This window comes from Caldiplasma sukawensis, from assembly GCF_052315375.1.
In the GTDB taxonomy this organism is placed as follows: Archaea; Thermoplasmatota; Thermoplasmata; order Thermoplasmatales; family Thermoplasmataceae; genus Cuniculiplasma.
Genome location: NZ_JBLSDG010000001.1, coordinates 115,214 through 172,884, shown reverse-complemented (window position 1 = coordinate 172,884; position 57,671 = coordinate 115,214). Strand labels below are relative to the sequence as shown.

At 32.9% G+C, this 57,671-nt stretch carries 52 protein-coding genes (2 of these 52 running past the window's edge); 27 read left to right on the top strand and 25 right to left on the bottom strand.

Going from position 1 to position 57,671, the window contains the following annotated elements; translation table 11 throughout:
• The 3 genes in view from ACNF4Z_RS00865 to ACNF4Z_RS00855 are tightly spaced (at most 59 nt apart) and all read left to right on the top strand, a layout consistent with a single transcriptional unit that may run on beyond the window.
• Nucleotides 1–692 carry the 3' portion of a hypothetical protein gene (locus ACNF4Z_RS00865; RefSeq protein ID WP_458327351.1) on the top strand. 61 nt of this gene lie to the left of the window's left edge, so the window shows 692 of its 753 coding nt (coding positions 62–753); its start codon lies off the left edge, out of view; the stop codon is at nt 690–692.
• 59 nt (nt 693–751) lie between these two features.
• On the top strand, nt 752–1,777 hold the full coding sequence (locus ACNF4Z_RS00860; RefSeq protein WP_458327350.1) for a hypothetical protein: 1,026 nt from the start codon (nt 752–754) through the stop codon (nt 1,775–1,777).
• Nucleotides 1,778–1,830: 53 nt separating this feature from the next.
• The gene (locus ACNF4Z_RS00855) at nt 1,831–3,981 is read left to right on the top strand and encodes a hypothetical protein (protein ID WP_458327349.1); all 2,151 of its coding nucleotides are present in this window, start codon (nt 1,831–1,833) and stop codon (nt 3,979–3,981) included.
• On the opposite strand, the gene ACNF4Z_RS00850 is transcribed toward ACNF4Z_RS00855, so the two are convergent.
• The 3 genes from ACNF4Z_RS00850 to ACNF4Z_RS00840 all read right to left on the bottom strand — a co-directional run bounded on the left by ACNF4Z_RS00850 (nt 3,978) and on the right by ACNF4Z_RS00840 (nt 9,131).
• Complete coding sequence (locus ACNF4Z_RS00850) at nt 3,978–6,035, bottom strand: glycosyltransferase 87 family protein (RefSeq protein ID WP_458327348.1); 2,058 nt, start codon at nt 6,033–6,035, stop codon at nt 3,978–3,980. The two genes, ACNF4Z_RS00855 and ACNF4Z_RS00850, sit on opposite strands and share 4 nt — an antisense overlap.
• A 252-nt stretch (nt 6,036–6,287) precedes the next feature.
• On the bottom strand, nt 6,288–7,340 hold the full coding sequence (locus ACNF4Z_RS00845) for a glycosyltransferase (protein ID WP_458327347.1): 1,053 nt from the start codon (nt 7,338–7,340) through the stop codon (nt 6,288–6,290).
• A 75-nt stretch (nt 7,341–7,415) separates the two neighbouring features.
• Complete coding sequence (locus ACNF4Z_RS00840; RefSeq protein ID WP_458327346.1) at nt 7,416–9,131, bottom strand: hypothetical protein; 1,716 nt, start codon at nt 9,129–9,131, stop codon at nt 7,416–7,418.
• A gap of 145 nt (nt 9,132–9,276) precedes the next feature.
• On the opposite strand from ACNF4Z_RS00840, the gene ACNF4Z_RS00835 reads away from it, so the two are divergent.
• Both ACNF4Z_RS00835 and ACNF4Z_RS00830 read left to right on the top strand, forming a co-directional pair.
• On the top strand, nt 9,277–10,353 hold the full coding sequence (locus ACNF4Z_RS00835) for a glycosyltransferase family 4 protein (protein ID WP_458327345.1): 1,077 nt from the start codon (nt 9,277–9,279) through the stop codon (nt 10,351–10,353).
• Nucleotides 10,354–10,381: 28 nt separating this feature from the next.
• On the top strand, nt 10,382–11,371 hold the full coding sequence (locus ACNF4Z_RS00830) for a glycosyltransferase family 2 protein (RefSeq protein ID WP_458327344.1): 990 nt from the start codon (nt 10,382–10,384) through the stop codon (nt 11,369–11,371).
• On the opposite strand, the gene ACNF4Z_RS00825 is transcribed toward ACNF4Z_RS00830, so the two are convergent.
• Entirely contained in the window at nt 11,368–12,126 is a 759-nt protein-coding gene (locus tag ACNF4Z_RS00825; protein WP_458327343.1) for a glycosyltransferase, read from the bottom strand. The two genes, ACNF4Z_RS00830 and ACNF4Z_RS00825, sit on opposite strands and share 4 nt — an antisense overlap.
• Nucleotides 12,127–12,264: 138 nt before the next feature.
• Between ACNF4Z_RS00825 and ACNF4Z_RS00820 the strand changes: the two genes are divergently transcribed.
• Genes ACNF4Z_RS00820 through ACNF4Z_RS00780 form a run of 9 tightly spaced genes read left to right on the top strand, consistent with a single transcriptional unit; the run spans nt 12,265 to nt 19,741 of the window.
• Nucleotides 12,265–13,308, top strand: coding sequence for an NAD(P)-binding domain-containing protein (locus ACNF4Z_RS00820; RefSeq protein WP_458327342.1), 1,044 nt, complete (start codon nt 12,265–12,267; stop codon nt 13,306–13,308).
• Nucleotides 13,309–13,351: 43 nt separating this feature from the next.
• The gene (locus ACNF4Z_RS00815) at nt 13,352–13,708 is read left to right on the top strand and encodes a dihydroneopterin aldolase family protein (protein WP_458327341.1); all 357 of its coding nucleotides are present in this window, start codon (nt 13,352–13,354) and stop codon (nt 13,706–13,708) included.
• Nucleotides 13,708–14,253: an NTPase gene (locus tag ACNF4Z_RS00810; RefSeq protein WP_458327340.1), complete on the top strand. Its 546-nt coding sequence runs from the start codon at nt 13,708–13,710 to the stop codon at nt 14,251–14,253. Before ACNF4Z_RS00815 ends, ACNF4Z_RS00810 begins: the two co-directional genes overlap by 1 nt.
• A gap of 5 nt (nt 14,254–14,258) precedes the next feature.
• Nucleotides 14,259–15,281 (top strand): hypothetical protein, encoded by a 1,023-nt coding sequence (locus ACNF4Z_RS00805; protein ID WP_458327339.1) that lies wholly within the window; start codon nt 14,259–14,261, stop codon nt 15,279–15,281.
• A 52-nt stretch (nt 15,282–15,333) separates the two neighbouring features.
• Nucleotides 15,334–16,152 (top strand): UbiA family prenyltransferase, encoded by an 819-nt coding sequence (locus ACNF4Z_RS00800; RefSeq protein WP_458327338.1) that lies wholly within the window; start codon nt 15,334–15,336, stop codon nt 16,150–16,152.
• The gene (locus ACNF4Z_RS00795) at nt 16,149–16,895 is read left to right on the top strand and encodes a phosphoglycerol geranylgeranyltransferase (protein ID WP_458327337.1); all 747 of its coding nucleotides are present in this window, start codon (nt 16,149–16,151) and stop codon (nt 16,893–16,895) included. The genes ACNF4Z_RS00800 and ACNF4Z_RS00795 overlap by 4 nt, the downstream gene beginning before the upstream one ends.
• A 34-nt stretch (nt 16,896–16,929) precedes the next feature.
• Complete coding sequence (gene purS / locus ACNF4Z_RS00790; RefSeq protein ID WP_458327336.1) at nt 16,930–17,178, top strand: phosphoribosylformylglycinamidine synthase subunit PurS; 249 nt, start codon at nt 16,930–16,932, stop codon at nt 17,176–17,178.
• Between the two features lie 8 nt (nt 17,179–17,186).
• Nucleotides 17,187–19,487: a phosphoribosylformylglycinamidine synthase subunit PurL gene (gene purL / locus ACNF4Z_RS00785; RefSeq protein WP_458327335.1), complete on the top strand. Its 2,301-nt coding sequence runs from the start codon at nt 17,187–17,189 to the stop codon at nt 19,485–19,487.
• Nucleotides 19,484–19,741, top strand: a complete 258-nt coding sequence (locus ACNF4Z_RS00780; RefSeq protein ID WP_458327334.1) for a hypothetical protein — start codon at nt 19,484–19,486, stop codon at nt 19,739–19,741. The genes purL and ACNF4Z_RS00780 overlap by 4 nt, the downstream gene beginning before the upstream one ends.
• Here the strand turns inward: ACNF4Z_RS00780 and ACNF4Z_RS00775 are convergent.
• The 3 genes from ACNF4Z_RS00775 to ACNF4Z_RS00765 are packed head-to-tail and all read right to left on the bottom strand — an operon-like array spanning nt 19,738 to nt 21,378.
• A complete protein-coding gene (locus ACNF4Z_RS00775; protein ID WP_458327333.1) occupies nt 19,738–20,421 on the bottom strand; it encodes a DUF120 domain-containing protein in 684 nt (227 codons plus the stop codon). The genes ACNF4Z_RS00780 and ACNF4Z_RS00775 overlap by 4 nt on opposite strands.
• The gene (locus ACNF4Z_RS00770) at nt 20,409–20,768 is read right to left on the bottom strand and encodes a hypothetical protein (protein ID WP_458327332.1); all 360 of its coding nucleotides are present in this window, start codon (nt 20,766–20,768) and stop codon (nt 20,409–20,411) included. The genes ACNF4Z_RS00775 and ACNF4Z_RS00770 overlap by 13 nt, the downstream gene beginning before the upstream one ends.
• Complete coding sequence (locus ACNF4Z_RS00765) at nt 20,761–21,378, bottom strand: translation initiation factor IF-2 subunit beta (RefSeq protein WP_458327331.1); 618 nt, start codon at nt 21,376–21,378, stop codon at nt 20,761–20,763. Before ACNF4Z_RS00765 ends, ACNF4Z_RS00770 begins: the two co-directional genes overlap by 8 nt.
• Nucleotides 21,379–21,472: 94 nt before the next feature.
• Between ACNF4Z_RS00765 and ileS the strand changes: the two genes are divergently transcribed.
• Complete coding sequence (ileS, locus tag ACNF4Z_RS00760) at nt 21,473–24,568, top strand: isoleucine--tRNA ligase (RefSeq protein WP_458327330.1); 3,096 nt, start codon at nt 21,473–21,475, stop codon at nt 24,566–24,568.
• On the opposite strand, the gene thiL is transcribed toward ileS, so the two are convergent.
• A complete protein-coding gene (gene thiL, locus ACNF4Z_RS00755; RefSeq protein WP_458327329.1) occupies nt 24,543–25,499 on the bottom strand; it encodes a thiamine-phosphate kinase in 957 nt (318 codons plus the stop codon). The two genes, ileS and thiL, sit on opposite strands and share 26 nt — an antisense overlap.
• Nucleotides 25,490–26,572, bottom strand: coding sequence for an archaeosine biosynthesis radical SAM protein RaSEA (locus tag ACNF4Z_RS00750; RefSeq protein WP_458327328.1), 1,083 nt, complete (start codon nt 26,570–26,572; stop codon nt 25,490–25,492). The genes thiL and ACNF4Z_RS00750 overlap by 10 nt, the downstream gene beginning before the upstream one ends.
• Nucleotides 26,573–26,634: 62 nt before the next feature.
• Here ACNF4Z_RS00750 and ACNF4Z_RS00745 point away from each other — a divergent pair, with 62 nt between their 5' ends.
• On the top strand, nt 26,635–26,883 hold the full coding sequence (locus ACNF4Z_RS00745) for a 30S ribosomal protein S17e (protein WP_458327327.1): 249 nt from the start codon (nt 26,635–26,637) through the stop codon (nt 26,881–26,883).
• A 5-nt stretch (nt 26,884–26,888) separates the two neighbouring features.
• Here ACNF4Z_RS00745 and ACNF4Z_RS00740 read toward each other — a convergent pair whose 3' ends face one another.
• The 4 genes from ACNF4Z_RS00740 to ACNF4Z_RS00725 form a co-directional block, all read right to left on the bottom strand.
• Nucleotides 26,889–27,356 (bottom strand): universal stress protein, encoded by a 468-nt coding sequence (locus ACNF4Z_RS00740; protein ID WP_458327326.1) that lies wholly within the window; start codon nt 27,354–27,356, stop codon nt 26,889–26,891.
• Nucleotides 27,357–27,437: 81 nt separating this feature from the next.
• Nucleotides 27,438–28,532 (bottom strand): DnaJ C-terminal domain-containing protein, encoded by a 1,095-nt coding sequence (locus tag ACNF4Z_RS00735; protein WP_458327325.1) that lies wholly within the window; start codon nt 28,530–28,532, stop codon nt 27,438–27,440.
• A gap of 14 nt (nt 28,533–28,546) precedes the next feature.
• Nucleotides 28,547–30,394, bottom strand: coding sequence for a molecular chaperone DnaK (dnaK, locus tag ACNF4Z_RS00730; RefSeq protein WP_458327324.1), 1,848 nt, complete (start codon nt 30,392–30,394; stop codon nt 28,547–28,549).
• A 5-nt stretch (nt 30,395–30,399) separates the two neighbouring features.
• A complete protein-coding gene (locus ACNF4Z_RS00725; protein ID WP_458327323.1) occupies nt 30,400–30,918 on the bottom strand; it encodes a nucleotide exchange factor GrpE in 519 nt (172 codons plus the stop codon).
• 87 nt (nt 30,919–31,005) lie between these two features.
• Between ACNF4Z_RS00725 and ACNF4Z_RS00720 the strand changes: the two genes are divergently transcribed.
• Together ACNF4Z_RS00720 and ACNF4Z_RS00715 are read left to right on the top strand one after the other, a co-directional pair.
• The gene (locus tag ACNF4Z_RS00720; RefSeq protein ID WP_458327322.1) at nt 31,006–31,809 is read left to right on the top strand and encodes a J domain-containing protein; all 804 of its coding nucleotides are present in this window, start codon (nt 31,006–31,008) and stop codon (nt 31,807–31,809) included.
• Nucleotides 31,810–31,976: 167 nt separating this feature from the next.
• The gene (locus tag ACNF4Z_RS00715; protein ID WP_458327321.1) at nt 31,977–32,258 is read left to right on the top strand and encodes a hypothetical protein; all 282 of its coding nucleotides are present in this window, start codon (nt 31,977–31,979) and stop codon (nt 32,256–32,258) included.
• Here ACNF4Z_RS00715 and ACNF4Z_RS00710 read toward each other — a convergent pair.
• From ACNF4Z_RS00710 to hutH, 5 genes are read right to left on the bottom strand one after another with little or no spacing between them, the layout of a single operon-like run.
• Complete coding sequence (locus ACNF4Z_RS00710; protein WP_458327320.1) at nt 32,255–32,833, bottom strand: rhodanese-like domain-containing protein; 579 nt, start codon at nt 32,831–32,833, stop codon at nt 32,255–32,257. The genes ACNF4Z_RS00715 and ACNF4Z_RS00710 overlap by 4 nt on opposite strands.
• Nucleotides 32,834–32,870: 37 nt before the next feature.
• On the bottom strand, nt 32,871–33,056 hold the full coding sequence (locus tag ACNF4Z_RS00705) for a DUF1059 domain-containing protein (protein ID WP_458327319.1): 186 nt from the start codon (nt 33,054–33,056) through the stop codon (nt 32,871–32,873).
• 45 nt (nt 33,057–33,101) lie between these two features.
• Entirely contained in the window at nt 33,102–35,489 is a 2,388-nt protein-coding gene (locus ACNF4Z_RS00700) for a YncE family protein (RefSeq protein WP_458327318.1), read from the bottom strand.
• Between the two features lie 47 nt (nt 35,490–35,536).
• A complete protein-coding gene (locus tag ACNF4Z_RS00695) occupies nt 35,537–37,534 on the bottom strand; it encodes a threonine--tRNA ligase (RefSeq protein WP_458327317.1) in 1,998 nt (665 codons plus the stop codon).
• A gap of 55 nt (nt 37,535–37,589) precedes the next feature.
• Nucleotides 37,590–39,092: a histidine ammonia-lyase gene (gene hutH, locus ACNF4Z_RS00690; RefSeq protein ID WP_458327316.1), complete on the bottom strand. Its 1,503-nt coding sequence runs from the start codon at nt 39,090–39,092 to the stop codon at nt 37,590–37,592.
• Nucleotides 39,093–39,228: 136 nt separating this feature from the next.
• Between hutH and ACNF4Z_RS00685 the strand changes: the two genes are divergently transcribed.
• From ACNF4Z_RS00685 to ACNF4Z_RS00650, 8 genes are all read left to right on the top strand, one after another.
• Nucleotides 39,229–40,365, top strand: a complete 1,137-nt coding sequence (locus ACNF4Z_RS00685) for a cytochrome P450 (RefSeq protein WP_458327315.1) — start codon at nt 39,229–39,231, stop codon at nt 40,363–40,365.
• Nucleotides 40,366–40,406: 41 nt separating this feature from the next.
• On the top strand, nt 40,407–40,796 hold the full coding sequence (gene hsp14, locus ACNF4Z_RS00680) for an archaeal heat shock protein Hsp14 (protein ID WP_458327314.1): 390 nt from the start codon (nt 40,407–40,409) through the stop codon (nt 40,794–40,796).
• 64 nt (nt 40,797–40,860) lie between these two features.
• A complete protein-coding gene (locus ACNF4Z_RS00675; protein ID WP_458327313.1) occupies nt 40,861–41,175 on the top strand; it encodes a hypothetical protein in 315 nt (104 codons plus the stop codon).
• Between the two features lie 69 nt (nt 41,176–41,244).
• A complete protein-coding gene (locus ACNF4Z_RS00670; RefSeq protein ID WP_458327312.1) occupies nt 41,245–41,811 on the top strand; it encodes a hypothetical protein in 567 nt (188 codons plus the stop codon).
• Between the two features lie 5 nt (nt 41,812–41,816).
• Nucleotides 41,817–43,025 (top strand): AAA family ATPase, encoded by a 1,209-nt coding sequence (locus ACNF4Z_RS00665; protein WP_458327311.1) that lies wholly within the window; start codon nt 41,817–41,819, stop codon nt 43,023–43,025.
• A gap of 9 nt (nt 43,026–43,034) precedes the next feature.
• Nucleotides 43,035–43,631 carry a hypothetical protein gene (locus ACNF4Z_RS00660; protein ID WP_458327310.1) on the top strand — a complete coding sequence of 199 codons (597 nt, stop codon included), beginning with the start codon at nt 43,035–43,037 and terminating at the stop codon, nt 43,629–43,631.
• Nucleotides 43,628–44,137, top strand: a complete 510-nt coding sequence (locus ACNF4Z_RS00655; RefSeq protein WP_458327309.1) for a hypothetical protein — start codon at nt 43,628–43,630, stop codon at nt 44,135–44,137. The genes ACNF4Z_RS00660 and ACNF4Z_RS00655 overlap by 4 nt, the downstream gene beginning before the upstream one ends.
• A 3-nt stretch (nt 44,138–44,140) precedes the next feature.
• Nucleotides 44,141–44,755, top strand: coding sequence for a hypothetical protein (locus tag ACNF4Z_RS00650; RefSeq protein ID WP_458327308.1), 615 nt, complete (start codon nt 44,141–44,143; stop codon nt 44,753–44,755).
• On the opposite strand, the gene ACNF4Z_RS00645 is transcribed toward ACNF4Z_RS00650, so the two are convergent.
• From ACNF4Z_RS00645 to ACNF4Z_RS00625, 5 genes are all read right to left on the bottom strand, one after another.
• Nucleotides 44,748–46,742, bottom strand: coding sequence for a hypothetical protein (locus tag ACNF4Z_RS00645; RefSeq protein WP_458327307.1), 1,995 nt, complete (start codon nt 46,740–46,742; stop codon nt 44,748–44,750). The two genes, ACNF4Z_RS00650 and ACNF4Z_RS00645, sit on opposite strands and share 8 nt — an antisense overlap.
• Before the next feature lie 327 nt (nt 46,743–47,069).
• On the bottom strand, nt 47,070–48,539 hold the full coding sequence (locus ACNF4Z_RS00640) for a hypothetical protein (protein ID WP_458327306.1): 1,470 nt from the start codon (nt 48,537–48,539) through the stop codon (nt 47,070–47,072).
• Nucleotides 48,532–50,127, bottom strand: a complete 1,596-nt coding sequence (locus ACNF4Z_RS00635; RefSeq protein ID WP_458327305.1) for a hypothetical protein — start codon at nt 50,125–50,127, stop codon at nt 48,532–48,534. Before ACNF4Z_RS00635 ends, ACNF4Z_RS00640 begins: the two co-directional genes overlap by 8 nt.
• Complete coding sequence (locus ACNF4Z_RS00630; RefSeq protein WP_458327304.1) at nt 50,124–51,917, bottom strand: TRAFAC clade GTPase domain-containing protein; 1,794 nt, start codon at nt 51,915–51,917, stop codon at nt 50,124–50,126. The genes ACNF4Z_RS00635 and ACNF4Z_RS00630 overlap by 4 nt, the downstream gene beginning before the upstream one ends.
• Before the next feature lie 4 nt (nt 51,918–51,921).
• The gene (locus ACNF4Z_RS00625) at nt 51,922–53,748 is read right to left on the bottom strand and encodes a hypothetical protein (RefSeq protein ID WP_458327303.1); all 1,827 of its coding nucleotides are present in this window, start codon (nt 53,746–53,748) and stop codon (nt 51,922–51,924) included.
• Between the two features lie 770 nt (nt 53,749–54,518).
• Between ACNF4Z_RS00625 and ACNF4Z_RS00620 the strand changes: the two genes are divergently transcribed.
• The gene (locus tag ACNF4Z_RS00620; protein WP_458327302.1) at nt 54,519–55,625 is read left to right on the top strand and encodes an ATP-binding protein; all 1,107 of its coding nucleotides are present in this window, start codon (nt 54,519–54,521) and stop codon (nt 55,623–55,625) included.
• Here ACNF4Z_RS00620 and ACNF4Z_RS00615 read toward each other — a convergent pair.
• Together ACNF4Z_RS00615 and ACNF4Z_RS00610 are read right to left on the bottom strand one after the other, a co-directional pair.
• Entirely contained in the window at nt 55,619–56,134 is a 516-nt protein-coding gene (locus tag ACNF4Z_RS00615) for a hypothetical protein (RefSeq protein WP_458327301.1), read from the bottom strand. The two genes, ACNF4Z_RS00620 and ACNF4Z_RS00615, sit on opposite strands and share 7 nt — an antisense overlap.
• Before the next feature lie 6 nt (nt 56,135–56,140).
• On the bottom strand, nt 56,141–57,671 hold the 3' portion of the coding sequence (locus ACNF4Z_RS00610) for a beta-CASP ribonuclease aCPSF1 (protein ID WP_458327300.1). It continues 392 nt past the right edge of the window; only the last 1,531 of its 1,923 coding nucleotides appear in the window; the start codon falls outside the window, past its right edge — the gene reads right to left on this strand; the stop codon is at nt 56,141–56,143.

Here is a 57,671-nt window from a genome sequence, read left to right as displayed (position 1 = left end):
ATGGAAAGAAAAAGTATCAGATCACAAAGAATATAATCTTAAGACAAGGTGATTTAATAAGAATGTTTGGACAGGAATTTTTGGTTGTAAAAGAAACACCATATAATATAAAAGATACTATGAAAAGGGGGGCTCAAATAATACAGCCTGAGACAGCCTCACTAATGGTTGCATTGAGTGGTATCAAATATGGATCTAGAGTTCTGGAGAGTGGAACAGGGTCAGGGCTTTTAACCTCTTTTATTTTGAATGCCATTGAAATAACTGAAAACTATACTGGTGTTGAAATAAACATTCAGAATATCGTTATCACACAAGATAATGTATTTAGGGCGACAGGGAAAACCCCCAAAATTTTAAATGAAAATTTTTTTGAACTTGAAAACTTTAAAACAAAATATGATGCCATATTTCTTGATCTGCCTGAACCATGGAAAAATATTGAATTTTTAAGATCAAATACTGTTAATGGTGGTTCCATAATAACGTATTTACCGACCTTTGATCAGGTAGAAAAGACGGTAAGTGAGATGACTGACTATGGTTTCAAACACATGGAAAGTTTTTGGATTTCTAAAACAGGTCTAATTGTAAGACAAGGATCTACAAGGCCAGAGAATTTCAATTTAACATATTCAGGTACTGTTTCTCATTTCATTAAATCAGTAAATACATCAGTTGATATTGAATGACATAAAATTTAGAAAATTATGCATAAACATTTTATTTTTATATATAATATAGTTTAACAGTGGCAGAGATTACATCAACACAATTAAGGTATTATGAATTGAAAAAAATTAATAAATTCGAAGTATCAATATGCTTTATAGGTACCTATAGAGGGAAGGAATCTCTGTTAATTGATTCAGTTGAGAGCATTTCTGAAATATGCACAGACATGAACCTTGAATTCGAAATGAGAATCATAGATGCCACTGGAAGAGGAATAAGTGAAAATTCATTAAATAAAATTAAAAAACAGGTAAATACCTTTATAATTTATGAATCCACAAAAAAATCAAAAGGGGAAATAAAAAATCTAATAACAGAAGAGACAAATTGTTCTCATATCTGTCTTTTTGATTGCGAAAAGAAATATGAGATAGAATTTGCAGATTTAATTTACAATTTTGTAAGAAATAAGGAAAAGAATATCCTGTTCAGTGACATTTTGGTCATACCAAAAGATCTGATTGCTGAAAAATATAAATGGTCTGATTTGAATATTTCAGAAGATATAGATTTTCTTGCTAAATTGTGTGGAAAAATTAACATAATTTTCTATCCCACGGAGGGAAGAAAAACGTTTGAAAGATTTCTCATATATAGACCTTCACAGGTTAAATCACTCTACGAATATAAAAACGCTGGAAAATTGAAAAAGTTCAAGCTCATGGGGGATATGATAAAGGGGTGCAATTACAGATACAGAGATCTATCCTTGATTGATTCTTTGTGGAGAAAATCATCCTTTAATGGTAAACTCTCAAACTTTTTTGCCTACGCTTATTTTAAATTAAGCAGCAATATGAAAAGAAGAAAAAATCAGAGCAATTATGTCATTATTATGGAAAATATGATAGAGTCAGTACTACTTGGAGAATATATGAAGTTTAATATGTTCAGAATGCCTGTTTTTGTGGGCTTTAATGAACTAGATAAAAAATTTTTATCTGAAAAGAGTGACGTTTGGAAAACTATAAAACCAAGCTCAAGGAAGATATTTGAAAGACAGATAAAATCAGAAGAAAGAAATCACGAAATTGAAAAATGAGTGAATTATTTTCATAATTAAAAATATTTTAATTTTATCAGGAATAATTTTCTGTGAAATTTTTTCCTTTGTTATTCATATTATTATTGATTCCCCATATACACTTTAGTGAAGATTTTGGAGTTCACACACACAAAATTAACAAATTAAACCTAAACAGTACACTTTATTATTACGGAAATTTAACTATTAATAGCTCAAACCAATCAATTCTATCCAACTACACCCTTATATTTACTTCACCAGGAATACATCACTTAACTTTACACGGATATCTGAAATCCTGCAATCTTATCATTAAGGATTATTCTGGCTTTTTGAATTTACTTGTTTATAATTCAACAATAAAATTTTACAATTTTACCCTTCAGATTAATGGAAGTTTTAATTCATTTAACTCAAACATAACACTGATTAACTCAGATATTGGAAACAGTGATTGCTCTCCTGCCCAGGAATTTTATAAAAGTAAGATTCAAATGATTCAAAGCAAAATATATCCGCCTCGTCTAAAATCAATAAGCCGTGTAATTGTAAGTAAATATATTCAGAATGGCCAACCTATTTCAAAAAATGGTTCATATTACTTCAAAGAGGAGTCTCAAAATTTTTACAATGTTTCCATAACTTCAGTTAAAATTTCATTCGATTACAATTTAATTCAGAACAATACAATCATGAATTTAACAATACCTGAATATAATATAAAATTTAATACACTTATTTACAATCAAAATAATACATTTTCAGAGTATATAAATTTAGATAAGCCAATAAATTTCTGTCATTCTGAAGATTTTTGCCTGAAATTTAATTTCACCGAAAAAACACAAATATCAGTCAAGAACGCATCAATAAGTCTCATTTCAAACTGTTCAGTGAAAATATATGATTACACTCATAACTACATAATATTAAATGCTAGCAGTATTACTTCAATGTCATCATATTTTATGATTTCATTTTGTGAAAAAACAAAAAATGGATTCTTGAACAGTCTTTTTAAGGGAATAATTGAGAGTAAAAAATCCGTTTTGACATTGATTAACTCCTCTTTTCCTTTATGGAATGATAAAGAGGATCTGCCCATATTCTTAAAATTTAATTCCTCATTTAAATTCTACAAAAATGTTAAAGTGAGTTTTATATTTGGAAATAAGATAGTTATTCCAAAAATTAAGTTCAACTCAAGCAATCATTTATTAATCAGTAATGGAAAAACCTATCTATGCTATTTCAGCCAATTTCATAACATGACACTATTTAATACCTTATGGGAATTCTCTGCAGGTAAAATTATTAAATATCTTTCATTTAAAAGATATGAATTTTCTAAGGGAAATTCATCGTTCGTTTATTCTTTTCAAAATTATTCCAGTATAAATGTTTCATATGATAAATCAAGAAATTATGATACTTTTGTTTATTATATTTATTTATCTCAATATGGCATAGGAGATCCGGAAAATGTTGTCATTCATTTACAAAATAAATCTTACTTCATAGCGGTATCGCTAACCAAGGGCAAAACAATTGAAAAAACAATTAATGTAAATTTAGAAAAAACTCGTTGGCTTAATCTTTCTATTACTTACTTTAATGGTGTATGCAATATTTCATCGAACATATTTTCCGAAAAAATTTTCAAACACATATTAAAGTCTGATAATAGTAAAGTGCCCTATTTTTCCTTATTGTTTGAAAATCAAAGTTATAATTCTATTAATGATACAGTGGTAATATACACTACAAAAAATAATATTACATTCGAAATTACTGGATCTGGTTTTTACGTGCCTTTAAATTCTTTTTTAATGACAAATAAAAGTTGTTTTCTAGTCAATTTTACCATCAAGAAAGGTAGAATCTATTTCAAAATCGAAAATTTAAAAAGCATATCAATATTAATTAATAGCACAAAGCTTGATGTTAAACAGTGTGAGTATTTATGTGAACCATATGGAAACTATACTTTACAATATTTTAATGGTAATTATGAGAAAAAAATCAAGATATTTCTAGAAAGCAGTAGTCTCTACATATGTTTACAATATTATCAAAACAACAGAAATATATTAATTGATACAGTACCTTCAATTATAATTTTGTTTATTATTATTACTTATGTTAGAATGAGATTTGTCAGCGTCTGTCCATTATGCCAAAAAAGGATTAAATTCCTTGAAAGACATAAAAACCATTAATTAAATGTTTGGGCATATGAAACATTAAAATACTGATCTACCAAATCAGTCCTGAAAAAAAATGAAATGGTGGTTAACTCTGGTTTCATAAAATCAGAGATCTGTTTGTAAAGTGCCCTAAAACTAATGTTTTGAAGATTTTCATAAACATATGTATAATTATTAACTAACTTTACATAACTTTTCGATGAATTTATAAGTACAAGATTTAAATTTTCGTTTACATTTATACATATGCCGTATTCAGTATTATTTGTTATTCTACTTCCATTAATTGAAACTCTGTAATACATATTGTTTTGAGAGAGGTATGAAAGGTTGAAATAACGATCTTTCATAATAAATGAGTCTGAACCGTTTCTTGTACTTTTAACTGTAAATGATAGACTGCATATGGATTTGGATATTCCATAATTAAAGGAAACATTTGACATGGTAGCTTTCCAATCCAGAAATGGTTCCCCATTAAGGTTAGTTGGAAATGTAAGATTTGGGTTTGAAAAATATGAACCAGATTGCATTTCCGTGGAACTCGATTGAAAATACTGTCCTGTAACAACGTAATATGGTTGTATTCTGAATGTGGAGTTTTGTTTCAACAAATACAAATAAGATTCTGGTTTAGCAAATATGGTATTAAATCCAACAGATACTGGTTCGTCACTTTCCCATATAAGACCGTTATAATCCACATTTAGTGGATAATCTGGAATAATCCTGAAATAAAGAGGAACAATTGACTTCATTCCGTTTAAAGGATTATATGAGATATTTATTTTCATCTGTGTGATATATCCTGGAATTGATGAGTTATCATAGTAAGCATCAATGCTATTTATTTTAAAAACGTTGCCAGTATAATATTTATCCTGAATTACAATTATTCCAGAACCACCTGCAAGTGTCAGGATTAAAATAATGAAGAGTGTGGAAAACAAATGTCTGCGGTCATTACTATTTTTTAATAACTTTTTGATGCTCGAAAAATAATTGAAATTTGATTTTTTTTCCTGTACTATCAAATCCGATGAAAAGTCCTGAATTTCATTTCTTTCTTTATTAAAAACAACATAGGAGAGTATTACCAATCCAATCCAATCAACAAGATATCCCATCAGAACCCTGTAATTGAAAAGAAAAATTATAATTGGAAAAATAAACAAAAAATATTTGAGTTCATTATATTTTAATATATATAGCAGGACTGATGTAACAAATACAAAAACGAATAAAAATGTGAAAACTTTTGGACTCAGATTCACAAATCCTGAAAATGAAAGGGAGGAGAAACCTAAGCCTATACCTATAACAGGCTGAAATTCAGCCTCGACAATATTGTTCAACCAATCATGTGGCTGCATTATTATAAACGGAAGATTTGTGGCAAAAAATGTTATGATTGTACCTGATAAAAAACTCAATGCGCTTCTAATTTGAGCATGTTTTCTATATAGATCAGATTCCTTGAAAATATAAATCAGAAAGAAGGGTAAAAGAATAATTGGCAACTGTTTTGCGGAAATTGCCAAACCGAAAAAAAGGCCTGAGATAACTGGTTTTTTTCTGAAGAAAAATGCCATAAATACAAAAAATACCCAAATTATGTCAGTTGAGCCCCCAACTGAAAAAGCAAAGAAAATGCTTTCAACTCCGAACAGAAGAATTATTATTGGTGAATTTAATAAAAGATTCTCTTTTTTCAGATATAAAAATGTAGAAAGAATTAGCAGAAAAGTAGTAAAGTAAAGAACATAGTAATTAGGTAATGAAAATACAACAACTGGTATAAAAACAAGAAAAGACATTGCCGGATAAAGAAGATAGTTAACATTACCTCCATACAAAGAAGGTGTAATATAGTTTGGATTTGGAGGAAATTGCTTGAAAACTTGCTGCATTAGACTGTTAATATATGGGTCTTTGCCTTCCAGAAAAAGACGGGCAGCAAAATTTTCAATGATTATTTCATCAGTGTTGGAATTTGCAATATAGTATCTGATTATAAAAAGGGATACAATGGCAAATAAAATAGATCCAATCAAATTAATTGTCAAAATTAAGTTATTATTTTTTATTTTTTTAAAAACTAAGGTTAAATCTGCCAGGCCCGTTAAAATTGTTAAGATAAGAAATATGATTGCGTATACGTTAAAATATGATATAAAATTTAAAAGCAAAAATGGAAAGGCTATTAATATTGCCCCAAACATTAAAATATAAAAATCCTGATTTTTAGATAATAAATCTTTTTCTTTTCCTTCCATTTTTCCCTTCTAATGTTTATTGTCAACTATTATTTATAAATATCATAGATGCCATACAAGACCCTGGCTGCCTCCGAAGTTAGCTCCAAATGCCCCAATTATTCCAATTACATCGGCCAATACAAGAGGGATACCAAAGAATGTTAATAGAATTATCAGGGCGAAATTTATTGCTGATCCAAGACTTGATGTCATGTTGTACTTTGCAAATCTCTGTATGACTGTTCCTTTTGATCTTCTCTTTCTATAAGTCCAGAAATTATTCATTAGAAAATTAGTGATTATTGAAACTTCAAGTGCAATTAGAATTGCCATATATCTATAAAGATGGAGGTAGTCCGCAGTGTAGTCAAGAAGAGCTACATTTACAGCAGCACCAACAATACCTACAAATAGAAATTTTATCATTTGATAGTTTGAAAGTTTGAAAATTAGCATTATATATTTTATGAACTCTTTCATACCAAGTTTGCTTTTTCCATATGCGCGCCTTGAAAAGTTAATTGGTACTTCAACAATCCTCCTTTTCCCTGCTATAACCAGTATCTCCAATAGTATTTTATAACCACTTGATTTTATTTGATCTGGATCTATTATATCTTTCTTAAAGGCGAAAAATCCAGACATTGGATCCCTAATTCCCTCTGTTTCCTGAATGTTTATATGCGCAATTAGGGTTGCAACTCTGGATATTAGCTTTCTTGGAAGGCTAAATTCTACCTCTCCACCCCTCACATATCTAGAAGCAATAGCTATTTCATAACCTTCATCCAGTTTTCTTATGAGCTGAGGTACAGTCTCTGGAGGGTGCTGCAAATCACTATCCATAACAATTATGTATTTAGAAGATGAATTTTTAATCCCTTCCTTTACTGCAGTTGCAATACCTAGCTTACCTGACCTGTGAATTACCTTAATACTTCCATATTTTTTAACAAGTCTTTCTGCAACATCGCCTGTTCCATCAGGACTGTTGTCATCTATTACTACTATTTCCAAATCTATATTAAGAGACATCAGCCTGTGTATAAGAACGGGCAGATTTTGTGCCTCATTATAAGTTGGCAAAATTACAGAAGCCTTAGGTATAACCATGTCTTATCCATTAATATTTATGGATATAAAAATTTTAATGAAAATAATGTTTTTTCTACATATATAATTATTTTATCATACAATTGTCTTCGCAACAAGATCACTTTGATCGAATATAATTAATTTATAGGTTAAACTTGGATCCAGATAATATAATGGTGAAGATGCCGTCAATATAAATGTTTTAATTTGTCCATTGCTTATGTTAGTACCACTTACATTCCATATGTATCCGTTTGGATCCGTGAGAAATCCAGACTGCAATATTCTGAAAAAAACAGATTCGTTTTTATTTCCTCCCGTATACAATAAAGTAACATTAATTTCATATATATATGGTCCTGATGATGTTTGTTTATAATTTTCTTGAATTTCAATAATGTGTAAATCACTTCTGTAGTCAGTTATTTCCTGATATGCCACCAAAGAAGGCAATATCAAACAGATTGATATTATGATAGCTATCAAAATTTTTTTCCTGTTTAAAATTCTTCTGTAAAATGTTCTTATTTTTGAATTATAGTTTAGTTTGTAATTGATTTGTTTTAATTGATCATTTTTAGATGAAGGAGATATTGAATTATTACTTGGAAAATATTCTCTTATCTCCCCTAAGAAGGGTATTGCCATCAATGGCCAGTATATGAAATAATTTTCTAGTACCCTGTAATTAAAAATCATTATTATTATGGGAAATACCGGAAAAGCAAACTTCAAATTTTTATATTTTGTTATGTACAATAATAGCAGAAGGATAATAAAAGATATCATCAAAGAGTCAAAAAATGGCCTTGCAAGCTGTGGATAATAACCGGCAAAACTCAACTGTGATGGGCCAAAACCTATCCCTATTATCTGTGCGCTCTCTGGTGATAAGATATCCCTAAAGTAAGCTGATGGATTCCATAAGATAAAAGGTAGATTAAGTATAAGAAATGTTAAAACAGAAATGAAGGTAAATTTAAGCATTTTGTACAAACCATTCTCTCTATAAAGAAAGTAAAGGAAAAATGGTAATAAAAATACTGGAGTTTGTTTCAAGGACAGTGCAATTCCAAAGAAAATTCCAGACAATTTGTATTTTCTAAAATAAATGAATGAAAGTGCTGTGAAAGTTACCCAGATTATGTCAGTTATTCCATGAAATGAAAATATCATAACATTGATGTCAAAAAAAAACAGAGCCACTACGAAGGGTATTAAATATGTCATCTGTTTAGCTCTCATATTTTCAATGATTAATAAAATAAGTAAAAATAAAAAGAATATCAATACAATATCGGGATTCACACCAATTAAAACTGATGGTAAAAATATAAGGAAAGACATTGCAGGATAACTGAGTGAATTAACTATGGAACCTACCGTAGTGGGAGTTAAACTTGATTCTGACAAACCGTTACTTAAAAAGTAAGAATATGGAACATTTACTGTGTAAGGGTCTTTAAAATGTAAAATTGAATATATGGCATATTTTTCAATTATGATTTCATCTGTGAATATTTCTCTTATCTCAAAAAATGAAGAGACAAATAAGGAAATCAAAACGATTGACACTATGAATGGAATTCTATAGTTATAAATTTTCTTAAATATCTGAGACTTAGTAAATGAAAAAGAGTATAAAATTATAAAAAAACCCAAAAAATTTATTATGAATTCAAGAAAAATAAAGGTGGGAGAAGAGTAACCTACAACATTATAGATGGCATATGGAACAGAGAGAACTATAATTCCCAGAGACAAAATTCCAAGTTTTTCTATTAATAACTTTTCCGAATTATGTTCCATGTTTTTATATCCTCTCTCGATCCCATATGTTAAATTTATAATAAAAAGATAATTGAAAAAAACACAACTAAAAAATATATCTGCATAATTATGAAGAGTGCGTCTTTGCTTTTTTCTCTATACCAACATAAACATGGGAGGGGGTGTGGAGAGGTGGGTTCTAAACACAATTAGTGGTATAAAGGAAAAATTCAGTGTATATGTTATACAGGGTAAATATTATGATGTGAAAAGATTTGACAATTTAGAAAAATTCGATTCCTTAGATATTGATTTTATTGAGGCGAAATTAAACTTTTTAAGAAAATCAAGGCTTTTATCTATTGTTTTAGATAATGCTATTATTCCATTTTCGGTATTAATATTTGCAAGAAAATATAAAAAAAACTTATTGGATAGTTTAAAAGATACTGACACAGTATACCTTACAAAAAATCAATATTGGAGACTATTCAAGGGGAAAAGAATTATAGGCTCTTGCCATACTGAACTGAATTCTGACAGTTTTTTAAATGTGTTAAAGGCAAAGATGATAGGGTATAACCTAATTTATAAAGGGATTGATAATTTTCATTTGTTTCCAGGAAGAGATAAAATAAAAGTTGAAATTGGGATAAGTAAAAATGTTTTTGAAATACCAAACGGTACCATAGATAAATTTTTTGAAATTGAAAAATCAGGTTCTCCTAAATTTCTTTATGTAGGGAGATTGGAAAAAATAAAGGGTATAGATAGACTACTAAATCTATGGATAAAAATGGCAGATGAATCTTGCCATCTTATAATAGTTGGTGCGGGAAATATTAATGCTAGGAAATTTTCAGAAAATAAAAGTAATATTTATTATGCAGGGAAAGTAGATGATGAAACTCTCAATAAACTATACAATGAAGCAGATGTTTTTATTTATCCAACAAGATGGGACTCATTCCCAAACACCATAATAGAGGCACTTTCTGGTGGATGCTATATTATTACATCCTCATTTTTGAAAAAAGCGTTTCCAGAAATATCGGATAATAAAAAAATAGGTTTCACAGTAAATAACTGGGAAGATGAGTTTGAAGATGTACTAAATTTTGTTAAGGAAAACTTAGATTATATCAGGAATAGTAGATCAGAAAGGCATAATTTATTTAAGGAAAAATATGAATTAAATATAGTAAATAAGAAAATTTCATCTATGGTATATAATGTAAGGAAAATGAAGGAAAAATTATAAAAAAAGTTCAAAAAATTAGGGTGAAATAATGGATGTAACATTTTCAGTGATCATAACTGCTCATGACAGAAGAAAATATGTAAGGGATGCCTTTAAATCGGTTATTGAACAAACAAGAAAAGACCTGATTAAGGAAATCATTGTAGTAAAAAATTATGAAGATGAATCCATAGATAAATATATTTTAGAAAACGGAGGTAAAACCTTAATAGAAAAAGATAGGAAATTCGGGGCCAAACTTTCAGTTGGAATGGAAAATTCCAATGGGGATTACATCTGTTTTCTTGATGATGATGATCTGTTTGCCCCTGATAAAATAGAATTATTGAACAATTTTATTGCTAAAAATCATTACCCTTTGTATATACATAACAAAATGGTCTTTATTTTCGAAAATACCTCATTGAATGATTACACTACACATAAAAGGACAGGGGAATATTCGGTTTTTTCTTCCGAAAATATTAGATTAAATCCATCAATAATAGGAAAGAATAAAATTGACTGGTACTGTTCCTGCATAACAATTAAAAGGAGTGAATATATAAAATGGACCTATTTCTTAAGAAATTCGGGAAGAAGTCTGGACAAAATACTATTTCTAATTGCTATTAATGAAAAGAATTCCAATATCATGTCAATAGAGGATAAACTTACCCTTTACAGAAAACATGAAAGTGTAACAGGAATTTATGAAAATGTTAAAAATTTCAGGTCCAAAAGGTTGAACTTTTTAACCGAATCTGAACTGGCATTGATTGAGTTTTATAATAATTCAAATAAAGCTAATGTTGAAAAAATAATGAACTATGTATTATGTAAAATTAGGTCAAATATTGCTATTTTCCAAAGGGAGAGAAAAAAGAACTTTCAAAAAACATTTATTTGTACTTTAAAAATAGGCATCACTTACAGGGAAATTGATTCCATTGTTCTATCTGTTCTGTTAATAATTCACCTCATAGCACCAGAAATTTCAGCCATTATTTACAGATTTTTACAGTTAAATACAACTTAATTATCTCCCTTTAAATATATTTCGTTGAATTTTGTCCTTATCTTTTCAAGCTTCTCATGACTTTCTAAAAAATTAAAAAACCATATGCCAAAAATTGAAAGAAGCATTTCAGGGACTACATTTGTAACTTTCAGTTTTGATTTTGATTTGTCTGACCATCTTATACCAACCTCGGTTATTTTGCAACCTGATTTTTTAAGATGGAAAAGAAGAGAAATGTCAAATGCCCAATCATTAACCTTAACTTTATTTATTACTTGATCTATATTTTTTTTCATGAATATCTTCAAACCACATTGAGTGTCGTTTACATCAATTTTTAAAATAAACCTTGTTAAAATATTGAACCCTCTGCTCAAAAGTCTTCTTAATAATTTTTGCCTCTTATCAACCATTGAATCTTTTCTGTATCTTGAAGATATTATGGCGGTGTTTTCAGATATCATGTCTCTTAATCTTTTGATTTCGTCCCCTTTAATGGAACCGTCTGCATCAACATATCCAACTATGTCTCCGTTAGAGTTTTTAAAACCCTCTAGTATTGCTCTACCCTTTCCAAGCCTCTGATTATAAACCAAAACTTTTGCACTGGGATAGTTAACATTTACTATTTCCGGGGTTTTGTCATTACCATCAAATACTACTATCAACTCAAATAGTTCAGGCAGATTTTCTTTTATTGAAATTAGGACATCAAGAATACGATCTTCCTCATTGTAAGCAGGAATTACAAGTGAAAATCTTAAATCTGCCATTTGATTGCTATCACTCCAATAATAATTAATGTTTACAATAAAACTTTTACAACAAACTTTATATTAAGATTTAATCTAAATCAATAATCTTATAAAAATGAATAAATAACAATTGATTATTTCTAATGAGATAATAATATGGAAGATGAAAAATATGACGCTTTGATCATAGGGGCTGGAACCGCAGGATTATCTGCAGGAATAAGTCTAAAACGAAAGAAATCCTCATACATAATTATGGATAAAAAAAGTGAGATTGGTAAACCTGTCAGGTCCACAGGGGCAGTTTCAAAATACTGGGCTGATAAGCTCAAAATGCCTGTCAATAGTAATATTGTTTCTTCTGAGATTTATGGGATTAGCTTCAGAACAGATAAGGGGAAAAAAGTAAATCTTAATTATGATACGCCGGTAGGATATGTTTATGATTTTACCGCATACGAGAAATATCTTGCATATGAGATGGGGGGAAAACTCAATATTAAAATGAATACCTTTGTTAAAGATATAAAAGATAATAAGGTAATAACTGAAAATGGAGAATATAAAGCAGATAATCTGATAATAGCCTCAGGTCCTACCTCAAACTTTTCAAATCTTTTTGAAAAATCAAAATCACTTGTTGGTTATGAAGAAACTCGGGAACTTGATGGTAGGACCGATTATCAGATGATTCTCTGGTTCAGTGATATGGCGCCTGGAGGATATTTTTGGGATTTTACTGAAAGCAAAAACACTAGAAAGATAGGTGTATGTTATTTTCCACAGCAGGGCTGGAATCCAAGGGAAGTTTTGAAAAAATTTACAGAAAAAAACAAGGAACTTGATGGGGATGTTGTTCATACAATGGCTCACCCAATACCCTTAGATGAGCCTAAGGAAACCGTAATCAATGGAAACAGACTTTTCTGTGGTGATATGGTGAATGCAGTTTTAAACACAACGGCTGGGGGTCTGCAAGGAGCCTTCTGGACAGGCAGAGAAGCTGGAATTGCAGCCGCAGAAAAGAATCCTCAACTCTATCAAAATCAGTGGGAACAGAACATTAAGCCTTGGCTGGATAAGCACAGAGAATTGTTTTTAAAACTTCATAAAAATGGGGTTAAATCAATAGAGCACTACATGACAATTTCCAAACTTATTCCCATGTCTATAAAGAAAAAGATGTTTGGAGGTCTTTGACTAAAACAGTATTATTTATACTTAATCTTGTAATACACCTTAAATGCCCTCTGAACCGGAGAAAAAATATTTTAAATGCAACCCTGAAGAAAGGGCAGCTTTTGAACTTGGAATTAAACTTTCAACCATACATCATCAATTTATAGGTATGCCTTTCAGAAACTCATCCAGATATGAGGTTGCAAAATTAATCGAAGAAAGTATATCGTCTCAACCCTATGTTGAATATGTAAAAGTTGAGATACTGGAAAGTGAAGAAAACGGATATGGTTATTCTACAATTGACCATAAAAACCTTAAGGCAGAGGTGAGAATTAACTATAATGGAATCATAAGAGTAGGCAAATTGTCTTGGATAGGTGAACTATCATATCCGCTTATGTATATGGAGGTAGAATAATGGCTGTAAAGGTTACAATAACAGGTCCCGTGGGAAATTTAAAAACTGAAACGCTGATGAAAATAATAGATATGCTCAGGGAAAATGGGAAGGAAGTACAGGGATTGCTTATGAATGAAATAACAGAAAAGGGGAAGGTGAGAGGATATTCCATTTACGATATATATTCCAAGAGAAGAGTAAATTTTGCAGATATCCAGATTGTTTCCAGGACAAAAATTGAGAAAATTGGTGTTGATTCAAAACTCTTGGATGAGGTTCTCATACCTTCCCTTGAGAGAGCCAGAGAAAATGCGGATGTAATTGTAATAGATGAAATAGGAAAATTGGATCACCTTTCAAAGGGGTCTCAGGATGAGATAGAAAAAACCCTGAAATCGAATAAGCCTCTATTAATGACAATACATAAGAAATCAAGAAATCCAGTTCTTCAGGAAATAAGAGCCCTGGAGGATGTCAGGGTTTTTGATGTTACCCCAATAAATAAAAATATTCTGCCCTACAGAATAATGAAAGTTTTATTAGGGGAGGATGGTGATTTATAAAATATATGGAGGGATCAGTAACAATAGAGACTGATAAAATAAATCAAGCTGGTCCCGGAAAACCTTTCCCTGGTTTTATTAATGCTGAACAGAGACTTAACAGGGATTCCACAGTAGCCTTCTGTTTGAATTCTGATATCAAGACATATTTTGACGGCTTCTCAGCAAGTGGAATAAGGGCTTTAAGGATTGCGAAAGAAACAACCATAAAACCTATTGCTGCAGAAATTAATCAAAAGGCTTATAATATTTTACTGCAAAATATGAAATATAACAATGTGGACTTTGAAACTCATAATGATAGTTTTGAAAGCATTATCTCCAACTATCATTTTGATTTTATAGACGTTGATCCATATGGATCGGTAATTCCATATATCGACATTTCCCTGAGATTTGTAAAAAATCACAAATACGTGGCTTTTACGGCTACTGATCTTAGTGTTCTTACAGGTTCAGTGGAGAAAAAAAACAGGATTGTTTATGGAACAAAAATTCCAGATAACAATTTCAGACATGAGGCGGGAGTGAGAAGTCTCATAGGAAATATTGCCAAAAGGGCAATTTCACTGGAATCAGGTATTAAGGTGGAGATGGCTTTCTGGCATTCCCACTATTACAGGGTTGTATTAAGTGTTCATAGAGGCTACGAGAATGCAATAAAAACTGAAAACTTAATTGGATACTTCAATCCGAGGACTATAGATCAATTTTATGAGGATGACCATTACGGACCTTTATGGATGGGTAAACTTGAAAATAAAAACTTAAAAATTAAACCTGAAAATGTCGACGAGAAAAATTGGGAATTTTTGAGTTCTTTGCAAAATGAGGATCTTTCACTTTTCTTTATTGACGTGGAAAGAACATTTTCCATCAGAGGAAGAAATTTGCCCTCAATGAAAAAAATCAGAGAGATTTGCCACAAACATAATTTGAAATTATCAAGAACTCATTTCTCAGTCACAGGAATTAAATCTGTAAATCTGGGAGAAACTAATCAGATTCTACTTGAAAGTATAAAATAAAAAATTGATCTGATTAGATAAGGATAAATAAATATTAGAATTGAGGTCTAAAATGAATCCGGTATTAAGGCTTTTCAGGCCGGTCAATGGGATTATGGCAATATTTGGAACCGTAATATCATCCATAATTGCCTCAGGCCTTATTGTTCTGAATTCTTATTGGATATTGATAACAGGATCAATGTGTGCATTTCTAGTCCTCAGTGGGGGAAATATGCTTAACGATCTGCTAGATGCTGAAACTGATAAGATAAACCACCCTGAGAGACCAATACCAAGCGGAAAAATTAAGAAAGAAACTGTTAAAATAATGTTTGTTTCAACCTTCATAATTGCGGAGGTCCTGGCACTTTTATTTTTAAATTTTTACGCTTTCCTTGTTGTTACCTTTGCAATAATTCTACTGGTTACTTATGAAACAAGGGCAAAATATACGGGTTTACCTGGAAATATAATAGTAAGTGTGCTAATTGGAATGCTATTTATTTTTGGAGGTACACTTTTCCTTAAAATTGATAGAACTATCCCAATGTTTTTACTTGCAACTTTTTCAAACGTTTCCAGGGAACTTATAAAAGATACAGAAGATATGGAAGGGGATAAGGATAGAAAGACCTTTCCCATTACCCATGGAAGAAAAACTGCACTGAATCTTTCCACAATATTTATAGCATTAACCGTATCAATTTCTTTTGTTCCGTATATTTTGAAAATTTTTTCTTTCTATTATCTAATCCCATTATCAATATGTGACGCCCTGTTCATAATGACTGGAATAATCCAGTACAAAAGTGAGAAGAAGGGACAGAACCTTTCAAAACTATCAATGATAATGGGTCTCATATCTTTTACTGTAGGTGGTCTGACTTGAATGTATTGAAAAACATAGAGGATAAATGCGGAAAAATTCCACAGCATATGACTTTGATAGATCCTGCAACATCTGGTTCAGAAAAAAGTGCCTTTATAGCATCAGAAGCTGAGAGGGCTGGCACAGATTACATACTAATAGGCGGTAGCACAGATATAGGTATGGAACTTATGGAAAAAACCATCTCTCTAATAAAAGAGAAACTGAATATTCCAGTCCTAATATTTCCAGGTTCTGCAAAAATGATTGCAAGAAATGCAGATGCACTTTTATTCATGTCTCTTTTAAATTCCTCAGATCCGGAGTTTATAATATGGCATCAAAAGGAAGCTGCTTTTCATGTTAAAATGTTCGGAATCGAAACCATTTCAATGGGATATATTGTGGTAGAGCCAGGGATGACTGTTGGAAGGGTAGGAAAGGCAATGCTTATTGGGGAGAAAAATATGCAGGAAGCACCAAAGTATGCACTTGCTGCTGAACTTCTAGGAATGAAAATGATATATCTAGAGGCTGGCAGTGGAGCACATAAACCGGTTCCCACTGAAATGATTAAAATGGTGAAGGAAGCAATTTCCATACCTTTAATTGTTGGGGGCGGTATTCGAACAGAAATGGCTGCAGAGAAAGCAGTTAAATCAGGTGCTGACATAATTGTTACTGGAACAATAGCTGAAAAATCTGAAAACGTTTTCAGGGATTTACATCCAATCATAAGGAAAATAAAAATGATCCAAAGGTAAAGTAATTTTAATATAAACACAATATGGTGTTAAGATGGTCAGGATCAGAATTGAAATCAGTTATAATCAAGGGGTTGAAGACCCTGAGGCTTCCACGTTAAGGCATAACCTGGACATCCTCGGTTTCAACGATATTGATGAATTGAAGATTTTAAAGGTATATGATCTGGAATTTTCTCAGGATATTGAAACAGCAATGAAATCAGCAAAGATGATAGCAGAAAACATTCTGATTAATCCTGTTATTAACAATTATAAGATCCTGATTTTGGAAGAGAAGTGAAAAAGCAAATGCCATCGACTGAAAGTTTTTACAATCAGATTAACATTATTGGAAAAAATGAATTAGAACTCATGGAAATCAATAACATTATGAGATTGGGTCTCTCAGTCGAGGAGATGATAAGATTAAGAAATTATTTTGAAAAATTAGGTAGAGAGCCTACAGAAACTGAACTTCAGGCAATGGGTCAGGCATGGAGTGAACATTGCTGTTATAAATCTTCAAAATTCTACCTTAAAAAATTTTTTTCTGGATTCAGAACGGAAGATGTCATTCTTGCAATGGAGGACGATGCAGGCATAATGAAGGTTAGTGATGATCTTGCCTATGCAGTTAAAATGGAAAGCCATAATCACCCAAGTGCTGTTGAACCATATGGAGGAGCTGCAACTGGTGTTGGTGGTATAATAAGAGATGTTCTATGTATGGGTGCACAGCCTATTGCTTTAATTGATTCTCTTTACCTTGGTAATGGAAAAAATAAAAAAAGAAAATCATTTCTTAATTTCAAGTTCATAAATGAAAATGTGGTTGGGGGAATAAGGGATTATGGGAACAGAGTTGGAATACCAACCATTGCGGGAAGTCTTTGGTTTTCTGAGCACTTTGATGGAATCCCACTTGTAAATGCAGGTTGTCTTGGAATAATGAAAATAAATGATCTTTGTAGAAGCAGGGTTGGAGGAGTTGGTGAGATACTCATACTTGCAGGAGGAAGAACAGGAAGAGACGGAATACATGGTGTAAATTTCGCCTCAAGGGGTTTGATTGAAGATAATGAAAACAGAAAGGCTGTTCAGTTAGGTAATCCAATAGTCAAAGAGCCATTAATTCATGCAATTCTTGAGGCAAATCAGGAGAAATTGATCAGTGGAATGAAGGATCTTGGTGGGGGAGGTCTTTCAAGTGCTTCTGGTGAAATGTGCCTTTCAGGTAATACAGGTGCAGAAATTGATCTATCAAAGGTTATTTTGAAAGAGAAAGATATGGAACCCTGGGAAATCTGGATAAGTGAAAGCCAAGAAAGAATGCTTTTGAGCGTTAAAGTGGAAAATGTGGAAAGAATAAGGGAAATTTTTGAAAACTGGGGCATTGAATATTCAGTCATAGGAAAAACAGTTTCTGGAGAAAGAATGAAACTTTTTTACAATGACAGAATAGTTATGGATCTTTCTTTGAGATTTCTTACGGAGGGGCCGGTTTATGCAAGGCCTTACATTCAAAAGTTTAGTGATGAATACAAGATTTTCAACATAATTAATGATCCTGCTGATTGGAATGGGGCACTTTTATCTGTTATTGGAGATTCAAACGTGGGAAGCAGAGCCAAAGTCATAAGGCAGTATGATCACACAGTACGTGGTGATACTGTATTACCACCATTGTCAGGATTTCCAAATAGAGAAACACATTCAGATTCCAGTGCAATTATTGTTGATCGTGAATCAAGGATCTCCATAGGTGTGAGTTCATCTTCCTCAGTTAATTTTACATCAATTCACCCGTATAATGGTACTCTCTTGTCTGTATGCAGAGTTTACAGAAATCTAATATGTGGAGGATTCAAGCCCCATGCAATAATTGATTCGATTAATTTTGGAGATCCTGAGAATATGCTGATTATGGGAGAGATTGTGAATTCTATCAAAGCTATCTCAGATTTTTCAAAAATTGCTTCGATCCCTGTAATTTCCGGAAATGTAAGTCTTTACAATAAAATTGATAATGAAAACATTCCAGCTGTTCCTAATGTATTGATGACAGGTGTGCTTAAGGGAAGATATCCAAACTCCCCAGAGTTTAAAGAAGAGGGAAATTCCATTTATTTTGTGGGTTCAGGATTTACTGATCTTTCAGGAAGCTTTTACTCAATAATAAATAAAATAGGTTCAGAATACGTTGATAAACCGGATATTAACTCACTTATAAAAATCTCAAACCTTATATTAGAAGGGCTTGAAAGAGAATTGATCCTATCTGTCCACGATGTTTCACAGGGTGGTTTGGGTGTTGCCATAGTTGAAATGTCACTTGGATTAAATCTTGGTGCAGACATAGATCTGACCAATGTTTCAAATTCTCCATTCATCGTAAAACTATTTTCTGAAAATGGAAATGGTTATGTGCTGGAGGTTAGAAAAAATGATGAGGAAAATCTCATTAATCTTTTTAAGGGATTTAATTGCGTTAAGATTGGATATGTTGGTGGTGAAATGCTCAATATTAAAAATAATGGAAAATGTTATATTAGTCTAAAAATAGAAGAATTGAGAAAACATTTTGATAATGCACTGGATACTGTTTTATGAATTCTGATATTGTAAAGAAAACAAGGTATATAAATGAAAAAAATGTTACAGTTGATCTTTCATACAGACTAAATTTTGATGGAACAAGATCCTGTGGTCAGATATCTGTTTTTATGGGAAAAACTAGGAATGATGAGAATTTTGAGATATATTCGGAACTTCTTGAATGTGGATTAAACAGAAACGATCTGGATAAAAGGTTTCAAAAAGTTGTGGATGAAATAATAGAGGGTAAAATTGATGTTGAACTTTAATCGAAAACTATCTCCAGCTCATCTCCGTCATTTATTTTAAGATATTCTCTCAGGTAAATACCAGATATTATCTCCACAACATCATTATAAACAGATCTAACAGGAAATATGGCCCCGCATTTTATCCCATTTATTTTGCAAGATAAAGCTTTGACTTCACCAAATGTTCGATTCTCTTCGCTGAAACCTTCTATAATAATACCTGGTTTTTCTCTTATTTCTCTCAAATATTTTTCATCGGTGGGCAAAACTTTTATGTTTAATGTTCCAGGATAGCATTTAATTCCAAGTTTATCATAAAATTGATTGTAGTAACCACTTTTTGAAATGTAGTATTTTCCCTCTCCAAGCCCTGAAAAAACTGTCCCTCTTATGGATATCTTGTGATCAAGATCAAGCAATTCTTTCAACGTCTCTAATTCTTTGTAAATTATGGAAAATCCTTTATCAGTAATTTCGATTTCCTGATTTTTTGTTCCTACATACCTCTTGATCAACTGTAGTTTTTCCATTTCTATGAGATATCTAGAGGCTGACTGTTGACTTATACCCAAATGTTTTGAAAGTTCCTTTGAGCTAATTCTTATTTTATTTTGTTTAGCTTTAACTTCTATCAGGGTCTTTAATATCTTATAAATTTTACATTCCTCAGAAATGTGATGTGTTTTCATCTGTACCATACCAATCTCCGTCCGTCCTCAATTTTCATAACCTTCACTCCCTTCTCTCTTGCAGTGATAGCAAGATCACGATCCATAGTCATAAGAATTGCGTTCTTCTCCAGACAGTAGTCCAGTATACATTTATCTCCCTTACCTTCAATTTTAATTCTTTTTAGCCATTCATATTCTTTTAGTGCTATTGAAGCAAAGTTGTTTTTGAGTGAAAGGGATCTCAACTCATGTTCCACACATTCCAGCATAACTGGATCGAAGGAAAAGGATGAATTGTAAACAACGTCCTTAAGATGAATTCTTTTTTCCACAGAATATAGAAAAATATTGGTGTCTATTACAAGTTCACTCATCTTCCTTCTCTGCAATTGCAATTTTATCCCTAATTTTCTTTATTCTTACTTTTACTTTTTGACCTTTTTTAACCCCAGGTATAATAACAGTGTATTCATGGAAGTGAGCCCTACCCTCTCCGGATGACCCAAGAGAATCAACTGTTACAGTATATGTCTTACCTTCCTCAAGATCTTCCCTGTATACGGTAAGTTCTCTTGAGGGGTTTATGGGATGAGTCGCACCGCAGGCCTTACAGACTATAAGGCTTACCCTTTTCTCCTTAAGTATTTCAGTATCTGGTGAATTGCACTCATAGCATCTAACATAGACATTGAGATAATCATCAATCTTTTCCATGAATTCTTCTTCTGTTATTTTTCTGTTTATTATGAGTCTGCGGCCGTCTATGACCATTCCCACTCCAAAAGCCTTTGTGAGGTATTTCATTATATCCTTTGGGTCCCTATTAATGAGCTCAACCATATCCATAAAATTTCTTACAATTGAGGATTTACCATCCTCTATTATTATTGCTTTTGGTATCTTCAACCTCTCCTGATTCATAGTTGCCATTGAAAGTATGTCTGATGTTCTTTCCAGTAATTTATCATATTCATCAAATTCCATAATTCATAATGTTTAATTGGTATAAAAGGTTGGAACCATCAGTTTTCATTAGATAAATGATCAACTTTTTTACTTTTAAAAAAATACACTTTGAATGAATTCAAATTTTGAGCTGATTAATACAGAAAGGAAATTGAAGGATCAGTTTGAATTTATAAATGAATACTGGGAAAATAATAATATTCCTGAGAAGGCAATGAAGAAAAATTCCGGTAAAGAAAAATTCATTTTCCTCGAGGGGCCACCTACGGCAAACGGCCTACCACACGTAGGCCATGCACTTACAAGGACAGTTAAGGATACAGTTTTAAGATACAAAACCATGAAGGGGTATGATGTCACAGGAAGAAATGCAGGCTGGGATTGCCATGGTCTTCCAGTTGAACTGGAAGCAGAGAAAAAATTAGGTCTCAAATCAAAGAAAGATATAGTTGATTTTGGTATAGAAAAATTTAACCAGTATTGTAGAGAAAGTGTTTTTCAATATATAGATCAATGGTTAAAAATGGATAAGAAGATTGGTTTCTGGATTGATCATGAAAATGCCTATATTACAATGAGAAATGAATATATTGAAAGTGAATGGTGGGCTCTGAAAAATATGTATTTAAATGGTACATTATACAAGGATTTCAGGATTTCACCCTATTGTCCCAGATGCGGAACAACTTTGAGTTCACATGAACTGGCACAGGGTTACAAAGATGTAAAGGATCTTTCTGTGTATGCAAAATTCAGAATTGAAAATGAAAATGCATCTTTTCTTGCATGGACCACAACACCATGGACCCTTCCTTCAAATATGTTTCTTTGCGTGAACGAAAATTATGATTATACATATGTGGAATTCAATGGAGAAAATTATGTAGTTGCAGATGCCCTTGTTGGAAAAATTTTTCAAAAAAATTACAGAAAATTGAAAACCATCAAAGGAAAGGAATTGCTTAACAAAAAATACACAAGACCAGTGAATTTCATACCTCTGCCTGAAAATTCAGGTTTTGTTGTTCATGGAGACCATGTGAATCTGCAGGAGGGTACAGGAATAGTTCATACGGCCCCTGCATTTGGTCAGGATGATTTTACTACAGGAAAAAAATATACAAAAGACATGATAAATCCTGTTGATCTGACAGGTAAGTTTAATGATTCCAGACTACCATGGAATGGGATTTTTGTAAAGGATGCAGACGTTGAGATAGTAAAATATCTCAAGGAAAATAATCTGGCTTTAAGAAGTGAAAGATTTGAGCATTCCTACCCTTTCTGCTACAGATGTGATACGCCTCTTTTGTACTACCCAATAGATGCATGGTTCATAAGAACATCCGCTTTTACAAAGCCTCTCATTGATAATAATGAGAAGGTTAACTGGGTACCAGATCACCTTAAGCATGGTAGATTTGGTAATTTCATTGAAGATGTTAAGGACTGGAATCTTTCAAGAAACAGGTACTGGGGAACACCGCTTCCAATCTGGACCTGCAGCAATGGTCATATGCAGGCTGTTGGTTCCATCGAGGAACTTGAAAAACTCTCTGGATCAAAAGCTCCATCTGATATACACAGGCCTTACATAGATGAAATAAGGATCAGATGCAGTGAGTGTGGAAACCAGATGGAAAGGGAACCCTATGTAATTGACACATGGTTCGATTCCGGAAGTGCTAATTATGCCTCTGTACATTATCCATTTAAAAATGTTCAGCCAAATGTTCCAGTTTCTTTTATAACAGAGGCAATTGACCAGACAAGAGGGTGGTTTTATGTTCAGCATGCTGTTTCTACCATTCTTTTCAACAAGAATGCCTATGATAATGTCTTCTGTGTTGAATTTATTTTAGACGAGAATGGAAAGAAAATGTCAAAAAGTAAGGGAAATGGAGTTTTGGCACTTGATCTTCTTGATCAGTTTGGGGCAGATCAGGTAAGATTGTTTTTCTTTTCATCACCTCCATGGAAACCAAAGCCACTTCTTACAAGAATTATCAGAGAAAAGGAATCAAAGATACTGCTAACCCTGATCAATGTTTACAATTTCTTTGCAAACAATGCCAATCTTGATAATTTCGAAAGAAAATATTCATCCAGTACAAAAAACAGACTTGATAAATGGATAATGTCATCCCTCAATACACTGATAGAAAAATGCACATCAAATATGGATCGGTATGAGATACATGAAGCAGAAAGAGATATAGAGGAATTTATATACAAACTTTCCAACTTTTACCTGAGACTTTCAAGAAGGAGATTTTGGGACGAAAACACTGATAAGAGAGATAAGGAAGATGGATACGCCGTTCTGTACACCGTTTTAACAACAGTGTGCAAATTATTGGCACCCATTGCCCCATTCACTAGTGAACTGCTTTATATGAAACTCACAAATGATGGAACTTCTGTTCATCTTCAGGATTACCCTATTTCTGATGAAAATTTGATAAACAAAGAAATAGAAATAGAAATAGACCTAGAAGAGCAGATTCTTGAGACAACCAGAAGACTCAGGCAGGAAAATAATGTGAAGGGAAGACAACCTGTAAAAGAAATATTAATTTACAGTGAGAAGAGGATAAATGTAAATGACATAAAGGATGAGTTAAATGCTAGAACTGTTAGATTCATAAGTAAAGAGGAAAGACCATTAAAAATTTCCATAATACCATCAATTCCAAAGGCTGCCCCGGTTTTAAAAAACAGAATACCTGATTTTATAAGGTTTATTGATGAAATTAATAAAGAAGGAAAACAGGTAGAACTTATTTCAAAGAATATGAAATTTGGAGATATGGAAGTTTCTGATGAGTGGTTCGAGATAATTGAAGAAAATCTTAAGGGATATGTTTCCCAGAAAGAAAAAGATTTTCAGATTTTTATAAACCTTGAGATGGACAGTGATCTTGAACTGGAGGGCATTACCAGAGATATAATAAGAAGAATTCAGGTGATGAGGAAGGATATGAACCTTGAATATTATGAAGAGGTAGAAACCGAAATTTCAGGCGATGATAAAATAATAGAAAGTGTTATTAAATATGAGGATAAAATCAAGAGGGAAACATTGAGCAGGAAGATATCAACTGGAATCCTGAGTGATGAAAAAAAGGATGGTAAAATGTGGGAGATAGAGGATCACAGGGTTTTAATTTGTCTCAGAAGGATCAAAGAAAGTGCTCCCAACCCCTAAAATTAATTTTATTCCAGCGTTCTCCATCAAAGAGCAAATTGTCCCCATCCCAAATATCACCAATATAACTTATTTTTATATTTTCATCCTCCATTTTTGTTACGAATTTAGAATAATCCTCCTGCTCTATTGTGAAAAGAAGTTCATAATCACCTCCGTAATTTATTATTTCCATCTCTTCCTTTCCTGTAATTTTTTTTGCCTTACCAACTTCCGGAGAAAGGGGAATCTGATCCTTGATAATTCTGAAACCAAAACCGTAATCCCTTTTCATTTGATATATTGCCCCGAATAAACCGTCAGAAAGATCCATCATAAATCTTGCCCCTGAATCTGCAATTTTAATGCCTTCATTTACTCTTGGAATTATATCAATTATATTTTTTCCATTTTTAACCTTGTCCACTCCCATGGAATACAAGAGGTAGGATGCTCCCTTTGATCCTAATTGATTTGTGACACAAAGTACCTGGCCTTTTTTTATGTTCGAACGAAATGTTACTCCATTTTTTTTTCTGTTACCTATACAAATTCCGGTAAAGATGGTTGAGTCTCCACTCTTTGTATCACCTCCAATGTAATCTGTGGTAAATTTTTCCAGAGTATGGTGAAGACCTTCTACGAATTCCTTAATATAATATGTGTCTGTGTTTTTTCCTATAACATAAGATGCCATGAATGATTCCGGAGTGGCCCCCATCGCAGCAATATCGCTCAAGTTTATTGAACCAAAAAACTTTCCAGCTTCATATGGGCTGCATACATCAGGAATATGTGTTTTCAATGTTATTGAGTCTGTTGTGATAAATATATATTCATCCTTTCTTTCCAACCATGAACAGTCATCTTTTGGTTCCTTAACAAAACCCTTTGAATATATGAGGTCTATAAGTTCTCTTTCTGATAATTTTCCATTGGAGGTCAAATCCACAATTCACCCTTGGAAACTTTTGTTATAAATCCATCAAAATCGGTGTTCATTGAGAGGGAACCTTCAGTTTCTAAAAACTGAAAATAATCCCATTTGTCTGCGCTATTATAATAATTTTCTAAACTTGAAAAATCCTGAGAAAGGGATGTATTGAAAATCAACGAAAGAAGGTTTTGGTCTGGTTTTCTGTTGTGGGCCCCTCTAAGGGAATTACCGCCAGTTGGATAGCTTACCACATTAAAGCCCTGAGATGATGTTTCAATCAGCACTTTTGCAACACTCCATAACCATGGAGGTCTGTATTGTCCTTTTTTCCAGAGATATTCAACATAGGTATTCTTTTGTATGTTCATTGGATTAATGGAAACATCATCAGAGTATGGAGAACAATCCTCAACAGAGTTAATAGCGTCCTTTATTGCCTCTTTTTCACTTATAAATGGTGGTTTTAAAAGAAGGTATGATCTAACCTCAAGCCCCATCCTCCTAACAATAGTTGCTGCATCCCTAAATTTTTTAAAATTTGTCCCCTTATTTACTGAATCTTTAAGAATAATGTCATTGGAAGATTCAACTCCTATTGCAATTCTCGTTTTAATTCCAGAACCTTTAAATGGTATCAGATTCTTTTCTGTGATATACTCAGTTCTTGATTCCACAAGAAGAGTATCAATTCTACCCTTCATCTGTTCCATGAAATAATGAAAAACGTTCCAGTTTACCTCCCTCTTGTCTAGGAAACTACCGGAGGTGAATACCTTAAGAACCCTAACCTGCCCAATAAAGTCCACTAAAGCATCGATTTGATTCCTTATATTATTTTCAGTTACATTTTCACTCACGTCATTAAAATATCCACACATGGAACATGAGGAGAAATCATACCAGGAACATCCACGTGTCCTGAATATGACCACTGCGGTATCCTCAGCATAACCATTTATTCTATCTTTTTCAACCCACATTGATACTGGACGATTATTATCCAACCCTTCCTTTTTGGAAGGCATCATTTTCTTAATTTTATTGGCAAACTCTCTGTTAAGCATTACCCTTCTGTATCCTGGCTGCATTCATAATCTTATGCAATTTAAAGAAATAATTTTAAACAGGTAATTAATCCCCTCTAGATTTCATGGGCAGTATAAGATCGACTTATGTTAAAAAGACGGCAATAATGCTGGTAAAGGAAAAACCTGAACTGTTTGGAGAAAACTTCCATAAAAACAGAGAGATAGTTGTACAGGTAGTTGAGAATGCGTCTAAAAGAGATATTAACCTTATAACGGGATACGTAACAAGGTATAATATAAAAAATAGGCACCGCAAAGAGAAAGAAGCAGAATTTACTGGTCAGGCTCCGGAAGAAGAAGTAGCTGAATAAAATATTTATTTTTCAGATTTTTCAGAACTTTTTTCTTCTTCTTTAGCGGAAACAACTGTAACAGGTATTGTTGAGATTTTAATCAATTCAGAGCTTACCGATCCCAGAATAAATTTACTTAAACCTCCAAGTTTTCTGGTACCTGTTACTATTAGATCCGCACTGTCATTTTTTGCAGTTGAATAAATTGTTTGTGCAACAGATTCTCCTCTTGATTCTATTTCTTCAAATTTCCATTCAAAATCCACTTCTGACATTAATTTCCCCACACTTTCCTTTACCTTCTTCCCGAAATCTATTTCGCCTGTGATGGCAGGTTGTGGTATTGCAGTATCCATTGCACTAACAACATTCTGAAGAGACTGGTAAACATAGATTATTCTTAGTGAATCTATTGAGTTTTTCATTTTTTTAACAAAAGCCAAAGCTTCCTGTGCACTAGGGGAGTTGTCATAAGCTAGTACTATTCTCATCAAAATAAAAAACTGAATTATTATTTAAATTTTTTCAAATGATTTTATCCAATTCAAATATAATAGATTTAAAAGAAAAACTTATTTTCCGAACCAGAAATGTTTTGTCTCCTGACTGTTACCCATCATTTTCTCTAGCATTTCCCTCTCATCTTTTGAGATCTTTTTTGGAACAATCAGCTTAGCAACAACTATAAGATCACCGCTGCCTCTTCCTCTTGGATTGGGAAATCCTTTTCCTTTTACAGAAATTGTATCATTGGGCTGAGTTCCTGGAGGTATCCTTACATCGATATTTTCCCTGAAATATGAAATTTTCTTGGTTGTGCCTAATACTGCTTCGGGATAAGATATCTCTGTTGTTACCACAAGATTGTTTCCACTCCTCTGAATATTTTTTTCAGGTGTAACATGCACCTTCACATATAGGTCGCCAGTCTGTCCGTTAATACTATCGCCCAATCCTCTTATTAAAACGTTTGTTTCACTCATTATACCTGCAGGTATATCTATCTCCCTTTCCTCATAAATATTCTTGGTACCAGAACCGTGACATACCCCACATTTTTCAGATCCCACATATCCCTTTCCATTACAAGTTCTGCAGGTGATCACATTCATCATTCTGAACACACCTGACTGCTGAACTATCCTTTCCTGACCTGACCCTCTACATGTTGGACATGTTTGAGTTCTTCCACCTGAATAGCCTGTTCCCCTGCAGGCATCGCATGAGACTGTCCTTTTGTATCTTACTGGTTTTTTTGTTCCGTAATATGATTCTTCTAGTGATATTGTTAAATTAAGTGATAGATCGAGATTGGAGGATCTTCTTCCACCAAAGGATGATCCAAATCCTCCTCCAGTGAAATTTCTGAATATTTCATCGAACAGATCTGAAAAATCTGACTGATGGGTAAAATCGTTCCATGTAAAATCTGAACCTCCTGATCCAAAATTCACCTGGCCGGTACTATCATAAATTTTCCTCTTGTTTTCATCTGAAAGAACTTCGTATGCTTCGTTGATATCCTTAAACTTTTCTTCAGCTTCCTTTCTGTTGTTTGGATTCAAATCTGGGTGCCACTTTTTGGCAAGTTCTCTGTAAGCCTTCTTAATTTGCTCAAGAGATGCATCTTTTGGGACACCCAGTATTGAATAATAGTCTTTTGCCAAATCTACTCTCCCGATTAATTATTTGAATTTGTTTCTGTATTTTCATCCCCAGAGTTAGAGTTCCCCTCTGAATTACCTGTTTCCTGGCTTTCGTTTCCCTGCTCATTTGGAGATTGTTGCTGATACATTGCAGCTCCGATCTTCTGTATCTTTTCCATGAGTTCTTTGTAATATTTGTCTATTTCCTCAACGTTTTTGGATTGAATTGATGCTTTTAGTTTATCAATGGTCTCCTGTGCTTCTTTTCTATCCTCCTCCTTTATCTTATCCTTATTATCTTGTAGTGTTTTTTCAGAAGTGTATACCAATGTTTCAGCAGTGTTAATTTTTTCTATCTCTTCTCTCCTCTTTTTATCCTCCTCAGCATACTGTTCTGCTTCTTTCTTCATCTTTTCGATCTGTTCCTTTGACAACTTTGTTTTGCTTTCAATAGAAATTGATTGTGACTTGTTTGTGGCCTTATCTTTTGCAGTTACCTTAACTATACCATTTGAGTCAATGTCAAATGTAACTTCTATTTGTGGGATTCCCCTTGGTGCTGGAGGTATTCCCTCTAGATTGAACATACCCAGTGAAACATTGTCTTTTGCCATGGTTCTTTCCCCCTGAACCACATGGATTGTAACAACTGTTTGACCATCTGCTGCTGTTGTGAATACCTGACTTTTGCTTATTGGGATCGGAGTATTAGCTGGAATTATGGGAGTTGTAATTCCACCCAAAGTTTCTATTCCCAGGGTAAGAGGAGTGACATCCACAAGAACAATGTTGTTTCCTGTTTCTCCAGATAATACACCTCCCTGTATTGCAGCGCCTATTGCAACGCATTCCATAGGATCTACTCCACCCTCTGGTTTTTTGCCAAAGTAATCTTCTATGTATTTTCTTACATATGGAATTCTGGTAGGCCCACCCACCAGTATAATCTTATCTATCTGAGATTTGGACATTCCAGCTTCCTCTATTGCCTTGTCCAGTGATTGCTTTGATTTTCCAATTATTGGAGCAATTAGTTCCTCAAGTTTGGCTCTGGTCAATGTCATATCTATATGTTTAGGTTCATTATTTACTACAGTAATATAAGGAAGGTTGATCTGAGTCTCGTATGTTGAAGAAAGTTCTATTTTAGCCTTTTCTGCAGCATCCTTCAGTCTTATGAACGCCTTGGAATCTTTTGATAGATCTACCCCCTCTTTCTTCTTGAATTCAGAAACTATATAATTTATGATGGCTTCATCCATATCAGTTCCACCAAGGTGGGTATCTCCTGATGTGGATTTTACAGTAAATACGCCCTCGGCAAATTCCATAATTGTAACATCAAGTGTTCCACCACCTAGATCGTAAACAAGAATTGTCATGTTTTTATCCTGTTTGTCAAGTCCGTAGGCAAATGAGGCTGCTGTTGGTTCGTTTAGTATTCTTCTCACGTTAAGCCCTGCTATTGTACCTGCATCCTTTGTGGCTTCTCTTTGATTGTTATCGAAATATGCAGGAACCGTAATTACGGCGTCAGTGACTGGTTCACCCAAAAATGCCTCTGCATCTCTCTTAATTTTCTGAAGAATAAACGCAGAAATCTGTTGAGGTGTGAATTCTTTTCCGTAAACTTTGAATTTGTAATCTGTTCCCATTTTTCTTTTTGCCGCGTAAATTGTGCCCTCAGGATTTAAAAGTGCCTGCCTTCTTGCAGGTTCTCCTACCAAGAGCTGTCCATCTTTGGTGAATGCAACGTAACTTGGGAATGATTTACCCCCAATTGAAACTCCCTCAGCACTTGGAATTACAGTTGGCTTTCCGTTCAGCATCACTGCTGCTGCTGAATTACTCGTACCCAGATCTATTCCTATTATTTTTCCCATATCTATCACTCCTTTTTACTAACAATTACCTTTGCGGTTCTTAAAACGCTTCCATTTATTGTGTATCCCTTTTGAAGTTCCTTCACAACAATGTTGTCATCCTGGCCTTCTACAACACCAACCACTTCATGGTAATCAAGATTTAACTTTTCACCCTCCGATTTGATCTCTGAGAAACCATATTTGTTCAACGTTCCTAGGATGGTTTTTCTAATACTCTCGTAGGTCGACTTTTCCTTACCACTCAATATGGCTGCATCAAGACTGTCCAGAATAGGCAAAAAAGATTTAAGCATATCAGCAACCGTTTTGTTTTTTTCAACCTCGTTTTGTTTTTCTGTGATCCTTAGATAATTTTGCAGGTTAACAATGCTCTCTGTTAGTTTTTTGTTCCTGTCTTTCAGTTCCTCTATGGATTCCCCTTCTATATTCACCCTATGCATCGTTTTTCTTCTCTTTGATTTCTCCATTTCATCATCCAGTGGATTTATGAAGCGGTATAGATTTTTGTTGTATATAGGCATTCGGTTGTAAATCTGTTCTTCATTATAAATTTTACGAAAAATTCTCTCTATGAAAATATTTATTTCTTGAGCATTGATCACTTTCCATTGAAGGATTATTATGATATACTAGGAGTTTCACATTCCGCTTCAACTGATGAGATAAAGGCTTCCTACAGAAAACTTATAAGAAAATGGCATCCAGATTTGAATAAAGAGGACAGAGATATATCTGAAATAATGACAAAAAACATTAATGAAGCCTTTGAAGTACTTTCAAACCCTGAAAAAAGAATTGCTTATGATAGGGAGAATAAAAAAACCCAATGGACTATAAATGAAGCAAAATTCAAAGATGTGAAGAGGGAAACAGTAATAATAAATCCAACGAAAACGAAGAGAAAGAAAAATGATTTTGAAACTGAAATTAACAGGAAATGGTCTGATTATCTTATGAATTATATTTCAAGGCATAAATGGGCTGAAAGAATATTTGATTCACTGAATGAAGATGAAAAAATAAGATTTTTTTCAGGAAATGCTTCGATTGATGAAATTTTTTCTTTTTACGTAAAACTTGAGATAGGGAAAACAAGGTTAGGATTTAAAAGCCCATATTTCAATGAGAAGTTACTGTTGAACAAACTGGAAAACTATGAGAAAGAAAAAGGGTATCAGAGAGGTATTGTTGAGATTTCAGGAATGGAGATGATTTTGCAAGTATATTACAGAATAAAGGCAGGCGTTTTTGATGGTACCGGTTATCCGGATAATTTCAATAAAACTTTAGTAAAATTATACAGAATTCATAAATATCTCATAAGGAACCCTGAGGGTTTTTTTCAATCTTTGATCAAATTTGGGGTAACAAAAAAAGAGTACGATGAAATGGAGAAACTACTGGAGGTATAATTTTGGAAAATAGTAAAGGAAATCCATTCTTTCATTCTATAAATTTTAACTGGGTCTATTTCATTTTATTATATTCATCCATATTCGTTTTTTCAATTTTGATTTCATTTTCTGAATTTCAACTGATAAACATTGAGTTATTTTTATTACCAGTCTTAATCATTTTTTTGATCGATTTATATTCTTTCAAGGCAACAGAGATACAAGGTAGAATACAGTTTTTTTTGTTTTTCCTCATTTTATTAATACTTGTATATAACTTAGTTTACAATTCAAATCATTTTTTCGATTTTCTTCAGAATTATCTTGTAATCGCATTACTTTTTGTTGTACCATTAAGCAGGTTTGCAGGATCTGGAATTCCTGCGTCTTCACTTAATGAAGATGATGATAAAGAAAGATTCAGAAATATATTAAATGATCTTGAATACATCAGACCACCGAATTAGACTATACCCAGTTGCCTTAACGCATTCATTCCACCTTCTATGTTTGTAACATTAAATCCCAGATCAGACAGAACAATGGTTGCATAAAAGCTCCTGTTCCCATGTTCGCAGACCACGGCATATTTTTTATTTTTTTCAAGCTCATCATGTTTTACAGAAATAAGTTCCTCAAGTGGAATTAATAAAGCTCCATCTATTGTGCCACTACTCCATTCATAAGGTTCTCTAACATCGATTACCGTGAATTCATCCTGCCTGTTCATGAATTCATTAGGGGATATCATTCCAAATTTTACTTCTTCTCCTTTATTATCCATGTCACTGTACTTAAATACATCAATCCTGCTTCCTATTGTTCCAATATTTTTGAGAATTTTTTCCCCATCGTTGTCATTTTTTACAATTATGCATATTTTCCCTTTTTTTGGCTTAAGAAATGAAATTATCTCATTGTACCATGATCCATGATCGTTAAATGGAGCGAAAACCGAACCTCTTATGTGACCATTCATATAATCAGAAAGAGGCCTGCAATCTACAATTTCGGAATAATTATCTCTAGAAAAATTAACCATTACGGAAAAAGTAAAGAAATATATTTAAATTTTTTCTCTAAAACATCTTTTTCTTTATTGCACCATTAATTTTCTTTGCTAATTCATCGTTTACTTCAGTTATGTTGTGCTCTTTTGCTGCGTGCTCTTTTATTTTAGGCATTAGCTCATCCACAGACTTCCCTGATGCTTCAAACCCGCAGTTCTGACCAATATCTGCACATCTAAAAGTATATTTTGCCATAATGTATTAATTAATAAAAGTATATTAATTTTATTATTTTTAAATTTATAAGTTTTTCTTGTAGAAAAATTTCCAGTAAATTATTGCAAATACAGCAATTACCAATACTGCAACTGATGCAATTATTAATTCCGAGTAATTTGATCCTGAATTATATTTGATGTTTGTAAAAGTTAATGTAATGGTTTGGTTTAAAGAATTAACTGTGACATTTCCATAGATATTTTTGTATCCCTCAGAATATGCTGAATATGAATAGCTTCCATTGCTAACCGTGATGTTTATTGAATTAGATTTTGTTGTATAGTTTTGTCCATTTATATTAACGCTCCAGCTTGCTCCTGGTGTTAGGTTTAATTCAACAAACATTATATTATATTGATTTTTAGTGTTATTTTGTTCATTACTTTTATAACCGCTGATTATTGATATTGCCCCAAATACAGGATGAGAGTAGTAAATTAGAGAGTTTGATGGATTATACAATAATATGTGCTCAACTGCAGTGGAGTTGAAACATATGTAAGATGAGATATTCTTTGAGGTTAAATTTATTGCCAGAACCCCTCCCGCTCCCTGACTCAAACCATTACTTGATATAATTGGGCCCCCTGAAACGTAAAGATATGAATTGTTTAAATCATATGCAAGTTCTACTGGGATAAAATCTTTAAATTCTTGTTGGCATAATGAAAAATTCAATATGTAACTTATGTTATTTCCCTTAATTGAAAAGATAGCATTATTGCCTGCCGCGATTGTTTCATTAAGGGAGTAAGAGTATATCATTGAATTTATATTTGGAGTGGTCAATGTTTTAACTACACTACTGTTGTTTAAGTATGTGATAAAATATTTTGTAATTGTTTTCCCATTTAATTCTCTTGTATCATTTTTAGTAAATATTTCAATTTCATTAGTTTTTTCATTGTATACCATCGAACTTGGAGATCCACCTATTTTTATAAAGCTATAACTTAAATTATAAGGATTTATTGACATTACAAAATCGTTCTCAAGTGATACATATATATACCCGGTCTCGCTATTTACTGCAATTCCACATAATTCTGGATAAACACTTGTGTCATTTTTAATAACAATTTGCTTATTTTTAATCATTGCTATGACCATACTATCATTGTAAGAGCCGATCACAGCCACCTCCTGATCATAATTATCATAAGCCATCTTGTCTATGGTGAAATTCAATGTAACATTACCATCAATTTCATTATTTGGCCCTATAAGTGAAATTGAACCGTCATAAAGGTTTGCCACATATATCTGTTTGTTTGAACTATCATATGCCATTGCTTGTGTAAAGAATCCAATAACCACTGTTTTTGTAAAATTAAATTTATATATTATTGTTAAAGTTGAATTTACAGAATTCAATGCGAATATATAGGGCCCATAGATCTCAAGTTTATTTATAATAGATCCAGTTTTAACCTCCTTTGATAAATTTAAACCGCTTGTGACCATTATATTGGAAGAGTTTACGCTGTAAATCTCATTGTAGTAAGGATCATAAACTAAATTTGTTCCAGCTACAGATGCTGCTTTTGATATGTTTCCAATGAACGAATTATCTGCTGTATTTAAAACGGTTATGTTATTATTATTTGAAATGTAAATATAATCATTCCTGTAATCCAATACACCATATGTTAAACATATAGAGTATGGAAGGGTTATTGTTTTTAAATGGCCATCTGTCAGGTTGTAAATATAAGTTTCATTTTGCTGAAATATGTAAACTATGTTATTTTGATAATCATAGGTGATATATGGGGAGGCTCCAAACGAGTTTTGTTTATTTTCTATTGAATTTATAAATTTTAATTTATTCGATTGTGTGTTATAGCAAAACAATGAAATATTGTAATTAATGGAACATTCTGATACAATATAAAAATTACCGGTAATGTTGTCAAATGACATGGCAATTGGTTTAAATGAATTGCTTGTGAAATTGTATGATCCTATGATATGATCGTTTTGACCAATAACTTTCATGTCTAATCCCGTTAATATATATAAATTACTGTTTAAATTATCCATTTCCATGCTTAAGATATAATTGTCCATATCTTTCAAGGAAAATTCTGAAATTACCTTGCCTAAAGATATGTTTACTGCAAAAATATATTGATTAGTTGCAACATAAAGAAGATTGTTTGATGAATCATATGATTCATAAAATGGTGAAAAACCGTCAAGCAAATTAACCCTTCCATTCAAAAGTGTTCCATTGTTCAATGAGAGCGTGTCCAGAATTTTCATTGTTTCATTACTCATTCCCAAATATGCATTTTTTACAACCACATTTTGAGAAATTTTATTATGATTAATTGAGGGTTGTGTGATTATCAATCCACCTGCAACTAAGAGAAATATTGCTGCCAGAATAATTAACTTTTTAAACACGGGGGCTCATTTTATTCAAATATATAAAGATATTTTTTAAAAAAATTTTAAAATAATTTTAAAGATTTTCTTTCACTAATCTCTTTTAAAATTGCATCGATGAATTGACCTTTGTTCATTTCAATATTTTTACCGGAATGATCCCTAACCGTTACTGTTCCATTCTCTTTCTCTTTTTCGCCTATTATTAGATAATAAGATGGTTTTTTTGGATTAGACATTTTTATTTTCTTAGATACTGACTGGTTATCATTATCAATAAAAACCCTCACCCCATGACTGCGAAGTTCCCTGTAAATATCCATTGAGTATTCCATGGCATTTTCTGAAACTGGAATTTCATAAACCTGTATTGGTGATAACCAAGTTGGAAGATGGCCCTCGGTGCTTTCTAATAATATAACCATGAGTCTTTCAATGGAACCGTAAATTGCCCTATGTATCATAACAGGAATTTCCTTCTGGCTGTTTTCATTTATGAAGTAGAGCTCGAATGCCCTTGGCATGAAGAAATCCACTTGTACAGTTGACAGTTGCCATGATCTTCCAATAGCGTCCTTCACATGAACATCAATTTTAGGACCGTAAAAGGCTGCCTCCCCTGGAAATTCCCCAAATTCCTTACCCAGGCTTTTCAAAGATTCTCTTAACTGTTCTGTTGCATCGTCCCACAGAGTAAAATCAGGCAAAAGTTCACTTCCTCCGCATCTTTCACATGTTGCAATAGTTTGCTCAGCAGATGCCCGCCTCGGTTCATTAACATGACCACATTTATTGCATTTGTATTCCAATAGATAATTTTCTGGATTATTTTTATCTATAACGGAAAGATCATATTTCATTTCAATTTCACCAAATATGGTTTCAAATGCTATCTTCATCATTTCAAGGATTTTTTTTATCTCCTCCCCAATCTGATCTCTGCGAAGAATTCCGTGACCATCGTCAATTGTAAATGTTCTTGGCCTTGATAAGCCACCCACTTCACCACTCTTCTCATATCTGTAAACTGTTCCAAATTCGCTATACTTTACTGGGAGGTCCCTGTAACTGTGAGCGTAGTTTTTGTAAATTGTGATGTGCCCTGGACAGTTCATTGGCTTTAGCGCATATGAAACCCCATCGCTTAAAGTGAAAAGAAACATATCATCCTTGTATTTCGCATAATGTCCTGAAATTTTCCACATCAAATCTTTGAATATATGTGGAGTGTAAACTTCATTCCATCCATACTTCTCATTTATTTCTCGCATAAATCTGATCAACTCGTTTCTTATCACTGTGCCGTTTGGCGAAAATAAAGGCAACCCCGGAGCAACATCTGAATTGAAAACGAAAAGTTCCATTTCAGACCCTATTTTCCTATGATCCCTTTTTGCGGCTTCTTCTCTGTTTTTAAGATACTCCTCCAGTGATTTTTTGTCTGGGAAAATCGTTCCATAAATTCTTACCAATTTTTCTCTATTCCTATCTCCAAGATAATTTGTTGATGCTATATTTAAGAGTCTGAAGTGTTTAAGATATGATGTATTTGGTACATGAGGTCCCATACAAAAATCAACAAAATCTCCCTGTCTGTAAATTGTGGAACCTTGATTGACATTTTTTTCAATTTTATCCAACTTAAACTGGTTATCTTTAAAAATATCCTCAAGATCCTTTTTATTATGATATTCTTTTACAATTGGAATTTTTTTTTCTGAAAGCTCCTTCATTTTATCTTCTATTTTTTTAAGGACTTCCTCATCTGGAAATGGCATCATTATATCATAATAGAAACCTTCTTCCGTTACCGGTCCTGCATTTGGTTTGGCCTCCGGGTATAGCTCTTTCACAGCATGTGCTAAAAGGTGGGCAGCGGAGTGCCTAATAATTTTCAAACCTTCATCATCGGTCATCAATACCGGTTCAACCATTAAATCATACTCCGGTACGTCCTGTAAGTCAAATAGTTTGCCTTGGATCTTTACTGCTACAAGACCTTTTATATCCAATTGCTTTATGAATGGGATGCCAGCTTTTACTTTAACATTTTCCACGGACATTTTCCCTCAATCCTTATGCTCAATATAAATATTTTAGACTTTTTTCCTTTAATTTTTATATAGGTGCTTTTAAATGTTCTTTCATTTCTTCCATTAAATTAAGCATTTTTTCAATATCTTTGTAAATAGGCCTATCATTTTCTAACTTTGGAATGGACTTCCTTATTATGTTGTAAATTCTGTATGTTTCCTCAGAATGCTTTTTTCCTGAGAGATCAACAGCTTGAGATGCCATTAAGAATTCAGTGGCTATTATTGTTCTTAAATTTTTGTTGATCTCCTCAAGTTTTATTGCAGAATTTGCCCCCATACTTACATGATCTTCCTGATTTGCACATGTTGGAATAGAATCGGCAGAATTTGGCCAACTGAGCATTTTATTTCTGTTGCAAAGTGCAGCAGCATTGTACTGAGCAATCATAAATCCCGAGTTTATTCCACTGTTATTAACAAGAAATGGAGGAAGTCCACTAAGATTATTATCTGAGATTCTTGCAATCCTTCTCTCAATCATATTTCCCAGATCAGTTAAGGCAATTGCCAAAAAATCGCACACAAGGGCTACAGGTTCACCGTGAAAATTTCCGCAGGAAATATATTCTTCATCCTTTATTAGTGGGTTGTCTGTTGTTGAATTCATTTCGTTTTCAAGGACCGATTTAACATATTGAATAGTATCGAAAACTGCTCCATAAACCTGAGGTGTACATCTGATAGTATATGCATCCTGAATCTTTAACCTGTCAGCTTCATCCGTTGACTTGCTCGTAGATAGTTTATCAAAAAGAAATGAAGCTATCTTGCTCTGACCCTCCTGTTTTCTTGATTTGACGGCCCAATCTGTAAATGCTTTCTTTGTGGCTGAGAGTGTGTCCATTGACATTAGGGCTGATGATGTGGCTAAATCCAAATTTTCTTTGGCATTTATGAGTTCTACCATACCCACGCCTGTGATGTATGATGTTCCGTTTATGAATGAAATTGCTTCTTTTTCTTTTAATTTGTAGGGTTCCATTCCATTTTGATTAAACCATTCCGATGATTTTACTCTCTTACCATCATCTATTATCTCTCCTTCCCCTATTATGGCCAGACATGCATGTGAAAGTGGAGCTAGGTCTCCGCTTGCCCCCACAGAACCATATCTTGGAATGAATATGTGAACTCTTTTGTTTATAATGTCTAATATTTTATTAATTAAATCCATAGAAACACCAGAATAACCTCTTGAAAGGCTGTTTGCCCTAACTAAAAGGATTCCCATTACATGCTCAAGGCTTAGAGGTTCACCAGAACCTGCCGAATGGCTTCTGATTAAGTTAAGTTGTAAGGATATGGCATCTTTAGAATCAACATTTGTTGTTAAGAGACTACCAAAACCAGTGTTTACTCCGTATATTTTTTTCCCTGAATTTAAAAGACTCTCAAGACTTTTTCTTGATTTTAATATATTTTCTTTAGCGTTATCAGAAAGAGTTACTTTGAAACCTTTAAAAACAACATTGTAAAAATCCATAAATTTCAAATTTTCTCCATCAATTTTTACCTCATTTTCCATATTTTTTAAATTGAGTTAAGGTAATTAAATTTGTTTTTTTTAGATTAATTTTCCACTCATGTGTAAAAAAATATTTTTTATATAAATTAAATGTTCATTTACTTAACGTTTAATTATATTAATTTGTTTAACCAATATGGATGAATTTAAAGCTAGAGAACCATTTGGATACTACTCAAAAATGAGGAAAGAAAATCCTGTTTTTAGGGACAAAGAATACGGATTGTGGAACGTTTTCAAATATGATGATGTAAGAACGGTACTGGGAAATTTTAACCTTTTCTCCTCACAATTTGGAAAGGCTTTTAACCCCGCAGGCGGTCCAATTTCTGAAAGCATTATAAACCTTGACCCGCCTAGGCATACAAAACTGAGAAATATTGTTTCAAAAGCATTTACTCCAAGATCTATTGAAAAAATGGCACCATTAATAGACCGTATCACAAATGAACTTATTGAAAAAATGAAGAACAAGAAGGAATTCGATGTTGTATCAGATTTCACCTCACCTCTACCAGTCATTGTAATTGCCAGGATTATGGGAATACCTGAAAAAGATATGGTTAAATTCAAGGAGTGGTCGGATGTAATAGTTGGTGGAGATGAGGAACAGTATAAAGAATTTCCAATAAAAATGCGTGAAATGATACAGTATTTTCAGGATATGGTTAAGATTAAAGAGAAAGACCCTCAGGATGATCTTATAACTGCAATCATCAACGCCGAGGTGGATGGGGAGAAACTGACAACACTTGAAATGATGGGTTTCTTTATACTTCTACTTGTGGCAGGTAATGAAACAACAACAAATCTTATCTCGAACACTTTTTATACATTAAATGAGAATAAAAATGCAAGGGAAGAGCTATTAGGAGATGAAAAACTAATACCTCAGGCAATAGAGGAAGTTCTTAGGTACAGAAGCCCTGTTCAATCAATTTACAGGGTTGCTAAAAAAGATGTTGAAATTTCTGGGGTTAAAATACCTGCAGGTTCCATAGTGGTACCTTGGATTGGTTCTGCCAACAGGGATGAAACTGTATTTGAAAAGCCAGATGCCTTTGATATACACAGAGATACAAAAAAACATATTGCGTTTGGAGAGGGTATACATTACTGTCTTGGAGCTCCCTTGGCAAGACTTGAAAGCAGAATAGCAATTACAAGGTTTCTTGAAAACTTCAAAGAATACAGTATAGATTTCAAAAAGCCAATTGTACCTCAAAGCAGTCAGATAGTTTATGGATTTAAGGAACTTCATATAATTCAATAATTTTTAGGAAAAAGTTAAATAAAGTTTTACCATTTTATTTTATGGCATCAATCTATGGTCCTATAAAATATTTTTCTGATGAACTGATGAAAACAATAAATGAAAAATCAAAGGAAATACTGTCATTTCTATATCCTCCTGCAACAGTGTATGAAGAAAATGGAGAACTTGTTGTGAAGCTGGATATGCCAGGGTTCAAAAAGGAAGACATTTCAGTAAAGGTTAGTAAGAATTCATTAGAGATAAGTGCTGAAAGAGAACCTTTGAAAAACAAAAATATAATATTAAATCAGAGACCGGAAAAAATATGGAAAACAATCTCTCTGCCCCTTGAAATATCAGAGGAAGAGGACATTGTAGCAAAATATGAGGCAGGCGTTTTACACTTGCGCATGAAAATTAAGGGCTTGCGTACTTTAAAAATAGAATGAACATTTTCTTTTTGTTTATAATTAGTTAAATTTAATAATAGATAATTTATGTTATTTTATGGATATGGCTTCATTACTATCGAACCCATTATTTGAGCTGTTACTAATTTTTGTTGATGGATTGCTATTTGGTCTGGCATTCAAAAAAGGGCTCACATCTGTTATTCTTATTATAGTGGCTGTTTTACTTGCAGAATATATTAATTTTTCAGTGATTCCGGCATCAACATTAAGTACATTTGAAACGGATATCAAAAATCATATAATTTACCTGATTAATAATATAAATACAATTATACCTTTTCATACGGCTGGTGCAATAACAGTTTCTGTTATTGTATTCGTCATTGGACTTGTGATAGGATATTTGAAGGGTTAATATTTACATTTTAATTTATTTTGCATCAATAAAAGTTTAAATATTTTGTTAGGTTAAATAATTGATAAAATGTTTGGAAGAAATAAGAAAAATAAGGATCCACTTGAAGAAAAAAAGGAAAAACTTAAAGATGATCTAGAAAAACAGAAATTACTTTTGCAGGAAAAACGTGCAGAATATGAATCCTTGAAAAAAGATTATGATGAAAAGTTTGAAAAATTTGACAAGGCTTCAGATATTGAGGCAGAAATTCTGGCACCAGAACTTGACATGCTTGATGAGGATATTCAAACTGTCATAAGTGATATATCAGAGATTGGAACCAATATAAGAAATTTGAGAAAACTCCTGGGAAGCATACCGGAGGCTGATATAGGTATAACCTCAGTAACTGAAAACGAGATAGATGATATAATGAGACAGGGAACCCTGATAAGGAAGAAGAACAAGGAGAAACAAAAGAGAATAAATGAGAAAATGAATCTGTATGGAAAAATAAGCTCCAGTTATGGTGGAGCAGAACAGGTTGAAAGTAAACATATGAAGATGAGAGAAAGAATGAAAAAGGAGAGAGAGGATTTTTCTCCTGAAACCCAAAAACAGGAAGATGAAAAAAAAAGAGAGAATAATCAGTGATAATTATGGCTTCAAGTGAAAACCGCCTGCAAATAGACAATCTTAAGATTGTGTTAAGAAAAAGGATAGAGGAATATTACAGTATAAAGGATAGGGACGAAATAAAAGCTCAGGAAATCTGTTATGAGATCATATCAAAATTAAAGGTTCTCTCGGCAATGGACGTAGAGAATAAAAGCAAATATGTGAAAGCAATTAATGATTGGACTGAAATAGTAGGCGGCAATTCAACAAGGAATGGAAGGGCTGAGGCCAATTACGAATATAAAAGAAAAAATGGCACAGACGGACAAAAAAACAATAAAAATCAAGATGATCTGATTGATAAAATGGATCAAAGCTTCAGACAAAGGGTTCTCTCCATGATCACGAGGTCTAATATTAAAACATCGGACATTGGTGGAATGGAAAAAGAAAAAAAGGAGCTTGCAGAGACCATATTTTTTGCAGTGTCCGAGCCTGAAAAAAATGTCCAAAAAACATTCATCAGAAATATATTGCTATATGGGCCCCCAGGATGTGGTAAAACTACCCTTGCCAGAGCAGTAAGCAACTCAATGAATGTCACTTTCTTTTATGCTGATATTTCAGGACTTGTCTCCCGTTACGTGGGTGATTCAGAAAGAATAATCCATACCCTATATGAAGTTGCAAAGGAGATGAGCCCTTCAATCATTTTTATGGATGAAATTGAGTCTCTAATGAAAAATAGGGAGAAAAACGATTCAAATGTTACTTCAATAATCCAGGTATTTCTTGCAGAACTGGATGGATTTTCAAAAGATAACCGTTTTGTGCTTACCATTGGTGCGACAAACCTGCCTTGGGAACTTGACAATGCAATACTTTCAAGATTTCAGAAAAGAATGTATATAGGACTGCCAGATGATCTAACAAGAAAGCAGGTTATCTTAAATCTTATAGAGGGAAAGGGTTATAGACTTGAAACTAAAATAGATGAACTTTTATCCAGGACACAAGGATTCAGCAATCGTGACCTTGAATATCTCTGCACAGAAGCAATTAATTCAATGTACAGGAGGTACAATGAAGATAGCCTTGAGCAATTCCTCAGTGGAAACAAAACAAATAAAAAATTGAAGGTTGGTCCCATTACAATGGAGGATTTTGAGAAAGGTTTCAAGGCAGTGAATATCATTCCTGGAATGTATGATGAAACAAAATACCTGGAATGGAATAGAAGTTCAAACTGAGATGATAATATGGAAAATGAAAATTTTTCAGGTTTTTATGATCTTTGGAAAAACTACGGCGATAAAAATCTGCTTAAAAAAAAGAATTTAAAGGCAGTTAGCAGACAATGTCAGAACACTTACCTTGATCTCAAAAAAATTCAGGATGACTTGAAGAGATTGAATGAAATCCTTGCCGGTATTAATAGTGATGATCCAATGGGAAAACTGGACTCAGAAAATGTAAAAAACAAGATCAAATTAAAAAAAGAGGAATTTGAATCAGAGATAAGGAAATACAGGGTTCTCTTTTTCATGAACGAGGTGAGCCATAAGGCTTATATTGAAAAGGATAGGGATTTTAAAAAAATTAAGAAATTACTAACGATGAAAAACCAGAAAAAATTCAAAGAATCAGTTGAAAGGGTAAATGAAGTAATAAGAAAAACAATTTATAGAGCAGATATAAATATTGATGAACTAAAGAGATCCGTTGACGTGACAAATGCATTTGCAAACCCGGAAAATTTCAGAAATGATATAAGTAGTACCACTAAAAAACAAATTTATGATGTTGAAAAAAAAGAAAATGAAAGCAAAGATGAGAATGAGGGGGTACTTACTTGACCGGTTTCCTAAAAAGATATTCAGAAAATAAGGAATATGAACAGAAAATGAAGGTTGAAAGTGTAAGAATAAAGGCGGAAAATCTTGCAAATCATTGTGATATTCTTTCAAAAAAATACAATGAAATGGGAAATAATGCAGATGCAATTGGGAATCAGACATTGGCAAAAACGTTCAGAGAAAAAGAGGATTTTATGAAAAAACAGAGTGCAAGAATTAGATCATTTATTCTTTTGATGGACGATGTTTCTATGATGAAAGGGCAGTTTGAGATACTCAGTGGTTTTTCATCTGTGATCAGAGATTTTATAGGAACCCTTTCAAGGAAAAACAAGAGTGCTTGGATATCTCAAATGGAAAAAAACTTTGAGATGGCAATGATTCAAAGTGATAAAATCACTGCTGCTTTTAAGGATCTTTTGGATGTTTCTGAGAACAGTGATCTTGCAACAACCCTAAGTGAAATGCAGAAAGAAATAGATAATGTAAATAAAGAGAAGGTGTAGAAAATGGGTAGATTAATAAAAAGTAATGAAGAAAAATGGTTTGAAACCAAGTCGATGATAAGGCAAAGCTATAATACAATAGACAAGTTGATTAGAAATGAACAAAATCTTCTTAAAAGATCTATTGAAACACTAAAGGCTTCAGCAAAACAGAAAAACAAACAGCAGTTGATGAATTCTGTTGGACAGATAAGGAGGATAACTGCTGTGATCCAGTATCTTAAATCTTTTCAGATCTATCTAACGAATTCCGAGATTACATTTGAACAGATAAGATCAGAAGTTGAAATGCACAATATGATGAAAAAAATTAACGAAGATATGGGAAAGGTCATGCTGACTCCTCAACAGGCAAACATGATAGAATCAAATATAGAAAAAATAGCCAGTAACACAGAGAATCTGGAAAGAAGAATGCAAGAGCAGTACACTATGCTTCAGGGAGCCCTCAATAAATATGGAGAGTCTGACGGGACAGCAGAGAAAATAATTGAAGACATAACAGGTAAAAAGATTTCAGAGATAATGGGAGAGAGTTCTTCATCTGAAGACAGTGAAATTGATGCGTTACTGAAAAAACTGGTCGGAGACTCTATTGATGATCAAAAGATTAGTTGATGAAAAGATTTCCAAAAACCCATCTCCAGAATAATTCAGATCCATAATTAATCTCAGGATTGTACTCAATATCTAAAATTCCTTCTTTTTGTGAGACTTTGAGCTTTCTACCTCCAACATCTTCATAATAATCAAAATCGAAGAACGATATGGAGTATGAGGAATATTTTGAGGATATTACCCTCATTGTCTTCTTAAGCCTTGACATAAAAAATTCCACTGTATAAAATGAATTTTCTTTCCAAGGCCTATCGACCAGAAATATGAATATGGATGGCTTTGGAATCTCTTCATCCCTATTTTGAAGGACGGATGAGAGTAATTTTGAAGTGGCATTGTCAAATGAGATGGAAGTGTTCTCATCTATAAGATATTTGCACTCGATTGTGAAGGCATACATCAGAGAATTACTGTATTCATTTAAATCAGATGTTTTACCAACTGTGTTCAATAAACCTATTTTGAATTTTCCATCATCCCTGCTCAAATAATATACAAGGTTCTCCCGATATTCCTGTAGTTCGGCAAAGTTTCCATTTTTTATTACATTTTCTAACAAGTTCGCATTTTGGGGATTTGACTCTATACGGAATTTTTCATAACTTCTTTCAGATAATGAATTAAAGAATTTCATTTGCAAAAGAAAGAGTAGTGTCCTTTTTGAATTCTTGAATACAAGGTTTCTCATTGAAAAATTCTTTTTTGAATTATTTTCATTTTTAGTCATTTCACTATCATATCCAAAAAATATTACACGATAATACTGGGAGGGGTTCACTTTTATTATATCACCCCTGAGATCAAAACCCTTTTGAATCAAAAGATTGTATAGCTTTTTATGTGATATGTCACCCTTATTCCTTCCTGATTTCAAAAGGTACCTACATTCTAACTGTGATATTTTTCCATTAATCAATACCAATATCAATAATAAAAATATGGATAAAGTATCTATTCCATTAAAGAAATAATTCAGAAAATTATAATTTTCAGACAAGTACAAAATTACAAAAGGAATAAATGAATATTTAGGGAATGAAGTATATCTAAAAGGTAAGGAAAGTAGGATCGAATATACGACACCAAACAATATTAATGGTATTATTGATTTTATGAATTCCGAAATATAGAAAATGTTAAGATGCATATTTCCTGGAATATTATTTACAAATGATTCAAACAAGAGAAAATAAAGAAATCCATTTGTGATGGTATTAATTAAAAGAAATAGTAGTGTTGTTCCGATGAAATAGGCAATAAATAAATTTCTCTGACTCCTTATATTTTCGAGAAATATGTTTGAGGCAATGGATGTGAATGTTAAACCCACTAAGGAAAGGAAAATGGTTGTTGAGATTATAAATGAGTAAAGAGATGGTGATAAGGCAATCAATAAAAATGAGAAAAAAATTATTAAAATTACCAGCACAATGAAAGATTTTTGAAATTTTCCCTTAGTGTTTGAAAAGAGAAAATGTGGACCCTCATACCTATAAAGAAAATAGCTAATTGAAATGGGAAATGATGCTATAATTAGAATTAAAAATGAAATTACAAATATTGGAACTGATGTTGAGTTGAAAAAATTGTACAATGTGATCACTGGTAAAACCATAGATATAAGAATTGGGGGTGAAATTGCCAGATAGGTCCCGCTTACTATATACTTTCTTTCCCTGTTTTTGCAATATGGATAGAGGGCCCTTCCTATTATAAAGTGAATTAAAATGGAAATAATGATTAGTAAAAAAGTGGAAAGAATCAATCCAAATTTTCCAATAAAATACTGGTAAAAAATAAGAATTACAAAATTGACTGTGAAAAGTGAAAGAATTCCATTAAACCTTAAAATTACTCTTGTATAAACAGTCTCAAATATAAATTTCAATGCCCTATATAAAAATTGAAAAACTGAAATTAGAATAGCTGCAATATAAATCAGTGTTTCCCATTGCTGCCTGTATATTTCAGGATATGCTAAGTTCATTAATACAAGAACAGTTGTATAAACACCATATAAATAAAAGATAAAAAATTGCTTTCCCAACGTATTAATGTGATTAGTTTTTATTTTGGAACTTAGTACGGCTGAAATTGAATATAAAAAGATACTTTCAATAATTATCATCTTCAACCCAAGGTCTGGATAAGCTAGGGGTCCAAGTAAAATTAAAATTAATTCAGGAAACTGTGATGTGAAGTTTTGTTGAATGATTATAATTAATGAAATTAAGAATAATAAAATGTATAATTTTCTAAACCTGGAAACATAAGCACCATCTTTCCTTAGGATGCTCCCCATTTCCATTTTTCATCATTTCCTCATCTTTGCCTTTAATTCTTCCAGTTCTTCCAAGAGTGGATTTATCTGGGAATCTGTGAGATTATCAGATTGCGTCATGAATTCAATAATGAATGAATTGGCCTTAATTCTGGAGTTCAGATCTTTATCAAGTAGGAGTGAGATTGTTTCCATTTCCTTTGTTGCTGCTATAACTTTCTTTTTATCTTTTGATTCTAACATTGACTTGAGCCTCACATACCTTTCCTCTGAAGGTGAAACATTTTCCCCCTTCTTTGTCTCAATATCACTTGTTTCCGTATTTTCAGTTTTTTTACTTGATTTTGAAACTTTACTTGCTTTCATAACTGTCAGATTTAGTCCGTGTTTGTATGTCCAATAAGGTTTGGATGAAAATATTAATTCAGTATCCATCTCCCCTGAGACTATGGGTGTTACCCCTACACTAATAGTGTAAGTGTTACCTCCTTTCAAAACATTATCCAGACTGGGGATGTTTTCTTCAAGCCTAAAATAGTTTTTAAAGTTTGAAAAATTTATTTCCAAATCATAGATTGGGACCACGGGAACAATTTTAATATCAAGCCTGTTTATTTCACCGTTTATTAGTGTGATGTTCCTGAAAGAAACATCCACCGATTCCCTCAGATAAATTGCTGGATCATTAAATGAATCAAGAACCTTAAAACAGGTATCCCTGAAAATTTCGTTAATTTGTGCAAAATTGTTTTCGTGCCTAAAGCTTATTGAGTATTTTCTCAGTTCAAGCAAATCTATGTTAATAACATCATGATTATTATACAAGTAACCTAGTTCTTTCAAAATTTTCACATCTTTTATGACCTGCATGAGTATGAGGTATCTTGCTATTGAGACAGGTTTGGCATTAACCTTGATGTTATAAACTAGGCTTTTTTTTATCTCCTCACTTACTGAGTCCTTCAGATTAAAAAAAACATATTTTAGGAAATTGTAAGCGTTTCTGCTTGTGTTTTCATAGTCTGAATTAATCAAAGTAATCATTCTGTCAACAGCCCTTTGATACCCTGCGTGGTAAAATTCCTTGATGCTTGTTAAGAGCTGCCCTGTGAGATCGTCCAGTATTCTCTCGTCTTCGGGAGCATTGATAAATTTAGATATTAAATCGTTGATTTCATTAGCCTTTGTTCTGTTTTCCCTAACATCTATTATCTGTTCCTTAAGGTCCAACAAAGAATCAAAAATTTTCTCATTTTTCATCAAATCTGTGAGAAAAGAACTTTGTTGAATTGACGATATCACTGAAAGATACTGATTCATTTTATATTTTGGATCTACCATAGATATGCCTGAATTTATCATATTCTGAATGTATCCATAATTTATACCGTGTTGTATAATTTTTTTCTTATTTTTTTCCAAGCTTTTTTCCATTGCCTGAAGTAAGGTATCTATTTTTTTCATAAAATTTTCATATGAACTTTCGTCCAGCACTTTATTCACCAACCCTTTTTAGGTAGTATTGTATAACTTTCTCGATCTCCCCATCCGGATCCTTTTTCCTAATTATTTTTCTTATTCTCTCCATATCCTGTGATTCTATTGAACTGTAATATTTTGCAAGAATTTCCCCAACCTCCTTTTTTCTTAATTCATCTTCTTTTCTCATATCTTTTAAAATTTTTTCCATGAATAGAATAGCATCACCATAATGCTCTTTCATATTGAATAGCACATCAAATATAAATGGATATTTTATTGGTGTGTCCACATACTCATCCATATTTTTGTACCAGGTATAGTACACTTCCCTGTTTGATTTGAGTATGTCCAGTATCTTTTCTATTTCAATATCCAGAAAAGATAATCTTTCCCCCATTATCTGATCTACCAGCTTTGAACCCTTGGAATAATTTGGATTCATGTTCTTTTTAACCAGTGAAAATGCTTCTGAACTTTTTTCGCATTGTAGAATTTTATCTATAACCTCCTTTAATTTTTCAATAAAGTCCTCTTCATCATTCACTGTGTTGATTTCATCAGTGTCAATTAAAAGTATATACTTGTAGATATCCAATGAGTAATTGCTCATTATAGCAGTTTTTTTCATCTCTTCAATTATCTCAGATTTCTGCTCAATATAGTTCGATTTAATCAGGTTGTATCCAAGTTGCATTCGTTCTATACCGGAATAATTGCCCATCATTTGCCTACCCACGTCACTTATCAGTTTTCTTATTGAATACCTTTCAGTCCTCTTTTCCAATGGTACTGGCAATCCAAAATCTATGATATTATCCCCAACACTTTCTGATATCTGGTCTATGAGCGGATCTTTGTTTTTAATCTGCAATAATTTATGTTCATAATCCATTACAGCTGAGTTTTCATTTTCGGTTTGGTCCTTTGCTCCTGGCATTACCTGAAATAATGAAGAATAATTGGTTTCTATTGCCGTTGAAAACATTATTATATTATTAAAATTTATTAAAGATATATAATTTAATATAAGATTTAAAGGGGACAGGTTTTCATAATTTTTGATTAATACATTCTTTACGTTTCCAAGCATTAAATATATTAGAGATTTTACTGCAACTTTTGTTAGATCGTTATGGTTTAGGAATATATTTTTGAATCTGTCCTCTTCATCTTTGTTCTTAATGTACTCAATCCTTAACACCGGAAGAACATGAAAACTTTTTTCAGACTCTCTCAATTTTTCAAAATCATTGACTGAGGTTATTCCTGCCATAAAATAATTTATGAAAGAATAAATGTCCCTGTTAATTTTTTCAAAGTCAGTTGCTTTGATAATAAGGCAATGGTTCATCATTGCACCATCTCTTCCGTAAATGTCTTTACCAATGTCCTTTATATAACAGAATGCATATGAACCTGAGGGCAATAGTAAAAATCTGTATGCCTCTCTGGCATTTCCAGCAAAAGTACCCGGGGTTTTAATCCTATCTAGATAAGAAAGATCAATTGGGTTAATACTTTCACTCTTAGAAATGAGTTGATACCCCTCTTGATTCTTTTTTGATACCCAGCCGTACAATACCTGCTCACACTCTATTATGTTTATCATTCAAACATCACCTCCTGTAGCCAGTATCCAAATTTATTAAAATCACTGTTAATTTCTGGATCAAATGAAATATCATAAAAACCGTTTCTAAACTCTCTTCTGGGAACTATCTGCCCATACTCATTTCTTTCTGTATTAATCACAGGTTTTATTCCAATCTCTTTATTTGTTTTACTCTTAAGATATTTGGAAGTGGTTGACATAATCTTTAGCAATTCATCTCCGTTCTTTTCCTGAATTATGTAAGGAAGAGTATCACTCATTGTGAACATAATACAGACAGATGGTTTAATGTTTGAAATCCTTGATTCAAGAATTTTTCTTATTTCAGACTCCATTCTTGAATCCCTGGAAACTATATATGAATAATCCTTTAGCGGAAAGAAAAAAACATATGCCCTCGAATAGAGTATGTATTCAAAGTCTGATCCAATCAACTTTGATCGTATTTCCTCCCTTGAATTTGACTGTATAATTGAATTGAAATTCTCTCCCGCGATGTCATTTATTCTAAGATGAAATGAATGTGAACTGAATCTTGCCTTTTTGGTGAACATAAAATCCACAACCTTTGGCTTATCGGATGCTGTAAGATTTGGAAATTGGCCTTTCTGTATAAGTGATTCCATGTAAAGTTTCAGAATGTCTGTCCCCTCCAGAACTGCTCCTTCCATACCATTTGCCGTACATATCTCATTCAAAAATTTATACAGAAAAGCTAAAAATGTTGTCTTTCCGGAACTTGGAGGTCCTAACAATGCCACAGTATTTTCCATTTCTTTTCTATCCATTTTCTTTCTCCTCCTTAAAACTTCAGAATTATTTGGAAACTCAGTGATAACATCTTTATTCGATCTATTTGAAAAACCTGAAGATGTACTGGATCTATTATTATTTGTATCTGCAACCCCACCACCTACTGAACCACCTTTGTTTACAGGTTGCGCTTTGTTTTTAACCGTATAATATTCATCCACTGTATTTGGAATCTTATTAGATGTAACTGCCTGCGAACCCTGATTACCATAATTGGAGTAATAATGATCCACTGTTTTTGGTATATCAGAGGAAACGCTACCTTCTGGAAGATTATTATCGAAATTATCTGACTTTACACTTTTGTTGACCTGGGAAATACTGGCAAAAACAAAATCCATATTATTCTGGTTCATTGATAAAATAAATATTCCTGCTGTAATAGGCCAGACATATCCAAAATATATTACTGATGATTGACCATACAAGGAAATAAGCAAGAGAAAAATAAAAAGATTAAGGAATACAAGTAAAACTGTACCCTCTTTAAATTTTGGAGAATAAGAATAAAGAAAGATAAAATTTATAACAAGATAAAATACAATAATGTCCCACACAAACTGAAAAAATAGATAAGTTTCCCCAATTGAGAGAATCCCAAGCCTGACACCAGGTATTAAACTTATAAGCAGTCCTATTCCCGTAAGTAGTGAGAAGATGGCCAACCTGTCTTCAGCATCATAAAATTCTAATGAATTTTCTTTGGAATAAATTGTTAAAAGAGATGCCTTTCTTACTCCATAGTAAATTAAAAAATAAAAAATAAAGTTGATAAATGGAATAAAGGAAAGAATGAGGCCGGTGCCTATAATTTTAAATCCCTGCTCATAAGATTTCAAGGTGTAATTATCTTCAGAAAGATTTATAATGCTGGCAGGGTATAAATTTTCCTTAATTTTACTGTAGATGCTTATGCCAAAAACCACATCAAAAATTATAAAAACAAATGTTATAAAATTAAGGAAAAAACCCATACCATCACTGACCTGAAAGCCTGAATATCAATTCTCCGTTATAGAATTCCAGTGAACCTTTCCTTGCTTTTTCCATCTTCTTCCAGGTCTCCAGAATCTCCTGCTCTGAATAGTTCATTTCAGAGATAATATCCTTAAGCCTCACCACACCCGATATTGTTCCTTTCTCAACTGTTTTATTCTCAATGGAGGAATACCGACTCTCAATCAAACCGCTTTCAAATATCTCCAAAAACTTTCTGCTTATTTCGTCCTTCTCTCTGAAATATACGGAACCATCAGATGTGTCCTTCAGTATTATGGAAATCTTAAGACTGTTAAAGCCTTTTCCATCCCTATCTGTAACATATTCAATAACCCTAGCTGAAAAACCATTTGGTGAACCAATCATTGCTATTACGTATCCATTAAAATCATCGGATAATTGCATCGCTTTCCCTATGATTTTTTGGATTTGAGACATGTCACATTTTTCGAGGAAATATTTTCCAGTTTTCTGATCTATTTTAACCACAAAAAATGCTGCAAGTATAATTCTGGATATTGTTGATCCAAAAAATTTCTTCTTGCCGAAGTTTGTGTAAAGGACAAAAATATTTGTACCATTTCCAGCGTCATATGCCATTTCTGTGAGATCTGCGATTCTTCCATTAATTACAATATTTGATTGCATGTTAACAGTTTCATTAGTCCAGGGATGTATTATTTTTAGTTTGTCCATAAAAGCTAAATTCTTTTTGAAGCTTTCAAAAAATGCATTTTTTCTTGCCACCATTTCAGAATGGGACAAAGATATCCTGTTTTCAGGAAGTTTAATTTCTCCGAAATCAGCTGAATTCATTAGAGTGTCCTGAATTGATGACAGAAATTCATAATTAGCCATTATGTCCCTTATCTTTATCTCATTCAATCTTTCCATCATATTCCTTGTGTTTTTTACATATACATCCCTGAGCTTAGGATTTTTGCTGAATGTTGATTCTCCTTCTAGCTCAGCAATTATTGTTTCACCTTCTCTAATCATTTCATCGCATTTTCTTCCCGATTCCATTAAGTCTCTTTTCAACTTTTCAAGATCCATGGACTTCAATGCTTCATAATTTCCTACTTCAAGGGAATTTTTCACCACATTCATTTTCATTGAAATTTCCATCAGAAGATCAGAGGATGTAAATAACTCAGATTCATTTATCACCTTAGTGTATCTATCGACAGTTTTTTCCATTTCCCTCAATGCACTTTCATAATTTTTAATGAACTGGCCAAATGCCCCTGGATCAGTATCTATGTAAGCTTTAAGTGCTTCTATGATAACATTATATCTCCTCTTGTAAATTTCGGTGAAAGATTCCTTTAGTTCGATCCTAACGTCATCCTTTAGTGGATTTAAAAGATCGATAAAATTTTCCATATTTTCTCCGTACCACTGAGTTATAAAATTTATAATTTCCTTTGGGCGATTTGAAAGAAATATCTTAATATCATTTTTGTTTACATTATCAAGCATACTGAATTTTTCTATTTTCTCCAGTGCGTTATATTCCTCCTGCTTGAAACTGTTAACAATTCGCTCTGAGTCCCTATCTTTTTCCCCCTTCAGTGATTGTGCAATTTTAATCTGTATATATTTTAGATTACCCTTTCCAATCTTAATTAATTCCTTATCCCTCAGTGATGAGCATACTACTGAAATTGCAGCAAGATCTGCTTCAAGTTCGTTAAATAGTCTTTTTCTGACTAATATGTCCATGGATTGAAAATCGTGAACTGATTTTGAGGCTAAATTTTCTGCCTTGCTCAATATGGCGAGACAGGGATTCTGGTCTTCCATAATCTTAAGATATGTGTAAGCGTATTTAATTTTTTCATAACGGGAAATATAAGAAAAAAGAAATCAAACAATTTTACCTTGACATAATTAATAAATAGGGATTCATTAATCATCTTAATAATATTTAATTTAATTGTTTTCAAAACCTAAATACTATATATGAGAAAACACCTTAATACAATATGAAATCTGATCTGACAAAAATTAAAAATAATCATAGTTTAAAACAAATATTTTTAATGCATTTATAGAGAGTGTGGTTTTACATTTTTAAATTTAAATGTGTTAAAAATAAGATTTCCTTAAAAAGAAGAATGGTAAAAAATATTAGATAAGACTTTTGCAACATTTATAAAAATTGCTCCTAAATAATTGCATAATGATTTTAATACGGTTTCAAAAGGAAAGATTTGTCTTAAATGTAATTTATTATAGTAAATGCATGTTTTACTATATTCTCTTTTAAATAAGTAAAATTTAAAATAATATTTATGGCTTATATAAAATATTTAATAATGTATTTTTTATTTATGAATAATATGAACAAAATGAAAATTATAGAAAGTAATCTTTACATCAAAAATAAAGGAAATAATTTTAAAAAATTAGATTTTTACACGATGATCCAAGATGAAATGTTTTACCGTCAAAAAAGATCAGATCTGTTAAAAAGGAATATGGCATCTCTAAAAAATTTTTCCTTCCTTCCACTTTTTGAAAAACATTCATATATATAGGAGATTGTAAATTTTGTAAGGAGGATGTCTTGAATGAAAAAGGGGAATGATTATTACAATGCACCGTCGACAGAGTTGAAAAAGGGGCTTGAAGCCATGGCATCTGGAAACAAGAATGAGGCATTAATCCACTATAAGAATACCATTTCAATATTGAAGGAGATGATGATCTCATCCGATGAATACAGAAAAGAAAAACTGCAAAGGCAGATAGATATAATAATGAGGGAAATAAAAAAGATAGAAGGTTCACCAGAAGAAAATTCCGAAAATAAATTAAGCGAACTTGAACAACTTGGGATAGAGATAACAAAACCTGATTATCCAAAACTATCAGACGTGGCTGGAATGGAGGAAGTTAAAAAAGAGATAATGGTTAAAACCATATATACAGCGAAGTTTCCAGAGTTGGCCAAAGATTATAATGTATCACAGGGAGGTGGCCTCATACTATATGGGCCGCCTGGAAACGGGAAGACCTTTCTTGCAAGAGCAATAGCGGCTGAAGCTTCTATGACATTTATATATGTTAACCCATCTTCTCTGTTCAGCCAGTGGTTTGGAAATTTTGAAAAAAATATTAATTTACTATTCAGGGGTGCTAGAAAAATACAGCCATGCATAATGTTCTTTGATGAAATGGATAGTCTTTTTCCTTCCCGTGATATTGAAAATTCGGAGGCATCCAAGAGAGGAGTATCCCAGTTTCTGAATGAACTGGGTGGCTTTATGTCAGATGATAGTAACAGGATAATGGTAATGGGTGCAACCAACGTGCCATGGAAGCTGGATCCGGCTGTTACAAGACCGGGTAGATTTGACAGACTGGTATATATACCTCCGCCAGATGAAGATGGAAGATACGGCATATTAAAGATTAATATTGAAAAGATAAAAAAAAGGAGAGATATAGATATTAAAAAAATAGCATCATTAACAAAAGGATACAGTGGGGCAGACCTTGAATATCTCATAAGATATACTGCTCAAAGACTATTTTTAAGAAGTGTTGAGGATGGTTCACCAAGGTTAATGACCACAGAAGATATAATGGAGAGCATGAAGGAAGTTAAGCCCTCACTGACTCCAGGAATAATCGAAAGATATGAAAGATATCAGAGGGAAAGAAATATTCAGTGAAGGGAAGAATAATAATCTTTGAACCAGTAAAGATCCCAAGGATCACAGATTAAAAGGTCCCTTGATGAGAAACCATAATGATAGAGCTTTCCAAGTATGCAGGTACGCCTGTTTTCAAACAATTCCTCATATTCAGCTGGCATTGCGGATGAATAAAAGAGGAAGAAAGCCCTGTATATTGATTGGCTAATCTCATTGTTCAAAGCCTCAAAAGATCCGTAATTTTTTTCAATGTAGCTTCGTATTGTGCTTAGTCCCAGATCAAGAACCTTCTTTTTAATGCCTATTTCAGGATTCTTGGAAAAAAAGTTGTCAACTGTACCATGGTTCATCCTTATGATCACTATTTCAGCATTTTTATTTTCATTTTCAATGGCATCCCTGATGCTTTCAGAATTCATCATATTGCATATGAATATCCTTCCACTGCTTACCAGTGAGATTGTATTTAGAAATGATTTGCTGTTTTTGATTTCGCTTTCATTATTTCCTACACATATTATATTCATACAATATCAGTAAACCCTCACAGTTTCAAGGTTCTTGAGGGCAATTGCCTCAACATTGAGTCTTTGCCTTATAAGCCTTGCAAAATCCTGGGCCTTTTCGTTCTCTCCATGATTTACAAGTATTGTCTTTGGTTTTGGAGACATGGTGCTCAGATAAGCCATAAGCTGTTTCTTGTCAGAGTGACCTGAGAAACCCTCGGCAGTTTCTATATTTATTTTAACATCGTATGTGGTCTGTTTTCCACCATCTGAAAGTGTAACCTTATCTGCGCCTCTCTGAAGCTTCCTGCCTAGTGTTCCCTCTGCCTGATAGCCAACAAATACCAAAGAATGTTTTGGAGAATCAACCCAGCTCTTGAAGAATTCCATGACCGGGCCACCGTTCATCATTCCGGATGTGGCAAGAACGATCTGATTTTCAGTTGAATCACATATTTCCATCCTCTGTTCCCTTGTTTCAACTCTTTTGAATATTTCACTCATGAATGGGTTTTCCCTCTGTATCATTATTTTTTCCCTCAGATCCCTGTTCAAAAATTCAGGATACGCAGCGTGTATAGCTGTGGCTTCCATTATCATACCGTCTAAATAAACTGGAACATTTTTTATCTTACCTGTTCTGATTGCCTCCTCAAGAACCAGCATTACTTCCTGGCTTCTTCCAACAGCAAATACAGGTATTAGAACGGAGCCTCCTCTATCGAATGTTCTGTTAATTATTGAAACAAGGAGTTCTGAGGCATCCTTTCTGGAATGATGAAAATCGTCCTTACCTGCGTATGTGCTCTCAGTCATCAGTGTTTCTACCCTTGGAAATTTATTGTTGGCCATATTGAATAACCATGATTTTTCATACTTGTAATCACCACTCAGTACAATATTGTAAAGCCCTTCACCTATATGCAGATGAACTGATCCGGAACCAAGGATGTGACCAGCATTATAAAATGTAAGTCTCACATCGTTGGTAATATCTGTTGTCTCATTATACCTTAAAACAATTGTTTTTTTAAGTTCTTCCCTAATATGTTTTGATTCATAAGGGGCCTTATAACCCTCCATGTGTGCAACTTTTATGAAATCATTTTGAAGAAGAATTGCAAGGTCCCTTGTTGGCTGTGTCATGTATATTGGTCCTTCATATCCGTATTTATAGAGCATAGGTGCCATTCCGGAGTGATCCAAATGTGCATGTGTGAGAATCACTGCGTCTAGTGTTGATAGTGGCTGTATTTCAGGAATGTAAAGATAGGGTGCACCTTCCCAAGGTTTTTCCCCCGCGGAACTGGTATTCATCATTCCGCAATCAACAAGTATTCTTGAATTGTTGGTGGAGATAAGGGTTGCACTTCTTCCCACTTCCCTGTGACCACCAAGGGCTGTGATTCTGACCCAGGTTTCCCCAATCATAACCGGCGAATTTAATTTCTCTCCCAGGGAGTTGAGAAATTTTTTCCTCTCGTCTTTTACATCCCTTAGATATTCCCTTATTTCCTTAACAGTCCTGCTATGCATTGGAGGAGCCCTTATTATTCTT

Excerpts from the sequence above, each read along its gene's own strand:
- ACNF4Z_RS00845 (WP_458327347.1), bottom strand. The coding sequence starts at position 7,340 with ATGGTTATACCTAAGGCTTCTGTAATTTTGCCAACTTATAATGAGGCA.
- ACNF4Z_RS00840 (WP_458327346.1), bottom strand. The coding sequence starts at position 9,131 with ATGGAACATAATTCGGAAAAGTTATTAATAGAAAAACTTGGAATTTTG.
- ACNF4Z_RS00830 (WP_458327344.1), top strand. The coding sequence starts at position 10,382 with ATGGATGTAACATTTTCAGTGATCATAACTGCTCATGACAGAAGAAAA.
- ACNF4Z_RS00825 (WP_458327343.1), bottom strand. The coding sequence starts at position 12,126 with ATGGCAGATTTAAGATTTTCACTTGTAATTCCTGCTTACAATGAGGAA.
- ACNF4Z_RS00820 (WP_458327342.1), top strand. The coding sequence starts at position 12,265 with ATGGAAGATGAAAAATATGACGCTTTGATCATAGGGGCTGGAACCGCA.
- ACNF4Z_RS00815 (WP_458327341.1), top strand. The coding sequence starts at position 13,352 with ATGCCCTCTGAACCGGAGAAAAAATATTTTAAATGCAACCCTGAAGAA.
- ACNF4Z_RS00810 (WP_458327340.1), top strand. The coding sequence starts at position 13,708 with ATGGCTGTAAAGGTTACAATAACAGGTCCCGTGGGAAATTTAAAAACT.
- ACNF4Z_RS00805 (WP_458327339.1), top strand. The coding sequence starts at position 14,259 with ATGGAGGGATCAGTAACAATAGAGACTGATAAAATAAATCAAGCTGGT.
- ACNF4Z_RS00800 (WP_458327338.1), top strand. The coding sequence starts at position 15,334 with ATGAATCCGGTATTAAGGCTTTTCAGGCCGGTCAATGGGATTATGGCA.
- purS (WP_458327336.1), top strand. The coding sequence starts at position 16,930 with ATGGTCAGGATCAGAATTGAAATCAGTTATAATCAAGGGGTTGAAGAC.
- purL (WP_458327335.1), top strand. The coding sequence starts at position 17,187 with ATGCCATCGACTGAAAGTTTTTACAATCAGATTAACATTATTGGAAAA.
- ACNF4Z_RS00780 (WP_458327334.1), top strand. The coding sequence starts at position 19,484 with ATGAATTCTGATATTGTAAAGAAAACAAGGTATATAAATGAAAAAAAT.
- ACNF4Z_RS00775 (WP_458327333.1), bottom strand. The coding sequence starts at position 20,421 with ATGGTACAGATGAAAACACATCACATTTCTGAGGAATGTAAAATTTAT.
- ACNF4Z_RS00770 (WP_458327332.1), bottom strand. The coding sequence starts at position 20,768 with ATGAGTGAACTTGTAATAGACACCAATATTTTTCTATATTCTGTGGAA.
- ACNF4Z_RS00765 (WP_458327331.1), bottom strand. The coding sequence starts at position 21,378 with ATGGAATTTGATGAATATGATAAATTACTGGAAAGAACATCAGACATA.
- ileS (WP_458327330.1), top strand. The coding sequence starts at position 21,473 with ATGAATTCAAATTTTGAGCTGATTAATACAGAAAGGAAATTGAAGGAT.
- ACNF4Z_RS00750 (WP_458327328.1), bottom strand. The coding sequence starts at position 26,572 with ATGCAGCCAGGATACAGAAGGGTAATGCTTAACAGAGAGTTTGCCAAT.
- ACNF4Z_RS00745 (WP_458327327.1), top strand. The coding sequence starts at position 26,635 with ATGGGCAGTATAAGATCGACTTATGTTAAAAAGACGGCAATAATGCTG.
- ACNF4Z_RS00740 (WP_458327326.1), bottom strand. The coding sequence starts at position 27,356 with ATGAGAATAGTACTAGCTTATGACAACTCCCCTAGTGCACAGGAAGCT.
- dnaK (WP_458327324.1), bottom strand. The coding sequence starts at position 30,394 with ATGGGAAAAATAATAGGAATAGATCTGGGTACGAGTAATTCAGCAGCA.
- ACNF4Z_RS00725 (WP_458327323.1), bottom strand. The coding sequence starts at position 30,918 with ATGCCTATATACAACAAAAATCTATACCGCTTCATAAATCCACTGGAT.
- ACNF4Z_RS00710 (WP_458327320.1), bottom strand. The coding sequence starts at position 32,833 with ATGGTTAATTTTTCTAGAGATAATTATTCCGAAATTGTAGATTGCAGG.
- ACNF4Z_RS00705 (WP_458327319.1), bottom strand. The coding sequence starts at position 33,056 with ATGGCAAAATATACTTTTAGATGTGCAGATATTGGTCAGAACTGCGGG.
- ACNF4Z_RS00695 (WP_458327317.1), bottom strand. The coding sequence starts at position 37,534 with ATGTCCGTGGAAAATGTTAAAGTAAAAGCTGGCATCCCATTCATAAAG.
- hutH (WP_458327316.1), bottom strand. The coding sequence starts at position 39,092 with ATGGAAAATGAGGTAAAAATTGATGGAGAAAATTTGAAATTTATGGAT.
- ACNF4Z_RS00685 (WP_458327315.1), top strand. The coding sequence starts at position 39,229 with ATGGATGAATTTAAAGCTAGAGAACCATTTGGATACTACTCAAAAATG.
- hsp14 (WP_458327314.1), top strand. The coding sequence starts at position 40,407 with ATGGCATCAATCTATGGTCCTATAAAATATTTTTCTGATGAACTGATG.
- ACNF4Z_RS00675 (WP_458327313.1), top strand. The coding sequence starts at position 40,861 with ATGGCTTCATTACTATCGAACCCATTATTTGAGCTGTTACTAATTTTT.
- ACNF4Z_RS00670 (WP_458327312.1), top strand. The coding sequence starts at position 41,245 with ATGTTTGGAAGAAATAAGAAAAATAAGGATCCACTTGAAGAAAAAAAG.
- ACNF4Z_RS00665 (WP_458327311.1), top strand. The coding sequence starts at position 41,817 with ATGGCTTCAAGTGAAAACCGCCTGCAAATAGACAATCTTAAGATTGTG.
- ACNF4Z_RS00660 (WP_458327310.1), top strand. The coding sequence starts at position 43,035 with ATGGAAAATGAAAATTTTTCAGGTTTTTATGATCTTTGGAAAAACTAC.
- ACNF4Z_RS00650 (WP_458327308.1), top strand. The coding sequence starts at position 44,141 with ATGGGTAGATTAATAAAAAGTAATGAAGAAAAATGGTTTGAAACCAAG.
- ACNF4Z_RS00645 (WP_458327307.1), bottom strand. The coding sequence starts at position 46,742 with ATGAACTTAGCATATCCTGAAATATACAGGCAGCAATGGGAAACACTG.
- ACNF4Z_RS00635 (WP_458327305.1), bottom strand. The coding sequence starts at position 50,127 with ATGATAAACATAATAGAGTGTGAGCAGGTATTGTACGGCTGGGTATCA.
- ACNF4Z_RS00630 (WP_458327304.1), bottom strand. The coding sequence starts at position 51,917 with ATGGGTTTTTTCCTTAATTTTATAACATTTGTTTTTATAATTTTTGAT.
- ACNF4Z_RS00625 (WP_458327303.1), bottom strand. The coding sequence starts at position 53,748 with ATGGAAGACCAGAATCCCTGTCTCGCCATATTGAGCAAGGCAGAAAAT.
- ACNF4Z_RS00620 (WP_458327302.1), top strand. The coding sequence starts at position 54,519 with ATGAAAAAGGGGAATGATTATTACAATGCACCGTCGACAGAGTTGAAA.
- ACNF4Z_RS00615 (WP_458327301.1), bottom strand. The coding sequence starts at position 56,134 with ATGAATATAATATGTGTAGGAAATAATGAAAGCGAAATCAAAAACAGC.